General features: G+C 60.5%; 47 protein-coding genes and 3 pseudogenes. 28 read left to right on the top strand and 22 right to left on the bottom strand.

What is annotated here, in order from left to right; genetic code table 11:
• Positions 1 to 194: helix-turn-helix domain-containing protein (locus tag IY145_RS26415; protein ID WP_196406408.1), on the top strand; the 194-nt coding region annotated here is incomplete at its 5' end.
• A 40-nt stretch (positions 195 to 234) separates the two neighbouring features.
• Here the strand turns inward: IY145_RS26415 and IY145_RS00215 are convergent.
• From IY145_RS00215 to IY145_RS00205, 6 genes and pseudogenes are all read right to left on the bottom strand, one after another.
• A complete protein-coding gene (locus IY145_RS00215) occupies positions 235 to 1,242 on the bottom strand; it encodes a pyridoxamine 5'-phosphate oxidase family protein (protein ID WP_312030522.1) in 1,008 nt (335 codons plus the stop codon).
• A 144-nt stretch (positions 1,243 to 1,386) separates the two neighbouring features.
• Entirely contained in the window at positions 1,387 to 1,692 is a 306-nt protein-coding gene (locus IY145_RS25410; RefSeq protein ID WP_246721612.1) for an MFS transporter, read from the bottom strand.
• A complete protein-coding gene (locus tag IY145_RS25405; protein ID WP_246721611.1) occupies positions 1,679 to 2,224 on the bottom strand; it encodes an MFS transporter in 546 nt (181 codons plus the stop codon). The genes IY145_RS25410 and IY145_RS25405 overlap by 14 nt, the downstream gene beginning before the upstream one ends.
• A gap of 150 nt (positions 2,225 to 2,374) precedes the next feature.
• The gene (locus tag IY145_RS25400; RefSeq protein ID WP_246721610.1) at positions 2,375 to 2,722 is read right to left on the bottom strand and encodes an MFS transporter; all 348 of its coding nucleotides are present in this window, start codon (positions 2,720 to 2,722) and stop codon (positions 2,375 to 2,377) included.
• A gap of 52 nt (positions 2,723 to 2,774) precedes the next feature.
• Positions 2,775 to 2,927, bottom strand: a pseudogene (locus IY145_RS26085) (MFS transporter); the annotation flags it as partial.
• Positions 2,928 to 3,146: 219 nt separating this feature from the next.
• A complete protein-coding gene (locus tag IY145_RS00205) occupies positions 3,147 to 3,506 on the bottom strand; it encodes a helix-turn-helix transcriptional regulator (protein ID WP_210332560.1) in 360 nt (119 codons plus the stop codon).
• 281 nt (positions 3,507 to 3,787) lie between these two features.
• On the opposite strand from IY145_RS00205, the gene repC (IY145_RS00200) reads away from it, so the two are divergent.
• The 5 genes from repC (IY145_RS00200) to IY145_RS00180 all read left to right on the top strand — a co-directional run bounded on the left by repC (IY145_RS00200) (position 3,788) and on the right by IY145_RS00180 (position 7,540).
• The gene (gene repC, locus IY145_RS00200; RefSeq protein ID WP_196406407.1) at positions 3,788 to 4,684 is read left to right on the top strand and encodes a plasmid replication protein RepC; all 897 of its coding nucleotides are present in this window, start codon (positions 3,788 to 3,790) and stop codon (positions 4,682 to 4,684) included.
• On the top strand, positions 4,675 to 5,319 hold the full coding sequence (gene repC / locus IY145_RS00195; protein WP_196406406.1) for a replication initiation protein RepC: 645 nt from the start codon (positions 4,675 to 4,677) through the stop codon (positions 5,317 to 5,319). Before repC (IY145_RS00200) ends, repC (IY145_RS00195) begins: the two co-directional genes overlap by 10 nt.
• 255 nt (positions 5,320 to 5,574) lie before the next feature.
• A protein-coding gene (locus IY145_RS00190) for an IS5 family transposase (protein ID WP_196406395.1) occupies positions 5,575 to 6,335 on the top strand; the annotation gives its coding sequence in 2 pieces (ribosomal slippage) (positions 5,575 to 5,908 and positions 5,908 to 6,335; 762 coding nt in all).
• Between the two features lie 223 nt (positions 6,336 to 6,558).
• On the top strand, positions 6,559 to 7,233 hold the full coding sequence (locus IY145_RS00185; RefSeq protein ID WP_196406394.1) for an AAA family ATPase: 675 nt from the start codon (positions 6,559 to 6,561) through the stop codon (positions 7,231 to 7,233).
• Entirely contained in the window at positions 7,199 to 7,540 is a 342-nt protein-coding gene (locus tag IY145_RS00180) for a ribbon-helix-helix domain-containing protein (protein WP_196406393.1), read from the top strand. Before IY145_RS00185 ends, IY145_RS00180 begins: the two co-directional genes overlap by 35 nt.
• Before the next feature lie 266 nt (positions 7,541 to 7,806).
• On the opposite strand, the gene IY145_RS00175 is transcribed toward IY145_RS00180, so the two are convergent.
• The 3 genes from IY145_RS00175 to IY145_RS00165 form a co-directional block, all read right to left on the bottom strand.
• A complete protein-coding gene (locus IY145_RS00175; RefSeq protein ID WP_196406392.1) occupies positions 7,807 to 8,127 on the bottom strand; it encodes a transcriptional regulator in 321 nt (106 codons plus the stop codon).
• An 11-nt stretch (positions 8,128 to 8,138) separates the two neighbouring features.
• Positions 8,139 to 8,486 carry a type II toxin-antitoxin system RelE/ParE family toxin gene (locus IY145_RS00170; RefSeq protein WP_246721608.1) on the bottom strand — a complete coding sequence of 116 codons (348 nt, stop codon included), beginning with the start codon at positions 8,484 to 8,486 and terminating at the stop codon, positions 8,139 to 8,141.
• 161 nt (positions 8,487 to 8,647) lie between these two features.
• Entirely contained in the window at positions 8,648 to 8,857 is a 210-nt protein-coding gene (locus tag IY145_RS00165) for a helix-turn-helix domain-containing protein (RefSeq protein WP_246721607.1), read from the bottom strand.
• A 25-nt stretch (positions 8,858 to 8,882) separates the two neighbouring features.
• Here IY145_RS00165 and IY145_RS00160 point away from each other — a divergent pair, with 25 nt between their 5' ends.
• The 5 genes from IY145_RS00160 to IY145_RS00140 all read left to right on the top strand — a co-directional run bounded on the left by IY145_RS00160 (position 8,883) and on the right by IY145_RS00140 (position 15,484).
• Entirely contained in the window at positions 8,883 to 9,287 is a 405-nt protein-coding gene (locus tag IY145_RS00160; RefSeq protein WP_196406414.1) for a hypothetical protein, read from the top strand.
• Positions 9,288 to 9,652: 365 nt separating this feature from the next.
• Complete coding sequence (locus IY145_RS00155; protein ID WP_196406405.1) at positions 9,653 to 10,726, top strand: acyltransferase; 1,074 nt, start codon at positions 9,653 to 9,655, stop codon at positions 10,724 to 10,726.
• Between the two features lie 21 nt (positions 10,727 to 10,747).
• A complete protein-coding gene (locus tag IY145_RS00150) occupies positions 10,748 to 11,950 on the top strand; it encodes an IS256 family transposase (RefSeq protein ID WP_196406404.1) in 1,203 nt (400 codons plus the stop codon).
• A 287-nt stretch (positions 11,951 to 12,237) separates the two neighbouring features.
• A complete protein-coding gene (locus IY145_RS00145) occupies positions 12,238 to 13,602 on the top strand; it encodes a TIGR03808 family TAT-translocated repetitive protein (protein WP_196406390.1) in 1,365 nt (454 codons plus the stop codon).
• Between the two features lie 229 nt (positions 13,603 to 13,831).
• The gene (locus IY145_RS00140) at positions 13,832 to 15,484 is read left to right on the top strand and encodes a glycoside hydrolase family 16 protein (RefSeq protein WP_196406389.1); all 1,653 of its coding nucleotides are present in this window, start codon (positions 13,832 to 13,834) and stop codon (positions 15,482 to 15,484) included.
• A gap of 89 nt (positions 15,485 to 15,573) precedes the next feature.
• Here the strand turns inward: IY145_RS00140 and IY145_RS00135 are convergent, their stop codons facing one another.
• Positions 15,574 to 16,566 carry a glycosyltransferase family 2 protein gene (locus IY145_RS00135; protein WP_196406388.1) on the bottom strand — a complete coding sequence of 331 codons (993 nt, stop codon included), beginning with the start codon at positions 16,564 to 16,566 and terminating at the stop codon, positions 15,574 to 15,576.
• Between the two features lie 56 nt (positions 16,567 to 16,622).
• Positions 16,623 to 17,543 carry a glycosyltransferase gene (locus IY145_RS00130; RefSeq protein WP_196406403.1) on the bottom strand — a complete coding sequence of 307 codons (921 nt, stop codon included), beginning with the start codon at positions 17,541 to 17,543 and terminating at the stop codon, positions 16,623 to 16,625.
• 235 nt (positions 17,544 to 17,778) lie between these two features.
• On the opposite strand from IY145_RS00130, the gene IY145_RS00125 reads away from it, so the two are divergent.
• The 3 genes from IY145_RS00125 to IY145_RS00115 all read left to right on the top strand — a co-directional run bounded on the left by IY145_RS00125 (position 17,779) and on the right by IY145_RS00115 (position 21,646).
• Positions 17,779 to 18,858, top strand: coding sequence for an endo-1,4-beta-xylanase (locus IY145_RS00125; protein WP_196406402.1), 1,080 nt, complete (start codon positions 17,779 to 17,781; stop codon positions 18,856 to 18,858).
• Between the two features lie 52 nt (positions 18,859 to 18,910).
• On the top strand, positions 18,911 to 19,939 hold the full coding sequence (locus tag IY145_RS00120; protein ID WP_196406401.1) for a glycosyltransferase family 2 protein: 1,029 nt from the start codon (positions 18,911 to 18,913) through the stop codon (positions 19,937 to 19,939).
• Between the two features lie 267 nt (positions 19,940 to 20,206).
• Positions 20,207 to 21,646 (top strand): lipopolysaccharide biosynthesis protein, encoded by a 1,440-nt coding sequence (locus IY145_RS00115; protein WP_196406387.1) that lies wholly within the window; start codon positions 20,207 to 20,209, stop codon positions 21,644 to 21,646.
• A gap of 277 nt (positions 21,647 to 21,923) precedes the next feature.
• On the opposite strand, the gene IY145_RS00110 is transcribed toward IY145_RS00115, so the two are convergent.
• Entirely contained in the window at positions 21,924 to 23,063 is a 1,140-nt protein-coding gene (locus IY145_RS00110; RefSeq protein ID WP_196406400.1) for an acyltransferase family protein, read from the bottom strand.
• A 343-nt stretch (positions 23,064 to 23,406) separates the two neighbouring features.
• On the opposite strand from IY145_RS00110, the gene IY145_RS00105 reads away from it, so the two are divergent.
• Positions 23,407 to 23,952: a recombinase family protein gene (locus IY145_RS00105; RefSeq protein WP_196406399.1), complete on the top strand. Its 546-nt coding sequence runs from the start codon at positions 23,407 to 23,409 to the stop codon at positions 23,950 to 23,952.
• 40 nt (positions 23,953 to 23,992) lie between these two features.
• Here the strand turns inward: IY145_RS00105 and IY145_RS00100 are convergent, their stop codons facing one another.
• The 3 genes from IY145_RS00100 to IY145_RS00090 are packed head-to-tail and all read right to left on the bottom strand — an operon-like array spanning position 23,993 to position 27,265.
• Positions 23,993 to 25,147 carry a pyridoxamine 5'-phosphate oxidase family protein gene (locus IY145_RS00100; protein ID WP_196406398.1) on the bottom strand — a complete coding sequence of 385 codons (1,155 nt, stop codon included), beginning with the start codon at positions 25,145 to 25,147 and terminating at the stop codon, positions 23,993 to 23,995.
• On the bottom strand, positions 25,144 to 26,841 hold the full coding sequence (locus IY145_RS00095) for an MFS transporter (RefSeq protein ID WP_196406397.1): 1,698 nt from the start codon (positions 26,839 to 26,841) through the stop codon (positions 25,144 to 25,146). The genes IY145_RS00100 and IY145_RS00095 overlap by 4 nt, the downstream gene beginning before the upstream one ends.
• 40 nt (positions 26,842 to 26,881) lie before the next feature.
• Positions 26,882 to 27,265: a helix-turn-helix transcriptional regulator gene (locus IY145_RS00090; protein ID WP_246721609.1), complete on the bottom strand. Its 384-nt coding sequence runs from the start codon at positions 27,263 to 27,265 to the stop codon at positions 26,882 to 26,884.
• Between the two features lie 369 nt (positions 27,266 to 27,634).
• On the opposite strand from IY145_RS00090, the gene repC (IY145_RS00085) reads away from it, so the two are divergent.
• The 4 genes from repC (IY145_RS00085) (at position 27,635) to IY145_RS00070 (ending at position 31,301) form a co-directional block, all read left to right on the top strand.
• Positions 27,635 to 29,080, top strand: coding sequence for a plasmid replication protein RepC (repC, locus tag IY145_RS00085; protein ID WP_196406396.1), 1,446 nt, complete (start codon positions 27,635 to 27,637; stop codon positions 29,078 to 29,080).
• A 255-nt stretch (positions 29,081 to 29,335) separates the two neighbouring features.
• Positions 29,336 to 30,096 (top strand): IS5 family transposase gene (locus IY145_RS00080; protein ID WP_196406395.1). Its coding sequence is split into 2 segments (ribosomal slippage): positions 29,336 to 29,669 and positions 29,669 to 30,096, totalling 762 coding nucleotides; the frame shifts between segments, so codons are not numbered across the junction.
• A gap of 223 nt (positions 30,097 to 30,319) precedes the next feature.
• Positions 30,320 to 30,994 carry an AAA family ATPase gene (locus IY145_RS00075; RefSeq protein ID WP_196406394.1) on the top strand — a complete coding sequence of 225 codons (675 nt, stop codon included), beginning with the start codon at positions 30,320 to 30,322 and terminating at the stop codon, positions 30,992 to 30,994.
• Positions 30,960 to 31,301 (top strand): ribbon-helix-helix domain-containing protein, encoded by a 342-nt coding sequence (locus IY145_RS00070; RefSeq protein ID WP_196406393.1) that lies wholly within the window; start codon positions 30,960 to 30,962, stop codon positions 31,299 to 31,301. Before IY145_RS00075 ends, IY145_RS00070 begins: the two co-directional genes overlap by 35 nt.
• A 266-nt stretch (positions 31,302 to 31,567) precedes the next feature.
• On the opposite strand, the gene IY145_RS00065 is transcribed toward IY145_RS00070, so the two are convergent.
• The 3 genes from IY145_RS00065 to IY145_RS00055 all read right to left on the bottom strand — a co-directional run bounded on the left by IY145_RS00065 (position 31,568) and on the right by IY145_RS00055 (position 32,618).
• Positions 31,568 to 31,888 carry a transcriptional regulator gene (locus IY145_RS00065; protein WP_196406392.1) on the bottom strand — a complete coding sequence of 107 codons (321 nt, stop codon included), beginning with the start codon at positions 31,886 to 31,888 and terminating at the stop codon, positions 31,568 to 31,570.
• 11 nt (positions 31,889 to 31,899) lie between these two features.
• Positions 31,900 to 32,247: a type II toxin-antitoxin system RelE/ParE family toxin gene (locus tag IY145_RS00060; protein ID WP_246721608.1), complete on the bottom strand. Its 348-nt coding sequence runs from the start codon at positions 32,245 to 32,247 to the stop codon at positions 31,900 to 31,902.
• A gap of 161 nt (positions 32,248 to 32,408) precedes the next feature.
• Complete coding sequence (locus IY145_RS00055) at positions 32,409 to 32,618, bottom strand: helix-turn-helix domain-containing protein (protein ID WP_246721607.1); 210 nt, start codon at positions 32,616 to 32,618, stop codon at positions 32,409 to 32,411.
• A gap of 25 nt (positions 32,619 to 32,643) precedes the next feature.
• Between IY145_RS00055 and IY145_RS00050 the strand changes: the two genes are divergently transcribed.
• The 5 genes and pseudogenes from IY145_RS00050 to IY145_RS00035 all read left to right on the top strand — a co-directional run bounded on the left by IY145_RS00050 (position 32,644) and on the right by IY145_RS00035 (position 39,244).
• Positions 32,644 to 33,048, top strand: a complete 405-nt coding sequence (locus IY145_RS00050) for a hypothetical protein (RefSeq protein WP_196406414.1) — start codon at positions 32,644 to 32,646, stop codon at positions 33,046 to 33,048.
• 505 nt (positions 33,049 to 33,553) lie between these two features.
• A pseudogene (locus IY145_RS25170) lies at positions 33,554 to 34,402 on the top strand (acyltransferase family protein); the annotation flags it as partial.
• 104 nt (positions 34,403 to 34,506) lie between these two features.
• Positions 34,507 to 35,710, top strand: a pseudogene (locus IY145_RS25165) (IS256 family transposase).
• Between the two features lie 287 nt (positions 35,711 to 35,997).
• A complete protein-coding gene (locus tag IY145_RS00040) occupies positions 35,998 to 37,362 on the top strand; it encodes a TIGR03808 family TAT-translocated repetitive protein (RefSeq protein WP_196406390.1) in 1,365 nt (454 codons plus the stop codon).
• A 229-nt stretch (positions 37,363 to 37,591) separates the two neighbouring features.
• Positions 37,592 to 39,244: a glycoside hydrolase family 16 protein gene (locus IY145_RS00035; RefSeq protein WP_196406389.1), complete on the top strand. Its 1,653-nt coding sequence runs from the start codon at positions 37,592 to 37,594 to the stop codon at positions 39,242 to 39,244.
• A gap of 89 nt (positions 39,245 to 39,333) precedes the next feature.
• On the opposite strand, the gene IY145_RS00030 is transcribed toward IY145_RS00035, so the two are convergent.
• Both IY145_RS00030 and IY145_RS26410 read right to left on the bottom strand, forming a co-directional pair.
• Positions 39,334 to 40,326 (bottom strand): glycosyltransferase family 2 protein, encoded by a 993-nt coding sequence (locus tag IY145_RS00030; RefSeq protein ID WP_196406388.1) that lies wholly within the window; start codon positions 40,324 to 40,326, stop codon positions 39,334 to 39,336.
• Between the two features lie 491 nt (positions 40,327 to 40,817).
• Positions 40,818 to 41,075: a glycosyltransferase gene (locus IY145_RS26410; protein WP_409455274.1), complete on the bottom strand. Its 258-nt coding sequence runs from the start codon at positions 41,073 to 41,075 to the stop codon at positions 40,818 to 40,820.
• 329 nt (positions 41,076 to 41,404) lie between these two features.
• Here IY145_RS26410 and IY145_RS00025 point away from each other — a divergent pair, with 329 nt between their 5' ends.
• A complete protein-coding gene (locus IY145_RS00025) occupies positions 41,405 to 42,580 on the top strand; it encodes an endo-1,4-beta-xylanase (RefSeq protein WP_312030520.1) in 1,176 nt (391 codons plus the stop codon).
• A gap of 93 nt (positions 42,581 to 42,673) precedes the next feature.
• Here IY145_RS00025 and IY145_RS26265 read toward each other — a convergent pair whose 3' ends face one another.
• Positions 42,674 to 42,859 (bottom strand): hypothetical protein, encoded by a 186-nt coding sequence (locus tag IY145_RS26265; protein ID WP_312030519.1) that lies wholly within the window; start codon positions 42,857 to 42,859, stop codon positions 42,674 to 42,676.
• A 124-nt stretch (positions 42,860 to 42,983) separates the two neighbouring features.
• Here IY145_RS26265 and IY145_RS00020 point away from each other — a divergent pair, with 124 nt between their 5' ends.
• Complete coding sequence (locus IY145_RS00020) at positions 42,984 to 43,688, top strand: hypothetical protein (protein WP_312030518.1); 705 nt, start codon at positions 42,984 to 42,986, stop codon at positions 43,686 to 43,688.
• A 267-nt stretch (positions 43,689 to 43,955) separates the two neighbouring features.
• Entirely contained in the window at positions 43,956 to 45,395 is a 1,440-nt protein-coding gene (locus IY145_RS00015) for a lipopolysaccharide biosynthesis protein (protein ID WP_196406387.1), read from the top strand.
• Between the two features lie 276 nt (positions 45,396 to 45,671).
• Here the strand turns inward: IY145_RS00015 and IY145_RS00010 are convergent, their stop codons facing one another.
• Complete coding sequence (locus IY145_RS00010; protein WP_196406386.1) at positions 45,672 to 46,706, bottom strand: acyltransferase family protein; 1,035 nt, start codon at positions 46,704 to 46,706, stop codon at positions 45,672 to 45,674.
• A gap of 533 nt (positions 46,707 to 47,239) precedes the next feature.
• Between IY145_RS00010 and IY145_RS00005 the strand changes: the two genes are divergently transcribed.
• Positions 47,240 to 47,500: recombinase family protein (locus tag IY145_RS00005; RefSeq protein WP_312030521.1), on the top strand; the 261-nt coding region annotated here is incomplete at its 3' end.

Genomic DNA, 47,500 nt, shown 5'->3' with positions numbered 1-47,500 from the left:
CGCGAGTTGATCCGCGCGCGCACCGGCGAGGGCCGCAGCCGCGCGAAGGCGCGAGGCGTTCACATGGGCCGCCCCCTGCCCTTACCCGCCATCAGCGCGAGGAAGCGCTTGCGGCGCTCGCGGAAGGCAGCGCGACGCAAGCCGATCTCGCGCGGCGGTTCAATGTCTCGCGCAGCACGATTTCGAGGCTTTAGCCGTTCGCGGTCTTGAAGGCTATTGAGACGAAGCGGGCTCTCAGCTCTCCCCGCGCTTCAGGCGCGCGAGATACTCCTCGCGCGTCATGGACCTTGATCCGGCCTCTTCGCGCCGAACCCGATCCCGGCCGGGGAGGGCGTCACGGATGACGTCCAGATTCTTCCAGGGCGCCATCTCGTCCCCGCGTGGCTCGCCCGGCACGAAGGGGGATGTTTCCGCGCGCTGATAGCGATGCACATAGCGCGAGCAGTTCACGAAGGCCTCATAGACCTTCACTACCAGCAGAAGCTCCGCGCCGGGAAAGGCTGCAAGCTCCGCCTCGTCGCGCACGAGGCGCGCGGCGCCGTGGATGCGCAGCCGGTGCGGCTGCTCGAAATCGATGAACAGCAGTCCGACCTTCGCATTGGCGGCGACATTGCCCGCGGAGAGATACATGCCGTTGCCGTTATAGCTCGGCAAGACGAGGGTCTGGTCGTCGAGCGCCCGCACGAAGCCCGGCGCCCCGCCCTTGTAGGAACAGGTGGGAAAGCCGCGATGGTCGACGGTGGTGAGGAACACCATGTCCCGCCCGGCGATGAAGGCCTTGTGCTCGTTCGTCAGCGTGCTCGTCACCATCATCTTGCGCAGGGCGTTGGCCAGCGGCCGGCTGTCGAAGGCGTCCTGCAGCAAGCGGTGCGACTCGCCATAGAGCTCGGCGATCGCCCCGAGCGACGGGCGAAAGGCGGGCTCGTCCGGCGGCGGAACGAGCGACCAGACGAGCCGGTCGAGGCAGATCGTCCACAATATGCGGTGCGTCGCAGCCGCTTCCTCCCCCTGGAGCTCGCCGTGGGTGAGCGTCAGCTCGCAAGCGTCGGCGCCCAGTGGGCGCAGATCGACGTCGACCCGCGTCGGCGGCCCGCATAGGCCGGCTGCGGCGCCCTCATATTCCCAGCTCAAGGCGATCCGCCGTTCCGCCGCGACTTCGATGTAACGGCCGCAGAGGCAATAGCGCGTTCCATCCGGATCGAGGCCCTCCAGCCGGTAGGCGCCGCCCGGACTCGGGTCGATGACCGCGTCCCGCAGCGCTCCGGCTCCCCGGAATCAGCCAGCGGACCAGCCATTTCGGGTCCGTCCAGGCGGTGAATATCTGTCCTGCCGGCGCATTGATGCGGCGGACCAGGACGAGCGAGACCGGACGACCCGCGGGGCCGGTCATGTCACGCGCTCCAGGGCGCGGCCGCGCGTCTCGGGCAGGAACAGGCCGCTGACCACGAGCGCGACCAGCAGGACGCCGACTGCGTACCATAGGCCCGCATAGAGATTGCCCGTGGCGGTGAAGGCGGCGAATGAGATCGCCGGGAGGAAGCCGCCGAACCAGCCGCCGATGTTGTAGGACATCGCGAAGGCCGTGGCGCGGATGCGGGTCGGGAACATCTCCACCATCCAGGCCGAGAGCGGGGCGGACGCCATCGCGACGAAGATGCTGAGGACGGCATGAGCGTGATCAGCATCGAACATTGGTCGTCTCCGGCGCGGCGCGGGCAGGATATCCCGCATCGGCCAATGCGGCGGCGAGGGCGCCGTCGAAGGCCTTGGCCTGCTCCGTGAAGATCGCCCGGTCGAGCCCGCCGCCCTCGAAGGCGGGAATTACCGCGGCGCCGATCTCCACTTGGGCGGCGCGGCCCGTGACGCGGCGCGATTGCCGGTAGGGCACGCCGAGCTTGGCGACGGCGCGCCGGGCGATGTCGCAAGAGCCGTGGAACTCGGTGAGGCCGAACGGATCGAACTGGCGGCTGCATGTCGCCGGGTCGGCCGCCACCGTTACCGGATGCGTGGTCATCGCCGCCGCGAGACGCGGGTGCGCATAGAGGGTGACGCCGAGGAACACCGGATAGGCGGCGAGCGCCGTGCCTATGAAGCCGGCGAGCACGACCGGCTTGCGGCCGATCCGGTCCGACAGCCAGCCGGCCAGGATCATCGCGGCGATGAAGACCACGCTGTAGCCGAGGATAGTGTAGTGCAGCAGGAAGGGATCGATCTTCAGGTTCAACGCCAGGAGGTAGATCGGATAGGAGCCGGTCGCGATCGCGACCGACTGGCCAGCGGCGGCGCCGAACAGGACCGAGCAGCGCCACCCGCAGATGCTCCCAGCGGCCGAAGGCCTCGCGCAGCGGCGTCCGCGAGCCGCCGCCCGACCGCTTCATGGCCAGGAAGACCGGAGATTCTTGCAGGCGCAGCCGGATATAGACCGAGACAGCATGAGCACGGCCGAGAGCAGGAATGGAATGCGCCAGCCCCAGGCCTCGAATGCAGTCTTGCCGAGCGCCGACTCGCAGGCGAGCACGACCAGGATCGCCAGAGCCAGGCCGCTCGCCGCGGTGACAGCGATCGCGCTGGTGGCGAAGCCGCGCCGGTGGGCGGGGGCATATTCGGCGATATAAGTGGCTGCGCCGCCGAACTCGCCGCCATAGGCGAGGCCCTGCAGGATGCGCAGCGCCATGAGCAGCAGCGGCGAGGCGATTCCTATGGTCGCGTAGTTCGGCAGCAAGCCCGATGAGCACGGTCGACAGGCCCATGATCAGGATGGTGAGCAGAAAGGTGAATTTGCGTCCGGCCCGGTCGCCGAGGGGGCCGAACACCAGCCCGCCGAATGGGCGGGCGACATAGGTCACGGCGGCGGAGAGCAAGGTGAAGATATAGGCATAGGCGGGATCGAGCCCGGAGAAGAACTCGGCGGCGACGATCGCGGCCATCGGCCCGTAGAGCACGAGGTCATAAGCTTCGAAGACGGCTCCAAGAGAGGAGGCCACCACCACCCGGCGCAGGCTGCTGGGATCGGCCGCCTGGTCGGCGGCGGGCGCGGGCACGGACGTTGTAGCCCGTTCGCTCGAGAGGGCATTCTGAGTCAAGCGCTTCCTCCATCTTGTTTCTACCGGTTGGCGCCGGACTCTAACGGCCCGTGTCCTCCGCCTTCATCTGAGCGACGACGGCATCCAAGGCGTCGAGCGCTCGCTCCAGAAGCGTTCATGCGCATCGAGCCAGTTCCGGGCCGCGGCGAGGCCACGGCTGTCGAGGCTGCACATCTGATGACGGCCCTGCTTGCGTCGGATGACGAGACCCGCCTGCTCCAGCACTTTCATGTGGTTGGAGACAGCGACGAAGGAGATCGGAAACGAGGGAACGATTTCTCCAATGCTGCGCTCTTGTGCGGTCAGCATACGCAGGATCGCCCTTCGATGCGGGTCGGCCAGCGCGTGAAAGACCGAGTCGAGCGTCGCCTCAGAACATTTAATCATTTCATTAAATATCGACGCCCGCGCGTCGGTTGTCAAGATGGAGTGCAGACATCGATGGGCGCCACCTCGACGTCATTAAACGTTTGAAACTCTGCGCTCCACAGGGGAAAAATTGGGTGCTTGTTCACACAGCCGATCGCCTGTTGCTCACGTCTGGCAGGTTCCGATGCACGTCCTCCAATGCTCGGCCCTTTTAAAAAACGCTGCTGTCTCAGAAATTCCGAAGCTTTCCTCAAGACTCTCGACGAATCAGCGAAATCTCGGCAGGCTGGCTCGATGCGCGACGTGATTCACGCCGCGCGTTGTCGTGCAACCTTTTGGGGGAGCAGAAGCCCAAAAACAAAAACCCGCCTCGAAGGGCGGGCTTTTATCCGGCCGATTTAGGGAAAACCCGCCGGGAAAGTCGTGCGTCTGGACAACCACGACTCTCCGAAAATCAGGCCCCAAGTCAAGCGGAAACCTCGTTTCCGCTAACGGGGTTGTTTGCGCCGGTTTCTAGCCTCTTTCGCGGCGGTTTGAGCCATCAAACCGAAGGAGAAACCATGCCTTTTTCACACAAATCGATTGCCGCGCCGACCGGTTCCCGACGACTCACGCTGACCATGCTCGCTGCGCGCGAGCGCGCCGATGAATTCGTAGGGGCCGCGGCCGGCAGCGCGCGCCCTTTCTCCTACCTCGCCGCGTTTCAGGAGGCGGAGCCCTATCTCGGCCTGCCGCCGCAGGCCTACAAGCTCATCGCGTGGCTCGTGAAGCAGACCATGCCGCATGACTGGGAAGAAGGCTCTCGCCCCATTTGCTGGCCCTCGGCCGCGCGCCAGGCGGAGTTCCTCGGGCTTTCTCCCGCGCGTGTGAAGGTGCTGAACCGCGCGCTTTTCGAGGCGGGCGTCGTAATCGTTCGCGATAGCGAAACCGGCAAGCGCTACGGCCGGCGCGGCGCCGACGGCCGCATCATCGAGGCCTACGGATTCGACCTGTCCCCCCTCGCTTACCGCCATGATGAATTCATCCGGCTGGCGGCCGAGGCCAAAGCCGAGCGCGAGCGCATGCGGGCGCTCAAGAAACGCGCAACGCGCGCCCGTCGCGGCATCCGCCAGCTCGGCGAGACGCTCGCGGCTGTGGCTCCCTGCCCCGCGAATGGACGCGCCTTGAGGCCGAGACGGCCGAACTCGTCGCCGCGATACGGCAGTCCTGCCGGTCGGAGGATTTGGCGCTGATCGTGTGCAGCCTGGAAAGCAGTGAAAGCGAGGCCGCCGCGTTGCTCAAGCAGGCCTCTTCGGCCTCCGCCGAACTTGTGAGTAAAAGCCCCGTGGGGCTCGTTTCCAAGCCCCACGATATATCTACAAACAAACCTATCGATCCGGAGGATACAGTAATTGCAGCCGAGAAGAGTAGTCGGGTCGATGCTTCGGGTCGAAGCGGCCAACATTCGGAGTTTGGATCTCAGGAGTTCCGCGAGACCATCAAATTCCAGCCCTACGAGCGGATCGAGAAACTTCATCCAGGCGAGCTGATTGACCTCGCGCCGCGTCTGGCGTCGCATATCGCATCACGGTTCCCCGATTGGCGCGACGTCGTCGACGCCGCGGGTGGAGCGCTACGCCATGAACTCGGTGTTTCGCAATCGCTCTGGGTGGAGGCTTGCGAGGCGCTCGGCCGGCCGGTTGCCGCTATCGCGCTCGCCCTCGTTTCGACGAAACCCAGCGAGCATTTTACGCGCGGCGCAGGCGGCTACTTCGCCACGATGGTGAAACGCGCCCGTACGGGCGAATTGCATCTCGATCGCAGTCTCTGGGCTTTGCGGCGCGCGCGCTGGGGCATTACGCCGCGCGCAGCGGCAGGAGGGGGTTGATGCAAGGCGCTCGCGCCGCGGCAACCTCACGCGGGAACGCCGAGAAACCGGCTTCTCTTGCGAACATGTTCACGAGTGAAATTGTGAAACACATGCCCCCTATGCCATTCAGCGTATCATGGTGCTCGCTTCGGCCAAGGGCGATTTGAAACTTTCCCGAAGACGGGAAAATTTCACCGGCTCCGCGGAGCCTAGGCTCAGGACCTATTAATTTGGAGTGAGGCGTGATTCAAGGTCTCCGAAATGGAGGCTTTGATGGGTGATTTGTTTTTGCTGAGCGAAGCGGAGATGGCGCGAATTTCCCCTCACTTTCCCTTGGCGCACGGCGTGCCGCGGGTGGACGACCGCCGCGTGGTCAGCGGGATCGTCTACGTCATCAAGAATGGCCTGCAATGGAAGGACGCCCCGAAGGAGTATGGGCCGCCCAAGACGCTCTACAATCGCTTCATCCGTTGGAGCCGGCTCGGCGTCTTCGATCGTATCTTCGCCGCGCTCGCGGGAGAAGGGCCGAAGCCGGAGCGGATCATGATCGACTCCACTCATCTGAAAGCGCATCGGACGGCGGCGAGCCTCCTAAAAAAGGGGCTCTTTCCCGCTGTATCGGCCGCACGAAAGGCGGGCTGAACTCCAAGCTCCACGTCGTTTGCGACGGCGCCGGCAAGCCGCTTGTCATGATGCTGACCGAAGGGCAGATGAGCGATCACAAAGGCGCGAGGCCGATGCTCGACGCGCTGCCGCCGTCCTCGGCCCTGATCGCAGATCGCGGCTACGACAGCGACTGGTTTCGGCGAGCGCTCGCGGAACGCGGGACCGAGCCCTGCATTCCGCCGACAAAGAGCCGTAAGAAGCCTCTCGATTACGACAAGGCGCTCTACCGGCAACGTCATAAGATCGAGAACCTCTTCGCCAAGCTCAAAGACTGGCGGCGCATCGCCACCCGTTACGATCGATGCGCGCACGCCTTCTTCTCCGCCATATGCATCGCCGCCGCTGTCGCCTTCTATCTCAATCAATGAGTCCTGAGCCTAGGCCTCCCTTGTCCTAATGTCGTGCTCCACGATGTTCGGAGGGCGTCCGGTTTCCCATCCTAGCAGCCGTGTTCACAAATTCAGGTGTGAACAGGTAAGTGTTGTCAAAATATCACATGTGAACATGTTCGCTCTTGAAAGCGTGAATTGTGATTGACGCGAATCGGCGCTTGGCTCACAAGTTCAATGCTTCACAGCATCAGGGTTTCACATGTTCACAATTTCAGTTGTCGGACAGAAGGGCGGGACGGGCAAGACCACGACCGTTCTCGGGCTCGCCGTCGCCGCGGCCAACGCGGGGCACGATGTCGCCGTTATCGACCTCGACCCGCAGGCGACCGCCGCAAACTGGAAAGACCGACGCCAAAGCGAGAATCCGCCCGTCGTGTCGGCGCAGGCCAGCCGGTTGCAGCCGACCCTCGACGCTGCTCGTAACGCTGGCGTCCAGTTCGCCTTCATCGACACGGCCGGCCGGAGCGACGACAGCGCCCTCAAAGCGGCGCGCGCGGCCGACCTGGTTCTCATCCCGAGCCGCCCGAACATCGTCGAGGTGGAAACCTTCCCGCAGGTGAACGACCTGCTACGCCTCGCCGGCAGCCCGCCGGCTTTCGTGCTGCTCAACGGCATTCACCCGACGGCGGGCAAGAACAGCATCGCCGAAGTGCATGAAGGTATCCGCGACCTCTACGGGCTGACGGTCTGCCCCGTGCATCTTTGCCAGCGCAGCGCCTATGCCGAGGCCATGACGACCGGCCGCGTGCCGCAAGAGCTTGATCCTGACGGGAAAGCGGGCGACGAGCTGAAAAGGCTTTTCGAGTTCGTTTGTGAATTTGTGAACATGCGAGGGGAAAATGTCGAAGTTCGGGGCGATACAGCAACAGCTTGAGAAGGCGAGCCGGACAAAGCCCGCCGCCGTTGCACCCGTCGCAAAGCCGCAGCCCGTTCCGCCGCCGGCGATCGAGCCCGCGCCGGAACCGCAGGCCGCGGCGCCCGCTCCGGCGCCTGCGGCTGCGCGCTACAAGGCGCCAAGCCGAGAGGGGAAGACCCATATCGGCGCTTATCTGACTCCTGATTTCAAGCGCAGCATGCGCCTGGTGCAGGCGGAAACCGGCGAGGACACGACTCAGCTCATCGCCCGCGCGCTCAACGAGCTTTTCCGCGCCCACAAGGTTCCTGTGGTGGATCAAGATTGAGATATTGAACATGTGAAGTTGGTGAGCATGTGGCCGGCAATGGATTGGAGCGCGATCTTCAACACGGCTTCGGCCGTCGCTGCCCTGGACGACGACGCGCTGTGGCTCCTGTCCGCGCGCGTGCGCGCGCTGCCGACAGCGTTCCCGCGCACCCCCACGGAGCCTGAAATTTGCCCGCGGGTGCGTCGGAGACAGTTTAGCAGCCGAATCCAGAAGCGCGCCCACGCCCAAGATTAGGGCGGGGCCGGGGCCTTCTCGAAGGCCGCCTAATGGGGCTTTGGCGCGACATGGAATTGCACGCCGGCCTGTTTTTGCAGATAGCCCAGCACGCCGAACAGGTTCCGCGCCTGCGGATTACCGCTCGGGCTGAACATGCGCATGAGGCTCTTCCGCGGCGTATCCGTCGCCGTCGCCAGTTTTTCAAAGCCGACCGTCGCGTTGATGTAGTCGCGCAGGATCGATTTGCCCGTCTCGACGTCGCCGCCGAGCATGGTGTCGATACCTTCACGGAGAAGATTCTCCGCGAACGCCGGATCATCCGCGACGCGGCGTTGCACCAGTTCCTTGAAGCTCTTCGTGAGCGCCATTGCCGCCTCCGTCAGTTAATGCGCGGCGCCTTCCGCCGCTTGTAATCCGCCCAGCTCGCCTTCGCCGCCTCTATGTCCTTTTGCTGGCGCTTCTTGGTGCCGCCCGTTAGCAGGATCACCACCACGTCGCCGTCGCGACCGAAATAAACGCGGTAGCCCGCTCCCCAATCGATCTTGTATTCAAGCACGCCTTCGCCAACGCCCTTGGCGTTCGAGAGGTTGCCCTGTTCGAGCCGCGCCAGCGCGACGGCGACTTTCGCCGCCGCCGCCGAATCCAGACTGGAGAACCAATCCTCAAAAGGGCTCTTTCCGTCGACGCGGAGGTAATAGCGCAGTTCAAGCATAGATAATGGTAACATATATGTTACCACAATTCAAGGACGAAGGGCGCTGGCGCCCTATGAAAAAAAGGCCAGCAAGGTCACCCTTGCCGCTCCATCTTCTTGAACGGTCATCGCCCCTCCGTAACGTAAAACGAACAGAGGGAAGGAACCTCGATCCTCCAAACGGAGCCTTGCCGCTATCCCGTCATGTCGTCGAAAGCGTGCTGCAGAAATTGAGCAAACACGGCGCTCGGGTCGAGATCCATCGCTTTTATAAATTCAGCAAACTCGACCACGTCGAGGCGACGTTCGCCGCGCTCGTATTTCGAGACAAAAGATTGCGTCCGGCCGATGCGCTCGGCGAGTCCTTCCTGGGTGAGACCGGCGCGCTCGCGCGCGGCGATCATCAACGCCAGAAAATCCTTGTAGGGCTTGCTGTTCGCGCCGCTGGCGAAAGGCTTCACGCAGCAGATCGAGGACGCGCATCGCGCTGCAATCATTCTCGACAAGCAGGCGATGAAGTTTTCCGATCGCGCATTCGCCATCATCCTGGCCGGCGCGGTCGGCGCCCTGGCGCTGATCGTGCTCGGCCTATGGGCGTCTTTGTCCTGGCAACGGGCGGAGCTGGCGAATCTGGCGCTGGAAAAGGCCGATCGGCAGGGTGAGATCGACGGCATGAAGGCGACTGCGCAAAAAATGCGGGATCAGGGATTGAAGATCGAATTCGGGAACTGTGGGGAGAACAAAGGCCGCGTACGGATTTGCGTCGCCATCGAGCCCGGGCTGAAACCATGGGGAACCGAGCAGGCGCCGTTCGCGATCCTGAAGGGTTATTGAAACGAGATGTGAAGGCATTGATATTAAATAGTTTCCAGCTTCCGGGGGACGGCGGAACGTGCAACTGCTCGCCAAAGGCTGGTTTCCCAAGGTTCTATATTCATCACTCGCTTGACCAGCTGACGTAATGTATGTAAATCAAATACATGCAGTGGTTACCAATGAATCGCTTCCTTTTCCAGCATCACGTTCGCAGCAAAATGCTCGAAAGCGCCCTCGGCGAACCCGTTGGCCTGATCTTATACGGAGAACCGCAGCTCAGTCTGATTGTACATATCCTCCGCTTCTGGTCGTCAAGAGATTGCAAATTCTTCAGGCTCCGTCTCCAAGAAGGAGCTTTCACATTGCTCGCAAGGCGCCCGCCCATGCAGTCCACGAATTCGGCCAGGTATGTTGTGCTGGACAGCTATCGTTTCTTAGCCGCGAGTGGCATCGTCATATTTCATTATAATATTGACTTTCAGTTGGGGCTAGCGACCTGGTTTCCTCTTGTCACAAATCTCAGTTGCATGGTCGATTTCTTTTTCATGCTCAGCGGTTTCGTCATCGTGCATGGCTATCGGAGCCGTTTTGGATCGGCTCGGGAATACGGGGAGTTTCTACTGGCCCGGTGGGCGCGCGTCTATCCGTTACACGTCCTGATTTTGGCTTGCTATCTGGTGCTCATCGCCATCGCGCATCTCCTGCACGTTCAGCCCAATCACCCGGAGATATTGGCGCTTTCCGGCCTGCCGGTGAATCTGCTCCTCGTGCAAGCCTGGGGGTTCCTCGACCATCCGAGTTTCAATGTGCCCTCGTGGTCGATAAGTGCGGAGTGGTTTGTCTACCTGCTGGCGCCCGCCGTCTTCGCTATCGTTCGCCGTGTCAGTCTCGCGTTCAGCATGCTTTGCACACTGCTGATGGTGGCCGCCATGATTGCGGTCCACAATGCACTCGGCGCACAGGATTGGATGGATTTGACGTATCAGTTTGGAATGTTGCGCGCCCTCCCCAGCTTCTTTGCCGGTGCCGCGATCGCCGAGGCGATATGCAATGGTCAGTTACGCGGCAAACCATCTTGGTGGACTGTTCACGCGCTGGCTGCGAGTGCGCTGGTCGTGCTATCTCTCGACGTTCGGCGTGAATTGGTTCTGCCGGTCTTCTGTTCGCTCATCGCTTTTGCTGCTCTTGCCGATGCAAGAGGCGTCCCCTCTGTGATGAAGAGCCAAGTTCTCCTCGTTCTCGGGGAGAGTTCTTACGCCCTCTACATGTCGCACGTTCTTGTGAGCGTGCCGTTTTTGGTGGCGGCGCGGCGTCTGCATCTGATCGAGACCCCGTGGACATTCGCCTTCGCCTTCGCGAGCTTCTGGATTACGATCGTGCTGTCCTTGCTCTCCTACCGTTATTTCGAGCGACCCATGCGGAGGGGACTGTCAGGAATCTTGTGTGTGGGGCCATAGTAGAACCGCAGGAGGCGGGCTATGGCGATCAAGAAGGGCACATTGGACCAATTGCTGTCGGGACGCGATCCGAAGGAGGTTTTTTCCAAGGATGGCTTGTTCGATGAGCTGAAGAAGGCGCTGGCGGAACGGGTTCTGAACGCGGAGATGGACGACCATCTCGAGAGCGAAGCGGCGGCGGGCAAGGCGAACCACCGCAACGGCTATTCGAAGAAGACCGTGCTGACCGAGACGTCGAAGATCGACATCAGGGTCCCGCGGGACCGGGAGGGGAGCTTCGATCCCAAGCTGATCGCGCGCTATCAGCGCCGCTTTCCCGGCTTCGACGAGAAAATCGTGTCGATGTATGCGCGCGGCATGACGGTGCGCGAGATCCAGGGCCATTTGCTCGAGCTCTACGGCCTGGAAGTCTCGCCCGATCTGATCTCGACAGTCACCGACGCCGTGCTGGAGACCGTCGCCGAATGGCAGAACCGGCCGCTCGAGGCGATGTATCCCTTGGTTTTCTTCGACGCGCTGCGCGTCAAAATCCGCGACGAAGGCCTGGTCCGCAACAAGGCCGTCTATGTGGCGCTCGGCGTCACGCCGGACGGAACGAAGGACATTCTGGGGCTTTGGATCGAGACCTCGGAGGGCGCCAAATTCTGGCTTCGGGTGATGAACGAGCTGAAGAACCGCGGCGTCGGCGACATACTGATCGCCGTGGTCGACGGCCTGAAGGGCTTTCCGGAGGCGATCAATGCGGTGTTTCCGCAGACGACCGTGCAGACCTGCATCGTGCATCTCATTCGAAACTCGATGGAATTCGCCTCATACAAGGACCGCAAGGCGATCGCCGCCGCGCTGAAGACGATCTATCGCGCCCCGACCGCCGAGGCGGCCAAAGAGGCGTTGGAGGCCTTCGACGGCGGCCATTGGGGCAAGAAATATCCGTCGATCGCGCAGGGCTGGCGGCGCAATTGGGAGCAGGTCATCCCGTTTTTCGCCTTTCCGATCGCGGTACGGCGGATCATCTACACGACGAACGCCATAGAATCCTTGAACGCGAAGCTGCGGCGCGCCGTGCGGACGAGAGGGCATTTTCCGACTGACGATGCGGCGATGAAGCTCCTCTATCTCGTCTTGCGCCAAGTCGCCGGGGAGTGGAAAATGGCGCCGCGCGAATGGTGCGAGGCGAAAAATCAATTCGCCATCATGTTCGACGATCGCTTCGTCGCGGCGTGATGGAAACCCGGCCCCGCACACAAGATTCCTGACAGTCCCCATGCGGAGTTGGATTACGCGAGCCGCCAAAGCGCAGTCGGAGAGTCCTCGCGAAGACAGCGTATCGACGACATCGTCTTCGCATACGACCCGCTACTGAGGGGACTGGAAATATCGATGATTCCCCATTAAGCTTCGTCGTGACTATGCACCCCTGCTGTCGCAATCGCGCGTTTAAGTGCAGTTAAATGGATTATAGCTGCGCGATTTATAAGTAATTTCATCTGCCTACCTTGGAGATTTGGACTGTGGCTCTCTACACGAAAGTTTCCGACACCGCCGTCGTCCTTCAGAATGCGTCATCGTCTCCAGGCACCGGATGGTCCACTGTCGCCAATGTTCAATCCGCTTTTGACCAAGCTCGGAGCGGAGGCCTTCCATTGTTCATCAAGCCAGGCGTCTATACGACAACCGAAATTCTCGTGAACTCGAGCACTGGTGGGGGACAAACACTGTCCGTCTATGCAATTCCGGGCACGGTCGTGTTGCAGCTCACGTCCGGCAACAATATTTTGACTATTAACGGTATATATTGCTGCAAGATTGACGGCATCAATTTCAACGGAAGTAACGTCAATTTCACGAATTTAAGCGATTCATCGGCGCTTCTTTCTGTCACCAATGCGCCGTATTGTGAAATAATCAATAACCAGTTCTATAATTCGGTGGCGTGTGGTGTGTATGTTTCTGGATCTGCTTGCACGATACGAGATAATCTCGTCTATCAATGCAGCTACGGCATTTGGGCAGTAGACGCCACTTCGCGTATCAATGGAAATACAGTCCAGAATTGTGCCAATAACGGCATATTGATTTGGACATCGACCGTCACTGGCAATGGCAGCATTGTATCCGAGAATAATATCAATGGCATTCAAAGCGGAAGTGGCACGGGTCAAAATGGGAATGGCATTCTCGTCTTCCGGGCGGTCGCTGTCACAATAACGGCAAACACCATCAGCGGGTGCCAATATTCTGCGATCCGATGCAATGGCGGCGGAGATTTCGTTATTCAAGGCAATAACTGCTATGGCTCTCGGGAGATGGCGATATTCATCGAAGCGCCAACCGCGGGAATCGACCTGAACGGCGCTGTCGTCTCGGGGAACATTATCGACACGGCGGGCAATGGAATTGCGGTCGCCAATTCTGGAACCGGCGGTCAAGGCGCCGCAAAGAGCGTCGCCATCACGGGCAACCGTGTGACTAACATCATCCATCAGACGATCAATGATCCAGGATATGTTCCGACTGTCAGCATCGCCTTCGGCATTTATGCGGAAGGCGCCGCCGTCATTTCGGGCAACCTCGTTGACGGAGCCGCAGGAATCGGGATCAACCCAGGCCATAATGCATCGACCCACGATCTTAATGTCAATGGCAATTTGGTTCTGAATAGTCCGATCGGCATCGGCTATAGCGCTCAAAGCGGGGCCGGGCAGATCGTCATTTCAAGCAACCAAATTCAGGGCGCCACGGGTGGCGCAATCGTTTCCGTCGTCTACGACGACAGCACTGGCACTGTCGCACGTGTGTCTGGAAGTACCGATTATGGCAACCAGTATGACGCCCAAATCGGCAATGTCTTCATGGGGAACAATAGATCATACTAGCCCCGAAAATTCAGTTGGGTTGGCGGAAGTGGCACATGGGTTTGAATCGGCGGAGAGTTCTGGCGGCCTACTCGCGTCGTCTTCGAGATCTCTTTCCGACCCGTCACAGCTTCCAGACGCTTCGCGTCCAAGGTCGGCGGCGGCGGCAACCTTGGACGCGAAGCGAAGATCATGCGTATCACGGCGCTTTATAGCAATTTTACGCCGTATTAGACCAATGAGGTTTGTTATGAAAGTTAGGCAGAACATCGCGTTATTGTTTACGATTATTTGTACTATTGCGAATTCGCCTGGGCAGGCGGAAGCAACCTATTCATTCTCTTCATTGACATATTCAGGGAACTTCCAGAGGGGCGGCCAACTGAGTGTCGTCGCCACTTTGACGGCGTCGGCCGCTATAAATACCGATTCGATCTGCGTTGTGTTCTCCGCCCCGGATCAATACAATTTCTGGGGTTGTCGCGACATCGCTCTCGGCGTTGGTGTCAACGCGATCAATCTCGACTTGAATATTCCAGGAGATGCAGAAATAACGAGTTACAGCGGATATATTTTTGTAAACAATACAAATCCATGGGGTGCTATCGCCCAGTCGCCGTCCTTGACCACATTGACGGTCGCCCAAGTGTCGCCAACAATATTGTTTTCATTTTCATCGATGAATTATTCTGGGGTCACGACTCCGGGCGGACAATTAAATGTCACGGCGACATTGTCCACGCCGACGGCGACGAACGCCAATTCAGTATGCATTGGATTCGTGGCTCCTGATCAATATAGTTTCGGGAACTGTCAGGTGGTCGCGCTCGATGCCGGCTCCAATACAGTCAATTTCACTATTGACATTCCGACTAACGCCGAACTGACGAATTATAAGGGATTTATCTCGGTCAATTACAATAATCCATGGACCGGGCTCGCTCAATCGCCTTTCCTCGCTTCGCTCGACGTCAGCGCCAATCCGTCGACAAGTCCGCCGGTTCTCACCGGAAATGGCGCGGTTCTGCTTTGGGAGCAGGATTTCAGTGTCACGCCGCTCACATTGAGGACCGCGTCGAACGCCACGGCGGGCGCATGGATGCCGAACGACATGACTTGGCAGTCGCCGACGCAAGGTTATGTCGATTTCGCCGCTTCGCCATGCGCGGCCGCGGATGTCGCTTCAGGAATCTGCAGCCGGCCTGGCGGAACTTTCGACATTAACCCGAATGATCCGACGATGCTCGGAGTGTCCCCTTTTTCGCAGGCGAACGGCTATTTGACGATTTCCGCGAGACCAACGCCGAGCAACCTCGTGTCAGCCATCCAGGCGGAGATGACGGCGCAAGGCGTGGGCGGCCCGGTTCCGTCATTCATTGGCGGCCATCTGGAGGCCAATCCGGCAGTCTTCCCTGGTTTTACTTACGGCTATTTCGAGTTTCGTGCGGCCTTTCCGAACGCTGGGCCCGGAATGTTTCCGGCGCTATGGTTCTATTCAACTCCCGGGGCAAACCCCAACATGCCGCACGCGGAAATTGATCTGCTTGAATTCTTCGGGCATTCCTCCTCCTTTTATACAACGATCTATTCCGGCGGACAAAACGACAACGCGGGAACCACGGTCGGGCAGCACATCGGTCTGATCGACGGGCAGTTTCATACCTATGGCCTGGACTGGACGGCGCAGCATATAGATTTTTATCTCGACCAACAGTTGATCTATTCGGCTCCTGCTTCTCTCGTGAACGCCTATCAGGGAGTGTCGCTGACGCCTCTCATGAACTATGTCATGGACGCCAGTTGGATGGAGTCAAATATTAACTTGCGACCCGATGCGACGACGCCAGATCCTCTCATTATGAATGTCAATTACGTGCGGCTCTATAGCGTCAAGCCGTTTTGACCGCGTCGACGGCACGCATTGCCGGGATGCGATATCGTTCGACGAATGGCAGAACCAAGGTGACGCCATCTTGTGCGTGCGCGGCGACGTCACATCGACGGGTGGGCGGTAAGTCTCTCGGCGTCGAGTTCGGTCTGCTTGGCTTGCTTATAGGGGCTGGGTGAAAAGCCGAACGCCGCGAGATTGCGTCCCGTGGCGACGCAGATCGGATGCAATGTCGGCAATAGGCAGCGCGTTCGCTGAAACATCGAGACAGCGCGCAACGCCGAGAGCGGGAGCGTCAAGAAATTCTTGATGAAGATCAGTGAGCGACCGAGACGGCTCGGATGGCGCTTGCAGTCGATCTGATAGTTGATTGCGCCAATGGCGAGGCCGCGGCGCAAGATCCAGCGGGCCTTCATGCGCTGCGCTGGAACGCTCTCAGTCACGATCGCATCGTTGCTCCAATAGGTGGTGAATCCCTTCAGGCGGCATCGCTTGAAGAAATCCATGTCGCCGCCGCCGAGAAAATTGAATCGGAGGTCGAAGTAAGGGGCCTCGAAGGATTCGAACACATGGCGTCGGAGCAGACAATTTCCTGAGCCGAGAAGCGAGGGAATGAAACGGGAGAAAGACAGGCCGGGATCGAACACCGGATGAAGCGTGGCCGCGCGATCGGGAGCGGTCTCGAACGAACGAACGACCGGCCCGCCGACGATGTCAGCGCCGCTCTGTCGCGCCCCACCGACCATCTCCAGAAGCCATAATGGGCTCGCGATCTCGTCATCGTCGATCATGAGAATGAATTCGGCGCTCGGGAAACTATCGAGAGCGGTCTCGAAGGCGCGATTGATCGCCCTGCAATTTCCCCGTTGTGGCTCGACGACACACACTCCTCGAAGCGCCCCCGATTTCAAAAAGGCGTCTGCGACGACCTTGCCCTCGCGACGTTCGCTGTCGTTTTCGACGACCACGACCGCGAAATTCACGCCCTCGGCTTGATGAGCGAGCGAGGCAAGCGTCTTTTCGAGATGCGTCGGGCGACGAAATGTTGGAACGCAGACGACTGCTGCGACATTCGATTCGGTCTGAGAACCCGACACTTTCTATTCTCCTGTGTGCCCGTCGAAGGCAAGCGGGCCTCCGATGGGGACGCGCTCTAAATTCCTGCTGCGGCTCCGACCAGTCGAAGCACGACGTTCGGCGCGTGCGACGGAAGCGCCATAATCGCTTGTGTTGCTTGGCGAACTGCTCGCAGATAGGCTCCGGAGCGGAATGTCTGGCAAGCGAGATAGGTGCGCAGATGCGCTTCTGATCTGCGGCGCAGACGCTCCAGTCGATGGGAGTTGAAGCGTCCGCAGATCAGCGGGTCTGCGAAAACCCGCTCCAATGCCGTCTCATATCGGCGATAGTCAATAGATGAGTCCATCATCGTGCCGCAACGGTGAACGCGATAATCGAGCACATGGGCGTTCGGCCGCCAGACGATCCGACCGGTTGCCGCCAATCGGCAGAAGGCGTGCCAATCTTCGCAGTGGCGGAGCGTCTCGTCGAAGCCACCGATACTGTGAAAGATGTCGATGCGGATCAGCATCACGCCGCCGTTGACCAGAAAGTTTCCAGCGAGAATCCGTCCGAGGACGTCTCCGCTGGGTTTGCGCTTGCCGCGGATGAATCGTCGGCGCCCGATGAACGCTCCGTTCTCGTCGATCCGATCGTAGTCGCCGTAGACCGCGACGCAATCGTCATCGACGCCGGCAAGCAATTCGGACACCGCGCCCGAGCGCAAGCGATCGTCGGCATCGAGGAAAACGACCCAGGATGCGGCGGCGTGCGAGCAGCCTCTCGACACCACTTCGTCGAGACCCGAGTTACGTGCGGCGGAAACACCTTGCCGAGTATTCTCGATCAAAACGATGCGCGGATCGCTCATGGCGCGGACGATATCGACCGTACAGTCGGAGGAGCCGTCATCGACCACGACGATCAGCCCGACCTCGGCTTGGACACAGGCGCTCTCGACCGCTTCTGCGATGAAGCGCGCGCCGTTCTTGACTGGAATGACTACGCTGACGCTCATTCACATCACCTTCCGAACTCGATCCAGCTGAAACACGAACCGTATCAAAAAGAACCTCTTCGACCGGATGCCGATCGAAAACAGCAAAGACTAGGCCAATTTTGGCGTGGTGCTGGCGTCTGAGTTGGACGAAGGGCGCTTTGGCGCGGTCTTCTCCGTTCGGCTTCTGCTGGATCGAATTTTGCTGCAATGGTCATCCGAAGCCACGTTTTTCTCAAAGAGAGATTTCTTCTTCATGAAGTGGAACAGGCGCGACGTCCTGACCTCCAGCCTCGGCGCCGCCGCATTGGCGATGACGCCCGCAGCCGCGAGTGCGGCGACATCCTCGTCATGGAAAGCGCAGCGGCGGGTGCCATATGGTGCGGCGCTCGGACTGGCCGATCTCAAGTCCGATCCGCGCTTAGGGGTGGCTCTCGCAGAGCAATGCAGCTTGATCGTGCCCGTCGACGAGTTGAAATGGAGCAGGTTGCGGCCAAACGCTTCGACCTTTGCTTTTGATGGAGCCGATTCGCTGCTGTCGTTCGCGCAGCGAAACGGGCTTTCCATGCGCGGCCACACGCTTGTCTGGTATGCTTCGATGCCGGAGTGGACGAAGACGATCGATACGCCGGCGAAAGCGGAGCGCGCGCTCGTCGAGCATATCGAAACGGTCGTTTCCCGTTACCGTGGGCGCATTCGTTCGTGGGACGTGGTGAACGAAGCGATTCCGGACGTCGCGCGCCGTCCGACGGATCGTCGCCCGTCACTCTGGCTCGATCTGCTCGGCGATCGTCACTTTGCGCTTGCGTTTCGGACTGCGGCGGCTGCCGATCCGCAGGCGCAGCTGGTGCTCAACGAATATGACGTTGAATTCGGCGACGAGCATTTTCCGGCGAAGCGGGCGGCGTTCCGGAATCTCGTCTTCCGTCTCTTGGACGCCGGCGCGCCGCTCCATGCAGTGGGCCTGCAATGCCACCTGCGCGGTGCGAAGGCGATCGATCGCGATGGTCTTGGGCGCTTCGTCGGCGAGCTCCATGCAGCGGGAGTAAAGGTGCTGATCACGGAGCTCGATGTGGTCGACAAGGAGCTGCCGCCGTCACCGCTCGAACGTGACCAGATCATCGCCCGCCAAGTCGGCGATCTTCTTTCCACGGTAACCACGGCCGGCCCGCTCGACGCCCTGCTCACCTGGGGCATTTCGGATCGCTATAGCTGGATTCCATATATGTTCCCGCGCCGCGACGGTCTGCCGAACCGGCCGCTCCCGCTCGATCGCGACTTCGGCCGCAAGCCGTTCATGCAGATGATCGACCGCTTCACCGGCAGAACGGCGTAGCCGCGCGCGTGACGATCCGATCTGACGAAAATCATTCTTGAAAAGGTCTGTCATGACTGTTCGATCAGCTCTGCAAATCAATATGCATCCGCTCGATGCTCGCCATGTGGCGCACACGCTCGGACACGAGCTCGAGGTCTGGGGCCGTCAGGTCGAGCGCGTCACACTGACCATCGACACGAAGCGCAGTCTCACAGGCCGTTACCGTGGCGCGAGCTATGACGAGAATCGCAAGCAGCTTTTCGATCATATCGAGACATTCGCGGCGCGTTTTTCCAATCTCGAAATCGTGGAGGTCGACTATTCTCCCGAGGCGCGCGAGGCCGTACGGCGGCGCTATTTTGATTCCAGCGCGGACGTCCCGGAAAAAGCTTATGATGGCGGGCCGCTACACGCCTATTTCTACGGCCTGCTCCGCGCGGACGCCGATTATATCCTGCATATGGACAGCGACATGCTGTTTGGTGGGGGAAGCCAGGCCTGGCTCGACGAAGCCATCGGCTGGTTCGAGCAGACGCCCGATGCGCTATTCGCCAGTCCATTGCCCGGACCGCCGACGGTCGACGGCGCGCTCGCCGATCTGCATCGCTATTTTCCCGGAAGCGACGCGCTGCCGAGACCGACGCGCCTTGCCGCCGATTACCTCGCCTATGGTTTCCATAGCGTGAGCACGCGCATTTTCGTTCTCGACCAGCGACGCTTCGATGCGCGCGTCGGCGCGCTCGAGATCGTGCGGCCGAACGCGAAGCGTCGGCTTCGAGCGCGGATCTACCGCCAATCGCCACTGTCCCTGCCGGTTGAGGAGCTCTTTACCGCGGCCATGAGGCGCCACGGACTGCGCCGCATCGACTTTCTCGGATCGGGAAAGGGCATGTATTCACTGCATCCGCCCTATCGTTCAGAAACCTTCTATCGAGAGCTGCCGAACCTCATCGCCCGCATCGTCGCTGGCGATATTCCGGATGCTCAGAGGGGGGATTACGACGTCAATTCGAGCATGATCGATTGGAGCGACGCTCTCCGGGAGAAAACGAGAGCGCGGCGTCTCTATCGCGCGATCCGCGATCTGGTTCGCCCCTGAGGCCGCGGAGGAGTCGGTCGTGTCGTATCGGCACAGGCGAGGCCGTAACCGATCCGCTTTCGGCCGATCGCCGCTGATAGCGCGCGTTTTCTCCTCGATTCTGGTTTTGGCACGCCAGTTGCGCGGCTCGCGTAACCGAATACGAGATGTCTGCGGCTAGGATTCGTCGGCGTTTACGCGCGACTGACCGCCGGCTCGTCCGGCAGGAGCCCGGTTCACGCGACGAGGCGCTGGAAAAGCACATAATCTGGAGAGATCGAGCCGAAAATGCTGTTTCGCCATACCTCGCACTATCTGACTGCGAGCGCCGTCTCGGGGATCTTCGGCTTTCTGAGCGCCGTCGCCTTCACGCGCCTGCTCGATCCCGCCGAATATGGCGTCTATGTGGTCGGCGTCAGCGTCGGCGGCTTCGTTTCCGCAGTGCTGTTCACTTGGGTGCGCTATTCGGCCATGCGCTTTCAGTCCGAGGGGGATGGCGTCGACGTCCGCGCGACCTCGTTGGCCGCGTATGGTCTCTCGGCGGCCGTGGCGCCCGTGGCGGTCGCCGGCGTTGCCTATTTTTCCGGGCTGTCCCCGGCGCGCGCGGCCTGCGCGCTGGTGTTTTCGCTGGGCCTCAGCCTGTTCGAGCTCGGCCAGGAATTATTGAAGTCGCGGCTGCAGACGAGAGCCTATGTCCTCTCCTCGATATTGCGTTCGGTCGCAGCCTTCGGGCTCTGCCTCGTCGTGGCCGGGCTCGGCGGCGGCGGCGTTGGCCAGCTGGCGATGGCCGCCGCGGCCTATTTCGTGGCGATCGCCTACTCGACGCCAGCGATCTGGACGCGGCCGATCGCGCCGATCGATCTCTCGAAGCTGAAGACCTTCCTTCGTCTGGGAGCTCCGATCACGATTTCCGGCTTCGTCTTCACCTTCCACAGCTCGCTCGACCGGCTGTTCGTTGCATGGTCGCTAGGCGATAGCGCCGCGGGACTCTATGGCGCCTCGGCGGATCTCATCCGCCAGATCATCCTCATCCCCTCCAGCGCCGTCGCGGCGGCGGCCATCCCTCTCGCGGTGCGCGCGCTCTCCGAGGGAGACGAGGGCGCCGCGCGTCTTCACCTCGAGGAATCCGGGGAACTTCTGCTCGCTATCTTGCTGCCCGTGTCGATAGGCGCGGCGTTGACAAGCCCTCATCTCGCTTCGTTTCTACTCGGGCCGGCCTTTCGCGAGACTGCCGCGACGATCATGCCGATCCTGGCCTTCGCCTGGCTGTTCTCGTCGATCTCGAATTCGTACGTCCACATCAGCTTTCACCTCGCCAAGCGTCCGGAGCTGACGATCGCTCACGGGGCGGCGACGCTCGCGGTCAACATCTGCGCCCTTTGGCCGCTGACCGTGGTCTTCGGACTGCCCGGCGCGGCGATTTCTCTCGTGCTGGCGGAGGGCGTCGGATTATTCGTCGCCTTTGCGATGACGCGCTATGCGCATCCGATGCCGTTGCTCGTCGGCCCGCTGCTGCGGGTCATCTCCGCCAGTGCAATCATGACGCTAGCGGTGCTCGCGGTCGAGACATTGCTACCCGGTCGAAGCGGCGTGTCTTTCACTGTGCTGGCAGCGAGCGGGGCCATCGCCTATGGCATTGCCGCTCTGTGGCTCGACATAGCCGGAGCTAGGTCGCTCGCCCTGGGCGCGCTGAGCGGACAGCGCCTCAATCTGCTGCGGGCGAGATAGGCGGCACGAGCACCGATCCCCGCATAGGCGCTAAAATAAGCGAGCCATTTTCTGATATAGCTACGTCTTTGAGGCGGCCACGGAAATGTCGCGGCTGCGTTGGTGTGAAACGGCTGATTTTACGCGCGATTAAAATCGGCCGATCAATCGGGCCCACGCTCCGCCCCCTTTGCGGAACATGGCAAAAGAAGATCGATCGGTTCGCCGTTGGCGCCGAGCCAACGCGCATCTCCAACCATTTCTCCTTTGTTAACCGGGGGCGCCGCGCCCCGACAAATTATGCCCCGCTCGCGCTGTTTGCACCAGAGTCGCGCAACCATCTTCGGACAGGCGCGTCATAGATTTTGTCGAGCAGCCAACAAGCCGCGATCAGAACGACGATGACGACGCAACCCGAATAGGGAGCCTTGGCGACGATGATATTTCCAAATCGAACGCTGATCGCCGCCGCGAGCCCCAGCACCGGCAGATGCAGGACATAGACCGCGTAGGAGGCTTCTCCCAGAACCAACGAAAGCTTTCTCCACGGTCCCCGCAGATCCACGCGCATAGACGCCCATACGATCGCCGGAAAGGCGAACAGGACCATGATCGCGTCAATTGCGCCGATCAACGAGACGGGCGACTCCAGAAAGAGAATGAGCGCGACAAAGCCAGTTACGGCGAGAAAGCCGAACTGATTGGCTGAGGACGGCAAGTCGGTCGAAGCGGCGTGCGTGTCTCTGTTCAACCTGAAGATAGCGACTCCGCAGAAAAATCCGAATGTCGCGCGCGCGAAGCCCACAATGAAATCGGCAGTCGATCCGTGAGGCCCATAATCGACGCTCCCGAAATAGAGGGAAGCGAGCGCCAAGATCGCGCCGGACGCCAGAATCACGGCGAACAGTATTTCCATTCTTTGGAGGCGTTCCCAAAGCAGCGCATAGCCGAAATTCACGACAAGCTCGAAAAGCAGCGACCAGATGGCGGCATTGAGCGGAAACAACGAGCCACTGGTCGCGGCGTTCGGAGAAGGAATGAAAGCTAGCGACAAGACGGCGGACGTCGCTACGCTCTGCAAATCGTGAAATCCGCTCTTGTTGTTTCCGAAATAGCTGGCGACTGCGCCCGACGCCGCAAGCAGAATTGCGACGATATAGAGCGGATAGAATCGGATCAGCCGAATTTTTACGAATTTGAATGCACTCAATCCTCTGACGAAAGGCCCAGCGTATGCGCTTTCTATGACGGCGCCGCTTATGACGAAGAACAAATCAACGGCCAGATAGCCGTGCGCCGCGAAATAGGGCTGGAAAAAATCCTTGAAATGCATCGTGACGATCGAAACAGCGGCGACGCCGCGCAACGCGTCGAGAGCGTGAAACTTCTCTTTTCCCTCGGCGACTCCCGAGGTTACGCCTAATGCTTTGTCGAACATTTCGTACCGATCTTAAAAACAACTCGTCAGTCGAGTCCAAGATAGCCGACGCGGCGAATTTTGAGAAGCGCTCGACCGCCGGACGGTAAATCCTGGCTAATTCTCCTTGTGAGGCGCGCGACCAGAAGCGAGTGCCATAACGAACGTCACTTCCGCGACCGCTACGCCAAGCCATCCGAGGAAACAAACAGCGATACACCGCCTTCCCCCGCACACCCTAATGATTAAAGACTTTATTGCAGAAGTTAAGACTTTTGCAACACGCGCCGCGCCCTTGCTTTTCAAGGGCTTCCGATGTGCAAAAGTTTGTTGCAAAAGTTGAGCGCTTCCCTACCCTGTCCGCATGACGATTTTCGGATATGCCCGCGTCTCGACGGACGGCCAGAGCGTTGACGCTCAGGTGCGGCAGCTCCGCGCCGCTGGTGCGGAAAAGATTTTCAAGGAGACGGCCAGCGGCGCGAAGACCGACCGTGCCCAGTTGCGCCGCGCCATCGCCTCGCTCGGCAACGGCGACGTGTTGCTTGTGACACGTCTCGACCGGCTGGCGCGATCGACGCGCGACCTACTCAACACGCTCGACACCGTGGCGATGGCCGGAGCCGGATTCCGCTCGCTCGCCGACGCATGGGCCGACACCACGACCCCGCACGGCAGATTGATGTTGACCGTTCTCGGAGGGCTTGCTGAATTCGAGCGCGAGTTGATCCGCGCGCGCACCGGCGAGGGCCGCAGCCGCGCGAAGGCGCGAGGCGTTCACATGGGCCGCCCCCCTGCCCTTACCCGCCATCAGCGCGAGGAAGCGCTTGCGGCGCTCGCGGAAGGCAGCGCGACGCAAGCCGATCTCGCGCGGCGGTTCAATGTCTCGCGCAGCACGATTTCGAGGCTTTAGCCGTTCGCGGTCTTGAAGGCTATTGAGACGAAGCGGGCTCTCAGCTCTCCCCGCGCTTCAGGCGCGCGAGATACTCCTCGCGCGTCATGGACCTTGATCCGGCCTCTTCGCGCCGAACCCGATCCCGGCCGGGGAGGGCGTCACGGATGACGTCCAGATTCTTCCAGGGCGCCATCTCGTCCCCGCGTGGCTCGCCCGGCACGAAGGGGGATGTTTCCGCGCGCTGATAGCGATGCACATAGCGCGAGCAGTTCACGAAGGCCTCATAGACCTTCACTACCAGCAGAAGCTCCGCGCCGGGAAAGGCTGCAAGCTCCGCCTCGTCGCGCACGAGGCGCGCGGCGCCGTGGATGCGCAGCCGGTGCGGCTGCTCGAAATCGATGAACAGCAGTCCGACCTTCGCATTGGCGGCGACATTGCCCGCGGAGAGATACATGCCGTTGCCGTTATAGCTCGGCAAGACGAGGGTCTGGTCGTCGAGCGCCCGCACGAAGCCCGGCGCCCCGCCCTTGTAGGAACAGGTGGGAAAGCCGCGATGGTCGACGGTGGTGAGGAACACCATGTCCCGCCCGGCGATGAAGGCCTTGTGCTCGTTCGTCAGCGTGCTCGTCACCATCATCTTGCGCAGGGCGTTGGCCAGCGGCCGGCTGTCGAAGGCGTCCTGCAGCAAGCGGTGCGACTCGCCATAGAGCTCGGCGATCGCCCCGAGCGACGGGCGAAAGGCGGGCTCGTCCGGCGGCGGAACGAGCGACCAGACGAGCCGGTCGAGGCAGATCGTCCACAATATGCGGTGCGTCGCAGCCGCTTCCTCCCCCTGGAGCTCGCCGTGGGTGAGCGTCAGCTCGCAAGCGTCGGCGCCCAGTGGGCGCAGATCGACGTCGACCCGCGTCGGCGGCCCGCATAGGCCGGCTGCGGCGCCCTCATATTCCCAGCTCAAGGCGATCCGCCGTTCCGCCGCGACTTCGATGTAACGGCCGCAGAGGCAATAGCGCGTTCCATCCGGATCGAGGCCCTCCAGCCGGTAGGCGCCGCCCGGACTCGGGTCGATGACCGCGTCCCGCAGCGCTCCGGCTCCCGGAATCAGCCAGCGGACCAGCCATTTCGGGTCCGTCCAGGCGGTGAATATCTGTCCTGCCGGCGCATTGATGCGGCGGACCAGGACGAGCGAGACCGGACGACCCGCGGGGCCGGTCATGTCACGCGCTCCAGGGCGCGGCCGCGCGTCTCGGGCAGGAACAGGCCGCTGACCACGAGCGCGACCAGCAGGACGCCGACTGCGTACCATAGGCCCGCATAGAGATTGCCCGTGGCGGTGAAGGCGGCGAATGAGATCGCCGGGAGGAAGCCGCCGAACCAGCCGCCGATGTTGTAGGACATCGCGAAGGCCGTGGCGCGGATGCGGGTCGGGAACATCTCCACCATCCAGGCCGAGAGCGGGGCGGACGCCATCGCGACGAAGATGCTGAGGACGGCCATGAGCGTGATCAGCATCGACACATTGGTCGTCTCCGGCGCGGCGCGGGCAGGATATCCCGCATCGGCCAATGCGGCGGCGAGGGCGCCGTCGAAGGCCTTGGCCTGCTCCGTGAAGATCGCCCGGTCGAGCCCGCCGCCCTCGAAGGCGGGAATTACCGCGGCGCCGATCTCCACTTGGGCGGCGCGGCCCGGTGACGCGGCGCGATTGCCGTAGGGCACGCCGAGCTTGGCGACGGCGCGCCGGGCGATGTCGCAAGAGCCGTGGAACTCGGTGAGGCCGAACGGATCGAACTGGCGGCTGCATGTCGCCGGGTCGGCCGCCACCGTTACCGGATGCGTGGTCATCGCCGCCGCGAGACGCGGGTGCGCATAGAGGGTGACGCCGAGGAACACCGGATAGGCGGCGAGCGCCGTGCCTATGAAGCCGGCGAGCACGACCGGCTTGCGGCCGATCCGGTCCGACAGCCAGCCGGCCAGGATCATCGCGGCGATGAAGACCACGCTGTAGCCGAGGATAGTGTAGTGCAGCAGGAAGGGATCGATCTTCAGGTTCAACGCCAGGAGGTAGATCGGATAGGAGCCGGTCGCGATCGCGACCGACTGGCCAGCGGCGGCGCCGAACAGGACGAGCAGCGCCACCCGCAGATGCTCCCAGCGGCCGAAGGCCTCGCGCAGCGGCGTCCGCGAGCCGCCGCCCGACCGCTTCATGGCCAGGAAGACCGGAGATTCTTGCAGGCGCAGCCGGATATAGACCGAGACCAGCATGAGCACGGCCGAGAGCAGGAATGGAATGCGCCAGCCCCAGGCCTCGAATGCAGTCTTGCCGAGCGCCGACTCGCAGGCGAGCACGACCAGGATCGCCAGAGCCAGGCCGCTCGCCGCGGTGACAGCGATCGCGCTGGTGGCGAAGCCGCGCCGGTGGGCGGGGGCATATTCGGCGATATAAGTGGCTGCGCCGCCGAACTCGCCGCCATAGGCGAGGCCCTGCAGGATGCGCAGCGCCATGAGCAGCAGCGGCGAGGCGATTCCTATGGTCGCGTAGTTCGGCAGCAAGCCGATGAGCACGGTCGACAGGCCCATGATCAGGATGGTGAGCAGAAAGGTGAATTTGCGTCCGGCCCGGTCGCCGAGGGGGCCGAACACCAGCCCGCCGAATGGGCGGGCGACATAGGTCACGGCGGCGGAGAGCAAGGTGAAGATATAGGCATAGGCGGGATCGAGCCCGGAGAAGAACTCGGCGGCGACGATCGCGGCCATCGGCCCGTAGAGCACGAGGTCATAAGCTTCGAAGACGGCTCCAAGAGAGGAGGCCACCACCACCCGGCGCAGGCTGCTGGGATCGGCCGCCTGGTCGGCGGCGGGCGCGGGCACGGACGTTGTAGCCCGTTCGCTCGAGAGGGCATTCTGAGTCAAGCGCTTCCTCCATCTTGTTTCTACCGGTTGGCGCCGGACTCTAACGGCCCGTGTCCTCCGCCTTCATCTGAGCGACGACGGCATCCAAGGCGTCGAGCCGCTCGCTCCAGAAGCGTTCATGCGCATCGAGCCAGTTCCGGGCCGCGGCGAGGCCACGGCTGTCGAGGCTGCACATCTGATGACGGCCCTGCTTGCGTCGGATGACGAGACCCGCCTGCTCCAGCACTTTCATGTGGTTGGAGACAGCGACGAAGGAGATCGGAAACGAGGGAACGATTTCTCCAATGCTGCGCTCTTGTGCGGTCAGCATACGCAGGATCGCCCTTCGATGCGGGTCGGCCAGCGCGTGAAAGACCGAGTCGAGCGTCGCCTCAGAACATTTAATCATTTCATTAAATATCGACGCCCGCGCGTCGGTTGTCAAGATGGAGTGCAGACATCGATGGGCGCCACCTCGACGTCATTAAACGTTTGAAACTCTGCGCTCCACAGGGGAAAAATTGGGTGCTTGTTCACACAGCCGATCGCCTGTTGCTCACGTCTGGCAGGTTCCGATGCACGTCCTCCAATGCTCGGCCCTTTTAAAAAACGCTGCTGTCTCAGAAATTCCGAAGCTTTCCTCAAGACTCTCGACGAATCAGCGAAATCTCGGCAGGCTGGCTCGATGCGCGACGTGATTCACGCCGCGCGTTGTCGTGCAACCTTTTGGGGGAGCAGAAGCCCAAAAACAAAAACCCGCCTCGAAGGGCGGGCTTTTATCCGGCCGATTTAGGGAAAACCCGCCGGGAAAGTCGTGCGTCTGGACAACCACGACTCTCCCGAAAATCAGGCCCCAAGTCAAGCGGAAACCTCGTTTCCGCTAACGGGGTTGTTTGCGCCGGTTTCTAGCCTCTTTCGCGGCGGTTTGAGCCATCAAACCGAAGGAGAAACCATGCCTTTTTCACACAAATCGATTGCCGCGCCGACCGGTTCCCGACGACTCACGCTGACCATGCTCGCTGCGCGCGAGCGCGCCGATGAATTCGTAGGGGCCGCGGCCGGCAGCGCGCGCCCTTTCTCCTACCTCGCCGCGTTTCAGGAGGCGGAGCCCTATCTCGGCCTGCCGCCGCAGGCCTACAAGCTCATCGCGTGGCTCGTGAAGCAGACCATGCCGCATGACTGGGAAGAAGGCTCTCGCCCCATTTGCTGGCCCTCGGCCGCGCGCCAGGCGGAGTTCCTCGGGCTTTCTCCCGCGCGTGTGAAGGTGCTGAACCGCGCGCTTTTCGAGGCGGGCGTCGTAATCGTTCGCGATAGCGAAACCGGCAAGCGCTACGGCCGGCGCGGCGCCGACGGCCGCATCATCGAGGCCTACGGATTCGACCTGTCCCCCCTCGCTTACCGCCATGATGAATTCATCCGGCTGGCGGCCGAGGCCAAAGCCGAGCGCGAGCGCATGCGGGCGCTCAAGAAACGCGCAACGCGCGCCCGTCGCGGCATCCGCCAGCTCGGCGAGACGCTCGCGGCTGTGGCTCCCCTGCCCCGCGAATGGACGCGCCTTGAGGCCGAGACGGCCGAACTCGTCGCCGCGATACGGCAGTCCTGCCGGTCGGAGGATTTGGCGCTGATCGTGTGCAGCCTGGAAAGCAGTGAAAGCGAGGCCGCCGCGTTGCTCAAGCAGGCCTCTTCGGCCTCCGCCGAACTTGTGAGTAAAAGCCCCGTGGGGCTCGTTTCCAAGCCCCACGATATATCTACAAACAAACCTATCGATCCGGAGGATACAGTAATTGCAGCCGAGAAGAGTAGTCGGGTCGATGCTTCGGGTCGAAGCGGCCAACATTCGGAGTTTGGATCTCAGGAGTTCCGCGAGACCATCAAATTCCAGCCCTACGAGCGGATCGAGAAACTTCATCCAGGCGAGCTGATTGACCTCGCGCCGCGTCTGGCGTCGCATATCGCATCACGGTTCCCCGATTGGCGCGACGTCGTCGACGCCGCGGGTGGAGCGCTACGCCATGAACTCGGTGTTTCGCAATCGCTCTGGGTGGAGGCTTGCGAGGCGCTCGGCCGGCCGGTTGCCGCTATCGCGCTCGCCCTCGTTTCGACGAAACCCAGCGAGCATTTTACGCGCGGCGCAGGCGGCTACTTCGCCACGATGGTGAAACGCGCCCGTACGGGCGAATTGCATCTCGATCGCAGTCTCTGGGCTTTGCGGCGCGCGCGCTGGGGCATTACGCCGCGCGCAGCGGCAGGAGGGGGTTGATGCAAGGCGCTCGCGCCGCGGCAACCTCACGCGGGAACGCCGAGAAACCGGCTTCTCTTGCGAACATGTTCACGAGTGAAATTGTGAAACACATGCCCCCTATGCCATTCAGCGTATCATGGTGCTCGCTTCGGCCAAGGGCGATTTGAAACTTTCCCGAAGACGGGAAAATTTCACCGGCTCCGCGGAGCCTAGGCTCAGGACCTATTAATTTGGAGTGAGGCGTGATTCAAGGTCTCCGAAATGGAGGCTTTGATGGGTGATTTGTTTTTGCTGAGCGAAGCGGAGATGGCGCGAATTTCCCCTCACTTTCCCTTGGCGCACGGCGTGCCGCGGGTGGACGACCGCCGCGTGGTCAGCGGGATCGTCTACGTCATCAAGAATGGCCTGCAATGGAAGGACGCCCCGAAGGAGTATGGGCCGCCCAAGACGCTCTACAATCGCTTCATCCGTTGGAGCCGGCTCGGCGTCTTCGATCGTATCTTCGCCGCGCTCGCGGGAGAAGGGCCGAAGCCGGAGCGGATCATGATCGACTCCACTCATCTGAAAGCGCATCGGACGGCGGCGAGCCTCCTAAAAAAGGGGCTCTTTCCCGCTGTATCGGCCGCACGAAAGGCGGGCTGAACTCCAAGCTCCACGTCGTTTGCGACGGCGCCGGCAAGCCGCTTGTCATGATGCTGACCGAAGGGCAGATGAGCGATCACAAAGGCGCGAGGCCGATGCTCGACGCGCTGCCGCCGTCCTCGGCCCTGATCGCAGATCGCGGCTACGACAGCGACTGGTTTCGGCGAGCGCTCGCGGAACGCGGGACCGAGCCCTGCATTCCGCCGACAAAGAGCCGTAAGAAGCCTCTCGATTACGACAAGGCGCTCTACCGGCAACGTCATAAGATCGAGAACCTCTTCGCCAAGCTCAAAGACTGGCGGCGCATCGCCACCCGTTACGATCGATGCGCGCACGCCTTCTTCTCCGCCATATGCATCGCCGCCGCTGTCGCCTTCTATCTCAATCAATGAGTCCTGAGCCTAGGCCTCCCTTGTCCTAATGTCGTGCTCCACGATGTTCGGAGGGCGTCCGGTTTCCCATCCTAGCAGCCGTGTTCACAAATTCAGGTGTGAACAGGTAAGTGTTGTCAAAATATCACATGTGAACATGTTCGCTCTTGAAAGCGTGAATTGTGATTGACGCGAATCGGCGCTTGGCTCACAAGTTCAATGCTTCACAGCATCAGGGTTTCACATGTTCACAATTTCAGTTGTCGGACAGAAGGGCGGGACGGGCAAGACCACGACCGTTCTCGGGCTCGCCGTCGCCGCGGCCAACGCGGGGCACGATGTCGCCGTTATCGACCTCGACCCGCAGGCGACCGCCGCAAACTGGAAAGACCGACGCCAAAGCGAGAATCCGCCCGTCGTGTCGGCGCAGGCCAGCCGGTTGCAGCCGACCCTCGACGCTGCTCGTAACGCTGGCGTCCAGTTCGCCTTCATCGACACGGCCGGCCGGAGCGACGACAGCGCCCTCAAAGCGGCGCGCGCGGCCGACCTGGTTCTCATCCCGAGCCGCCCGAACATCGTCGAGGTGGAAACCTTCCCGCAGGTGAACGACCTGCTACGCCTCGCCGGCAGCCCGCCGGCTTTCGTGCTGCTCAACGGCATTCACCCGACGGCGGGCAAGAACAGCATCGCCGAAGTGCATGAAGGTATCCGCGACCTCTACGGGCTGACGGTCTGCCCCGTGCATCTTTGCCAGCGCAGCGCCTATGCCGAGGCCATGACGACCGGCCGCGTGCCGCAAGAGCTTGATCCTGACGGGAAAGCGGGCGACGAGCTGAAAAGGCTTTTCGAGTTCGTTTGTGAATTTGTGAACATGCGAGGGGAAAATGTCGAAGTTCGGGGCGATACAGCAACAGCTTGAGAAGGCGAGCCGGACAAAGCCCGCCGCCGTTGCACCCGTCGCAAAGCCGCAGCCCGTTCCGCCGCCGGCGATCGAGCCCGCGCCGGAACCGCAGGCCGCGGCGCCCGCTCCGGCGCCTGCGGCTGCGCGCTACAAGGCGCCAAGCCGAGAGGGGAAGACCCATATCGGCGCTTATCTGACTCCTGATTTCAAGCGCAGCATGCGCCTGGTGCAGGCGGAAACCGGCGAGGACACGACTCAGCTCATCGCCCGCGCGCTCAACGAGCTTTTCCGCGCCCACAAGGTTCCTGTGGTGGATCAAGATTGAGATATTGAACATGTGAAGTTGGTGAGCATGTGGCCGGCAATGGATTGGAGCGCGATCTTCAACACGGCTTCGGCCGTCGCTGCCCTGGACGACGACGCGCTGTGGCTCCTGTCCGCGCGCGTGCGCGCGCTGCCGACAGCGTTCCCGCGCACCCCCACGGAGCCTGAAATTTGCCCGCGGGTGCGTCGGAGACAGTTTAGCAGCCGAATCCAGAAGCGCGCCCACGCCCAAGATTAGGGCGGGGCCGGGGCCTTCTCGAAGGCCGCCTAATGGGGCTTTGGCGCGACATGGAATTGCACGCCGGCCTGTTTTTGCAGATAGCCCAGCACGCCGAACAGGTTCCGCGCCTGCGGATTACCGCTCGGGCTGAACATGCGCATGAGGCTCTTCCGCGGCGTATCCGTCGCCGTCGCCAGTTTTTCAAAGCCGACCGTCGCGTTGATGTAGTCGCGCAGGATCGATTTGCCCGTCTCGACGTCGCCGCCGAGCATGGTGTCGATACCTTCACGGAGAAGATTCTCCGCGAACGCCGGATCATCCGCGACGCGGCGTTGCACCAGTTCCTTGAAGCTCTTCGTGAGCGCCATTGCCGCCTCCGTCAGTTAATGCGCGGCGCCTTCCGCCGCTTGTAATCCGCCCAGCTCGCCTTCGCCGCCTCTATGTCCTTTTGCTGGCGCTTCTTGGTGCCGCCCGTTAGCAGGATCACCACCACGTCGCCGTCGCGACCGAAATAAACGCGGTAGCCCGCTCCCCAATCGATCTTGTATTCAAGCACGCCTTCGCCAACGCCCTTGGCGTTCGAGAGGTTGCCCTGTTCGAGCCGCGCCAGCGCGACGGCGACTTTCGCCGCCGCCGCCGAATCCAGACTGGAGAACCAATCCTCAAAAGGGCTCTTTCCGTCGACGCGGAGGTAATAGCGCAGTTCAAGCATAGATAATGGTAACATATATGTTACCACAATTCAAGGACGAAGGGCGCTGGCGCCCTATGAAAAAAAGGCCAGCAAGGTCACCCTTGCCGCTCCATCTTCTTGAACGGTCATCGCCCCTCCGTAACGTAAAACGAACAGAGGGAAGGAACCTCGATCCTCCAAACGGAGCCTTGCCGCTATCCCGTCATGTCGTCGAAAGCGTGCTGCAGAAATTGAGCAAACACGGCGCTCGGGTCGAGATCCATCGCTTTTATAAATTCAGCAAACTCGACCACGTCGAGGCGACGTTCGCCGCGCTCGTATTTCGAGACAAAAGATTGCGTCCGGCCGATGCGCTCGGCGAGTCCTTCCTGGGTGAGACCGGCGCGCTCGCGCGCGGCGATCATCAACGCCAGAAAATCCTTGTAGGGCTTGCTGTTCGCGCCGCTGGCGAAAGGCTTCACGCAGCAGATCGAGGACGCGCATCGCGCTGCAATCATTCTCGACAAGCAGGCGATGAAGTTTTCCGATCGCGCATTCGCCATCATCCTGGCCGGCGCGGTCGGCGCCCTGGCGCTGATCGTGCTCGGCCTATGGGCGTCTTTGTCCTGGCAACGGGCGGAGCTGGCGAATCTGGCGCTGGAAAAGGCCGATCGGCAGGGTGAGATCGACGGCATGAAGGCGACTGCGCAAAAAATGCGGGATCAGGGATTGAAGATCGAATTCGGGAACTGTGGGGAGAACAAAGGCCGCGTACGGATTTGCGTCGCCATCGAGCCCGGGCTGAAACCATGGGGAACCGAGCAGGCGCCGTTCGCGATCCTGAAGGGTTATTGAAACGAGATGTGAAGGCATTGATATTAAATAGTTTCCAGCTTCCGGGGGACGGCGGAACGTGCAACTGCTCGCCAAAGGCTGGTTTCCCAAGGTTCTATATTCATCACTCGCTTGACCAGCTGACGTAATGTATGTAAATCAAATACATGCAGTGGTTACCAATGAATCGCTTCCTTTTCCAGCATCACGTTCGCAGCAAAATGCTCGAAAGCGCCCTCGGCGAACCCGTTGGCCTGATCTTATACGGAGAACCGCAGCTCAGTCTGATTGTACATATCCTCCGCTTCTGGTCGTCAAGAGATTGCAAATTCTTCAGGCTCCGTCTCCAAGAAGGAGCTTTCACATTGCTCGCAAGGCGCCCGCCCATGCAGTCCACGAATTCGGCCAGGTATGTTGTGCTGGACAGCTATCGTTTCTTAGCCGCGAGTGGCATCGTCATATTTCATTATAATATTGACTTTCAGTTGGGCTAGCGACCTGGTTTCCTCTTGTCACAAATCTCAGTTGCATGGTCGATTTCTTTTTCATGCTCAGCGGTTTCGTCATCGTGCATGGCTATCGGAGCCGTTTTGGATCGGCTCGGGAATACGGGGAGTTTCTACTGGCCCGGTGGGCGCGCGTCTATCCGTTACACGTCCTGATTTTGGCTTGCTATCTGGTGCTCATCGCCATCGCGCATCTCCTGCACGTTCAGCCCAATCACCCGGAGATATTGGCGCTTTCCGGCCTGCCGGTGAATCTGCTCCTCGTGCAAGCCTGGGGGTTCCTCGACCATCCGAGTTTCAATGTGCCCTCGTGGTCGATAAGTGCGGAGTGGTTTGTCTACCTGCTGGCGCCCGCCGTCTTCGCTATCGTTCGCCGTGTCAGTCTCGCGTTCAGCATGCTTTGCACACTGCTGATGGTGGCCGCCATGATTGCGGTCCACAATGCACTCGGCGCACAGGATTGGATGGATTTGACGTATCAGTTTGGAATGTTGCGCGCCCTCCCCAGCTTCTTTGCCGGTGCCGCGATCGCCGAGGCGATATGCAATGGTCAGTTACGCGGCAAACCATCTTGGTGGACTGTTCACGCGCTGGCTGCGAGTGCGCTGGTCGTGCTATCTCTCGACGTTCGGCGTGAATTGGTTCTGCCGGTCTTCTGTTCGCTCATCGCTTTTGCTGCTCTTGCCGATGCAAGAGGCGTCCCCTCTGTGATGAAGAGCCAAGTTCTCCTCGTTCTCGGGGAGAGTTCTTACGCCCTCTACATGTCGCACGTTCTTGTGAGCGTGCCGTTTTTGGTGGCGGCGCGGCGTCTGCATCTGATCGAGACCCCGTGGACATTCGCCTTCGCCTTCGCGAGCTTCTGGATTACGATCGTGCTGTCCTTGCTCTCCTACCGTTATTTCGAGCGACCCATGCGGAGGGACTGTCAGGAATCTTGTGTGTGGGGCCATAGTAGAACCGCAGGAGGCGGGCTATGGCGATCAAGAAGGGCACATTGGACCAATTGCTGTCGGGACGCGATCCGAAGGAGGTTTTTTTCCAAGGATGGCTTGTTCGATGAGCTGAAGAAGGCGCTGGCGGAACGGGTTCTGAACGCGGAGATGGACGACCATCTCGAGAGCGAAGCGGCGGCGGGCAAGGCGAACCACCGCAACGGCTATTCGAAGAAGACCGTGCTGACCGAGACGTCGAAGATCGACATCAGGGTCCCGCGGGACCGGGAGGGGAGCTTCGATCCCAAGCTGATCGCGCGCTATCAGCGCCGCTTTCCCGGCTTCGACGAGAAAATCGTGTCGATGTATGCGCGCGGCATGACGGTGCGCGAGATCCAGGGCCATTTGCTCGAGCTCTACGGCCTGGAAGTCTCGCCCGATCTGATCTCGACAGTCACCGACGCCGTGCTGGAGACCGTCGCCGAATGGCAGAACCGGCCGCTCGAGGCGATGTATCCCTTGGTTTTCTTCGACGCGCTGCGCGTCAAAATCCGCGACGAAGGCCTGGTCCGCAACAAGGCCGTCTATGTGGCGCTCGGCGTCACGCCGGACGGAACGAAGGACATTCTGGGGCTTTGGATCGAGACCTCGGAGGGCGCCAAATTCTGGCTTCGGGTGATGAACGAGCTGAAGAACCGCGGCGTCGGCGACATACTGATCGCCGTGGTCGACGGCCTGAAGGGCTTTCCGGAGGCGATCAATGCGGTGTTTCCGCAGACGACCGTGCAGACCTGCATCGTGCATCTCATTCGAAACTCGATGGAATTCGCCTCATACAAGGACCGCAAGGCGATCGCCGCCGCGCTGAAGACGATCTATCGCGCCCCGACCGCCGAGGCGGCCAAAGAGGCGTTGGAGGCCTTCGACGGCGGCCATTGGGGCAAGAAATATCCGTCGATCGCGCAGGGCTGGCGGCGCAATTGGGAGCAGGTCATCCCGTTTTTCGCCTTTCCGATCGCGGTACGGCGGATCATCTACACGACGAACGCCATAGAATCCTTGAACGCGAAGCTGCGGCGCGCCGTGCGGACGAGAGGGCATTTTCCGACTGACGATGCGGCGATGAAGCTCCTCTATCTCGTCTTGCGCCAAGTCGCCGGGGAGTGGAAAATGGCGCCGCGCGAATGGTGCGAGGCGAAAAATCAATTCGCCATCATGTTCGACGATCGCTTCGTCGCGGCGTGATGGAAACCCGGCCCCGCACACAAGATTCCTGACAGTCCCCATGCGGAGTTGGATTACGCGAGCCGCCAAAGCGCAGTCGGAGAGTCCTCGCGAAGACAGCGTATCGACGACATCGTCTTCGCATACGACCCGCTACTGAGGGGACTGGAAATATCGATGATTCCCCATTAAGCTTCGTCGTGACTATGCACCCCTGCTGTCGCAATCGCGCGTTTAAGTGCAGTTAAATGGATTATAGCTGCGCGATTTATAAGTAATTTCATCTGCCTACCTTGGAGATTTGGACTGTGGCTCTCTACACGAAAGTTTCCGACACCGCCGTCGTCCTTCAGAATGCGTCATCGTCTCCAGGCACCGGATGGTCCACTGTCGCCAATGTTCAATCCGCTTTTGACCAAGCTCGGAGCGGAGGCCTTCCATTGTTCATCAAGCCAGGCGTCTATACGACAACCGAAATTCTCGTGAACTCGAGCACTGGTGGGGGACAAACACTGTCCGTCTATGCAATTCCGGGCACGGTCGTGTTGCAGCTCACGTCCGGCAACAATATTTTGACTATTAACGGTATATATTGCTGCAAGATTGACGGCATCAATTTCAACGGAAGTAACGTCAATTTCACGAATTTAAGCGATTCATCGGCGCTTCTTTCTGTCACCAATGCGCCGTATTGTGAAATAATCAATAACCAGTTCTATAATTCGGTGGCGTGTGGTGTGTATGTTTCTGGATCTGCTTGCACGATACGAGATAATCTCGTCTATCAATGCAGCTACGGCATTTGGGCAGTAGACGCCACTTCGCGTATCAATGGAAATACAGTCCAGAATTGTGCCAATAACGGCATATTGATTTGGACATCGACCGTCACTGGCAATGGCAGCATTGTATCCGAGAATAATATCAATGGCATTCAAAGCGGAAGTGGCACGGGTCAAAATGGGAATGGCATTCTCGTCTTCCGGGCGGTCGCTGTCACAATAACGGCAAACACCATCAGCGGGTGCCAATATTCTGCGATCCGATGCAATGGCGGCGGAGATTTCGTTATTCAAGGCAATAACTGCTATGGCTCTCGGGAGATGGCGATATTCATCGAAGCGCCAACCGCGGGAATCGACCTGAACGGCGCTGTCGTCTCGGGGAACATTATCGACACGGCGGGCAATGGAATTGCGGTCGCCAATTCTGGAACCGGCGGTCAAGGCGCCGCAAAGAGCGTCGCCATCACGGGCAACCGTGTGACTAACATCATCCATCAGACGATCAATGATCCAGGATATGTTCCGACTGTCAGCATCGCCTTCGGCATTTATGCGGAAGGCGCCGCCGTCATTTCGGGCAACCTCGTTGACGGAGCCGCAGGAATCGGGATCAACCCAGGCCATAATGCATCGACCCACGATCTTAATGTCAATGGCAATTTGGTTCTGAATAGTCCGATCGGCATCGGCTATAGCGCTCAAAGCGGGGCCGGGCAGATCGTCATTTCAAGCAACCAAATTCAGGGCGCCACGGGTGGCGCAATCGTTTCCGTCGTCTACGACGACAGCACTGGCACTGTCGCACGTGTGTCTGGAAGTACCGATTATGGCAACCAGTATGACGCCCAAATCGGCAATGTCTTCATGGGGAACAATAGATCATACTAGCCCCGAAAATTCAGTTGGGTTGGCGGAAGTGGCACATGGGTTTGAATCGGCGGAGAGTTCTGGCGGCCTACTCGCGTCGTCTTCGAGATCTCTTTCCGACCCGTCACAGCTTCCAGACGCTTCGCGTCCAAGGTCGGCGGCGGCGGCAACCTTGGACGCGAAGCGAAGATCATGCGTATCACGGCGCTTTATAGCAATTTTACGCCGTATTAGACCAATGAGGTTTGTTATGAAAGTTAGGCAGAACATCGCGTTATTGTTTACGATTATTTGTACTATTGCGAATTCGCCTGGGCAGGCGGAAGCAACCTATTCATTCTCTTCATTGACATATTCAGGGAACTTCCAGAGGGGCGGCCAACTGAGTGTCGTCGCCACTTTGACGGCGTCGGCCGCTATAAATACCGATTCGATCTGCGTTGTGTTCTCCGCCCCGGATCAATACAATTTCTGGGGTTGTCGCGACATCGCTCTCGGCGTTGGTGTCAACGCGATCAATCTCGACTTGAATATTCCAGGAGATGCAGAAATAACGAGTTACAGCGGATATATTTTTGTAAACAATACAAATCCATGGGGTGCTATCGCCCAGTCGCCGTCCTTGACCACATTGACGGTCGCCCAAGTGTCGCCAACAATATTGTTTTCATTTTCATCGATGAATTATTCTGGGGTCACGACTCCGGGCGGACAATTAAATGTCACGGCGACATTGTCCACGCCGACGGCGACGAACGCCAATTCAGTATGCATTGGATTCGTGGCTCCTGATCAATATAGTTTCGGGAACTGTCAGGTGGTCGCGCTCGATGCCGGCTCCAATACAGTCAATTTCACTATTGACATTCCGACTAACGCCGAACTGACGAATTATAAGGGATTTATCTCGGTCAATTACAATAATCCATGGACCGGGCTCGCTCAATCGCCTTTCCTCGCTTCGCTCGACGTCAGCGCCAATCCGTCGACAAGTCCGCCGGTTCTCACCGGAAATGGCGCGGTTCTGCTTTGGGAGCAGGATTTCAGTGTCACGCCGCTCACATTGAGGACCGCGTCGAACGCCACGGCGGGCGCATGGATGCCGAACGACATGACTTGGCAGTCGCCGACGCAAGGTTATGTCGATTTCGCCGCTTCGCCATGCGCGGCCGCGGATGTCGCTTCAGGAATCTGCAGCCGGCCTGGCGGAACTTTCGACATTAACCCGAATGATCCGACGATGCTCGGAGTGTCCCCTTTTTCGCAGGCGAACGGCTATTTGACGATTTCCGCGAGACCAACGCCGAGCAACCTCGTGTCAGCCATCCAGGCGGAGATGACGGCGCAAGGCGTGGGCGGCCCGGTTCCGTCATTCATTGGCGGCCATCTGGAGGCCAATCCGGCAGTCTTCCCTGGTTTTACTTACGGCTATTTCGAGTTTCGTGCGGCCTTTCCGAACGCTGGGCCCGGAATGTTTCCGGCGCTATGGTTCTATTCAACTCCCGGGGCAAACCCCAACATGCCGCACGCGGAAATTGATCTGCTTGAATTCTTCGGGCATTCCTCCTCCTTTTATACAACGATCTATTCCGGCGGACAAAACGACAACGCGGGAACCACGGTCGGGCAGCACATCGGTCTGATCGACGGGCAGTTTCATACCTATGGCCTGGACTGGACGGCGCAGCATATAGATTTTTATCTCGACCAACAGTTGATCTATTCGGCTCCTGCTTCTCTCGTGAACGCCTATCAGGGAGTGTCGCTGACGCCTCTCATGAACTATGTCATGGACGCCAGTTGGATGGAGTCAAATATTAACTTGCGACCCGATGCGACGACGCCAGATCCTCTCATTATGAATGTCAATTACGTGCGGCTCTATAGCGTCAAGCCGTTTTGACCGCGTCGACGGCACGCATTGCCGGGATGCGATATCGTTCGACGAATGGCAGAACCAAGGTGACGCCATCTTGTGCGTGCGCGGCGACGTCACATCGACGGGTGGGCGGTAAGTCTCTCGGCGTCGAGTTCGGTCTGCTTGGCTTGCTTATAGGGGCTGGGTGAAAAGCCGAACGCCGCGAGATTGCGTCCCGTGGCGACGCAGATCGGATGCAATGTCGGCAATAGGCAGCGCGTTCGCTGAAACATCGAGACAGCGCGCAACGCCGAGAGCGGGAGCGTCAAGAAATTCTTGATGAAGATCAGTGAGCGACCGAGACGGCTCGGATGGCGCTTGCAGTCGATCTGATAGTTGATTGCGCCAATGGCGAGGCCGCGGCGCAAGATCCAGCGGGCCTTCATGCGCTGCGCTGGAACGCTCTCAGTCACGATCGCATCGTTGCTCCAATAGGTGGTGAATCCCTTCAGGCGGCATCGCTTGAAGAAATCCATGTCGCCGCCGCCGAGAAAATTGAATCGGAGGTCGAAGTAAGGGGCCTCGAAGGATTCGAACACATGGCGTCGGAGCAGACAATTTCCTGAGCCGAGAAGCGAGGGAATGAAACGGGAGAAAGACAGGCCGGGATCGAACACCGGATGAAGCGTGGCCGCGCGATCGGGAGCGGTCTCGAACGAACGAACGACCGGCCCGCCGACGATGTCAGCGCCGCTCTGTCGCGCCCCACCGACCATCTCCAGAAGCCATAATGGGCTCGCGATCTCGTCATCGTCGATCATGAGAATGAATTCGGCGCTCGGGAAACTATCGAGAGCGGTCTCGAAGGCGCGATTGATCGCCCTGCAATTTCCCCGTTGTGGCTCGACGACACACACTCCTCGAAGCGCCCCCGATTTCAAAAAGGCGTCTGCGACGACCTTGCCCTCGCGACGTTCGCTGTCGTTTTCGACGACCACGACCGCGAAATTCACGCCCTCGGCTTGATGAGCGAGCGAGGCAAGCGTCTTTTCGAGATGCGTCGGGCGACGAAATGTTGGAACGCAGACGACTGCTGCGACATTCGATTCGGTCTGAGAACCCGACACTTTCTATTCTCCTGTGTGCCCGTCGAAGGCAAGCGGGCCTCCGATGGGGACGCGCTCTAAATTCCTGCTGCGGCTCCGACCAGTCGAAGCACGACGTTCGGCGCGTGCGACGGAAGCGCCATAATCGCTTGTGTTGCTTGGCGAACTGCTCGCAGATAGGCTCCGGAGCGGAATGTCTGGCAAGCGAGATAGGTGCGCAGATGCGCTTCTGATCTGCGGCGCAGACGCTCCAGTCGATGGGAGTTGAAGCGTCCGCAGATCAGCGGGTCTGCGAAAACCCGCTCCAATGCCGTCTCATATCGGCGATAGTCAATAGATGAGTCCATCATCGTGCCGCAACGGTGAACGCGATAATCGAGCACATGGGCGTTCGGCCGCCAGACGATCCGACCGGTTGCCGCCAATCGGCAGAAGGCGTGCCAATCTTCGCAGTGGCGGAGCGTCTCGTCGAAGCCACCGATACTGGTGAAAGATGTCGATGCGGATCAGCATCACGCCGCCGTTGACCAGAAAGTTTCCAGCGAGAATCCGTCCGAGGACGTCTCCGCTGGGTTTGCGCTTGCCGCGGATGAATCGTCGGCGCCCGATGAACGCTCCGTTCTCGTCGATCGATCGTAGTCGCCGTAGACCGCGACGCCATCGTCATCGACGCCGGCAAGCAATTCGGACACCGCGCCCGAGCGCAAGCGATCGTCGGCATCGAGGAAAACGACCCAGGATGCGGCGGCGTGCGAGCAGCCTCTCGACACCACTTTCGTCGAGACCCGAGTTACGTGCGGCGGAAACACCTTGCCGAGTATTCTCGATCAAAACGGCGCGGATCGCTCATGGCGCGGACGATCGACCGTACAGTCGGAGGAGCCGTCATCGACCACGACGATCAGCCCGACCTCGGCTTGGACACAGGCGCTCTCGACCGCTTCTGCGATGAAGCGCGCCGTTCTTGACTGGAATGACTACGCTGACGCTCATTCACATCACCTTCCGAACTCGATCCAGCTGAAACACGAACCGTATCAAAAAGAACCTCTTCGACCGGATGCCGATCGAAAACAGCAAAGACTAGGCCAATTTTGGCGTGGTGCTGGCGTCTGAGTTGGACGAAGGGCGCTTTGGCGCGGTCTTCTCCGTTCGGCTTCTGCTGGATCGAATTTTGCTGCAATGGTCATCCGAAGCCACGTTTTTCTCAAAGAGAGATTTCTTCTTCATGAAGTGGAACAGGCGCGACGTCCTGACCTCCAGCCTCGGCGCCGCCGCATTGGCGATGACGCCCGCAGCCGCGAGTGCGGCGACCTCGTCATGGAAAGCGCAGCGGCGGGTGCCATATGGTGCGGCGCTCGGACTGGCCGATCTCAAGTCCGATCCGCGCTTAGGGGTGGCTCTCGCAGAGCAATGCAGCTTGATCGTGCCCGTCGACGAGTTGAAATGGAGCAGGTTGCGGCCAAACGCTTCGACCTTTGCTTTTGATGGAGCCGATTCGCTGCTGTCGTTCGCGCAGCGAAACGGGCTTTCCATGCGCGGCCACACGCTTGTCTGGTATGCTTCGATGCCGGAGTGGACGAAGACGATCGATACGCCGGCGAAAGCGGAGCGCGCGCTCGTCGAGCATATCGAAACGGTCGTTTCCCGTTACCGTGGGCGCATTCGTTCGTGGGACGTGGTGAACGAAGCGATTCCGGACGTCGCGCGCCGTCCGACGGATCGTCGCCCGTCACTCTGGCTCGATCTGCTCGGCGATCGTCACTTTGCGCTTGCGTTTCGGACTGCGGCGGCTGCCGATCCGCAGGCGCAGCTGGTGCTCAACGAATATGACGTTGAATTCGGCGACGAGCATTTTCCGGCGAAGCGGGCGGCGTTCCGGAATCTCGTCTTCCGTCTCTTGGACGCCGGCGCGCCGCTCCATGCAGTGGGCCTGCAATGCCACCTGCGCGGTGCGAAGGCGATCGATCGCGATGGTCTTGGGCGCTTCGTCGGCGAGCTCCATGCAGCGGGAGTAAAGGTGCTGATCACGGAGCTCGATGTGGTCGACAAGGAGCTGCCGCCGTCACCGCTCGAACGTGACCAGATCATCGCCCGCCAAGTCGGCGATCTTCTTTCCACGGTAACCACGGCCGGCCCGCTCGACGCCCTGCTCACCTGGGCATTTCGGATCGCTATAGCTGGATTCCATATATGTTCCCGCGCCGCGACGGTCTGCCGAACCGGCCGCTCCCGCTCGATCGCGACTTCGGCCGCAAGCCGTTCATGCAGATGATCGACCGCTTCACCGGCAGAACGGCGTAGCCGCGCGCGTGACGATCCGATCTGACGAAAATCATTCTTGAAAAGGTCTGTCATGACTGTTCGATCAGCTCTGCAAATCAATATGCATCCGCTCGATGCTCGCCATGTGGCGCACACGCTCGGACACGAGCTCGAGGTCTGGGGCCGTCAGGTCGAGCGCGTCACACTGACCATCGACACGAAGCGCAGTCTCACAGGCCGTTACCGTGGCGCGAGCTATGACGAGAATCGCAAGCAGCTTTTCGATCATATCGAGACATTCGCGGCGCGTTTTTCCAATCTCGAAATCGTGGAGGTCGACTATTCTCCCGAGGCGCGCGAGGCCGTACGGCGGCGCTATTTTGATTCCAGCGCGGACGTCCCGGAAAAAGCTTATGATGGCGGGCCGCTACACGCCTATTTCTACGGCCTGCTCCGCGCGGACCGATTATATCCTGCATATGGACAGCGACATGCTGTTTGGTGGGGGAAGCCAGGCCTGGCTCGACGAAGCCATCGGCTGGTTCGAGCAGACGCCCGATGCGCTATTCGCCAGTCCATTGCCCGGACCGCCGACGGTCGACGGCGCGCTCGCCGATCTGCATCGCTATTTTCCCGGAAGCGACGCGCTGCCGAGACCGACGCGCCTTGCCGCCGATTACCTCGCCTATGGTTTCCATAGCGTGAGCACGCGCATTTTCGTTCTCGACCAGCGACGCTTCGATGCGCGCGTCGGCGCGCTCGAGATCGTGCGGCCGAACGCGAAGCGTCGGCTTCGAGCGCGGATCTACCGCCAATCGCCACTGTCCCTGCCGGTTGAGGAGCTCTTTACCGCGGCCATGAGGCGCCACGGACTGCGCCGCATCGACTTTCTCGGATCGGGAAAGGGCATGTATTCACTGCATCCGCCCTATCGTTCAGAAACCTTCTATCGAGAGCTGCCGAACCTCATCGCCCGCATCGTCGCTGGCGATATTCCGGATGCTCAGAGGGGGGATTACGACGTCAATTCGAGCATGATCGATTGGAGCGACGCTCTCCGGGAGAAAACGAGAGCGCGGCGTCTCTATCGCGCGATCCGCGATCTGGTTCGCCCCTGAGGCCGCGGAGGAGTCGGTCGTGTCGTATCGGCACAGGCGAGGCCGTAACCGATCCGCTTTCGGCCGATCGCCGCTGATAGCGCGCGTTTTCTCCTCGATTCTGGTTTTGGCACGCCAGTTGCGCGGCTCGCGTAACCGAATACGAGATGTCTGCGGCTAGGATTCGTCGGCGTTTACGCGCGACTGACCGCCGGCTCGTCCGGCAGGAGCCCGGTTCACGCGACGAGGCGCTGGAAAAGCACATAATCTGGAGAGATCGAGCCGAAAATGCTGTTTCGCCATACCTCGCACTATCTGACTGCGAGCGCCGTCTCGGGGATCTTCGGCTTTCTGAGCGCCGTCGCCTTCACGCGCCTGCTCGATCCCGCCGAATATGGCGTCTATGTGGTCGGCGTCAGCGTCGGCGGCTTCGTTTCCGCAGTGCTGTTCACTTGGGTGCGCTATTCGGCCATGCGCTTTCAGTCCGAGGGGGATGGCGTCGACGTCCGCGCGACCTCGTTGGCCGCGTATGGTCTCTCGGCGGCCGTGGCGCCCGTGGCGGTCGCCGGCGTTGCCTATTTTTCCGGGCTGTCCCCGGCGCGCGCGGCCTGCGCGCTGGTGTTTTCGCTGGGCCTCAGCCTGTTCGAGCTCGGCCAGGAATTATTGAAGTCGCGGCTGCAGACGAGAGCCTATGTCCTCTCCTCGATATTGCGTTCGGTCGCAGCCTTCGGGCTCTGCCTCGTCGTGGCCGGGCTCGGCGGCGGCGGCGTTGGCCAGCTGGCGATGGCCGCCGCGGCCTATTTCGTGGCGATCGCCTACTCGACGCCAGCGATCTGGACGCGGCCGATCGCGCCGATCGATCTCTCGAAGCTGAAGACCTTCCTTCGTCTGGGAGCTCCGATCACGATTTCCGGCTTCGTCTTCACCTTCCACAGCTCGCTCGACCGGCTGTTCGTTGCATGGTCGCTAGGCGATAGCGCCGCGGGACTCTATGGCGCCTCGGCGGATCTCATCCGCCAGATCATCCTCATCCCCTCCAGCGCCGTCGCGGCGGCGGCCATCCCTCTCGCGGTGCGCGCGCTCTCCGAGGGAGACGAGGGCGCCGCGCGTCTTCACCTCGAGGAATCCGGGGAACTTCTGCTCGCTATCTTGCTGCCCGTGTCGATAGGCGCGGCGTTGACAAGCCCTCATCTCGCTTCGTTTCTACTCGGGCCGGCCTTTCGCGAGACTGCCGCGACGATCATGCCGATCCTGGCCTTCGCCTGGCTGTTCTCGTCGATCTCGAATTCGTACGTCCACATCAGCTTTCACCTCGCCAAGCGTCCGGAGCTGACGATCGCTCACGGGGCGGCGACGCTCGCGGTCAACATCTGCGCCCTTTGGCCGCTGACCGTGGTCTTCGGACTGCCCGGCGCGGCGATTTCTCTCGTGCTGGCGGAGGGCGTCGGATTATTCGTCGCCTTTGCGATGACGCGCTATGCGCATCCGATGCCGTTGCTCGTCGGCCCGCTGCTGCGGGTCATCTCCGCCAGTGCAATCATGACGCTAGCGGTGCTCGCGGTCGAGACATTGCTACCCGGTCGAAGCGGCGTGTCTTTCACTGTGCTGGCAGCGAGCGGGGCCATCGCCTATGGCATTGCCGCTCTGTGGCTCGACATAGCCGGAGCTAGGTCGCTCGCCCTGGGCGCGCTGAGCGGACAGCGCCTCAATCTGCTGCGGGCGAGATAGGCGGCACGAGCACCGATCCCCGCATAGGCGCTAAAATAAGCGAGCCATTTTCTGATATAGCTACGTCTTTGAGGCGGCCACGGAAATGTCGCGGCTGCGTTGGTGTGAAACGGCTGATTTTACGCGCGATTAAAATCGGCCGATCAATCGGGCCCACGCTCCGCCCCCTTTGCGGAACATGGCAAAAGAAGATCGATCGGTTCGCCGTTGGCGCCGAGCCAACGCGCATCTCCAACCATTTCTCCTTTGTTAACCGGGGCGCCGCGCCCCGACAAATTATGCCCCGCTCGCGCTGTTTGCACCAGAGTCGCGCAACCATCTTCGGACAGGCGCGTCATAGATTTTGTCGAGCAGCCAACAAGCCGCGATCAGAACGACGATGACGACGCAACCCGAATAGGGAGCCTTGGCGACGATGATATTTCCAAATCGAACGCTGATCGCCGCCGCGAGCCCCAGCACCGGCAGATGCAGGACATAGACCGCGTAGGAGGCTTCTCCCAGAACCAACGAAAGCTTTCTCCACGGTCCCCGCAGATCCACGCGCATAGACGCCCATACGATCGCCGGAAAGGCGAACAGGACCATGATCGCGTCAATTGCGCCGATCAACGAGACGGGCGACTCCAGAAAGAGAATGAGCGCGACAAAGCCAGTTACGGCGAGAAAGCCGAACTGATTGGCTGAGGACGGCAAGTCGGTCGAAGCGGCGTGCGTGTCTCTGTTCAACCTGAAGATAGCGACTCCGCAGAAAAATCCGAATGTCGCGCGCGCGAAGCCCACAATGAAATCGGCAGTCGATCCGTGAGGCCCATAATCGACGCTCCCGAAATAGAGGGAAGCGAGCGCCAAGATCGCGCCGGACGCCAGAATCACGGCGAACAGTATTTCCATTCTTTGGAGGCGTTCCCAAAGCAGCGCATAGCCGAAATTCACGACAAGCTCGAAAAGCAGCGACCAGATGGCGGCATTGAGCGGAAACAACGAGCCACTGGTCGCGGCGTTCGGAGAAGGAATGAAAGCTAGCGACAAGACGGCGGACGTCGCTACGCTCTGCAAATCGTGAAATCCGCTCTTGTTGTTTCCGAAATAGCTGGCGACTGCGCCCGACGCCGCAAGCAGAATTGCGACGATATAGAGCGGATAGAATCGGATCAGCCGAATTTTTACGAATTTGAATGCACTCAATCCTCTGACGAAAGGCCCAGCGTATGCGCTTTCTATGACGGCGCCGCTTATGACGAAGAACAAATCAACGGCCAGATAGCCGTGCGCCGCGAAATAGGGCTGGAAAAAATCCTTGAAATGCATCGTGGACGATCGAAACAGCGGCGACGCCGCGCAACGCGTCGAGAGCGTGAAACTTCTCTTTTCCCTCGGCGACTCCCGAGGTTACGCCTAATGCTTTGTCGAACATTCGTACCGATCTTAAAAACAACTCGTCAGTCGAGTCCAAGATAGCCGACGCGGCGAATTTTGAGAAGCGCTCGACCGCCGGACGGTAAATCCTGGCTAATTCTCCTTGTGAGGCGCGCGACCAGAAGCGAGTGCCATAACGAACGTCACTTCCGCGACCGCTACGCCAAGCCCGAGGAAACAAACAGCGATACACCGCCTTCCCCGCACACCCTAATGATTAAAGACTTTATTGCAGAAGTTAAGACTTTTGCAACACGCGCCGCGCCCTTGCTTTTCAAGGGCTTCCGATGTGCAAAAGTTTGTTGCAAAAGTTGAGCGCTTCCCTACCCTGTCCGCATGACGATTTTCGGATATGCCCGCGTCTCGACGGACGGCCAGAGCGTTGACGCTCAGGTGCGCAGCTCCGCGCCGCTGGTGCGGAAAAGATTTTCAAGGAGACGGCCAGCGGCGCGAAGACCGACCGTGCCCAGTTGCGCCGCGCCATCGCCTCGCTCGGCAACGGCGACGTGTTGCTTGTGACACGTCTCGACCGGCTGGCGCGATCGACGCGCGACCTACTCAACACGCTCGACACCGTGGCGATGGCCGGAGCCGGATTCCGCTCGCTCGCCGACGCATGGGCCGACACCACGACCCCGCACGGCAGATTGATGTTGACCGTTCTCGGAGGGCTTGCTGAATTCGAG

It is taken from the genome of Methylosinus sp. H3A, from assembly GCF_015709455.1.
Classification (GTDB): Bacteria; Pseudomonadota; Alphaproteobacteria; order Rhizobiales; family Beijerinckiaceae; genus Methylosinus.
Note: the sequence above shows the minus strand (reverse complement) of the source record. Positions and strands in the feature narration are given on the sequence as shown.

Coding starts and splice junctions, on each gene's coding strand:
- IY145_RS00170 (WP_246721608.1), bottom strand. CDS start 8,486: ATGTTACCATTATCTATGCTTGAACTGCGCTATTACCTCCGCGTCGAC.
- IY145_RS00010 (WP_196406386.1), bottom strand. CDS start 46,706: ATGCATTTCAAGGATTTTTTCCAGCCCTATTTCGCGGCGCACGGCTAT.
- IY145_RS00035 (WP_196406389.1), top strand. CDS start 37,592: ATGAAAGTTAGGCAGAACATCGCGTTATTGTTTACGATTATTTGTACT.
- IY145_RS00185 (WP_196406394.1), top strand. CDS start 6,559: ATGTTCACAATTTCAGTTGTCGGACAGAAGGGCGGGACGGGCAAGACC.
- IY145_RS00100 (WP_196406398.1), bottom strand. CDS start 25,147: ATGACCGGCCCCGCGGGTCGTCCGGTCTCGCTCGTCCTGGTCCGCCGC.
- IY145_RS00180 (WP_196406393.1), top strand. CDS start 7,199: ATGTCGAAGTTCGGGGCGATACAGCAACAGCTTGAGAAGGCGAGCCGG.
- IY145_RS00175 (WP_196406392.1), bottom strand. CDS start 8,127: ATGGCGCTCACGAAGAGCTTCAAGGAACTGGTGCAACGCCGCGTCGCG.
- IY145_RS00165 (WP_246721607.1), bottom strand. CDS start 8,857: ATGATCGCCGCGCGCGAGCGCGCCGGTCTCACCCAGGAAGGACTCGCC.
- IY145_RS00015 (WP_196406387.1), top strand. CDS start 43,956: ATGCTGTTTCGCCATACCTCGCACTATCTGACTGCGAGCGCCGTCTCG.
- IY145_RS00055 (WP_246721607.1), bottom strand. CDS start 32,618: ATGATCGCCGCGCGCGAGCGCGCCGGTCTCACCCAGGAAGGACTCGCC.
- IY145_RS00140 (WP_196406389.1), top strand. CDS start 13,832: ATGAAAGTTAGGCAGAACATCGCGTTATTGTTTACGATTATTTGTACT.
- IY145_RS00020 (WP_312030518.1), top strand. CDS start 42,984: ATGATGGCGGGCCGCTACACGCCTATTTCTACGGCCTGCTCCGCGCGG.
- IY145_RS00070 (WP_196406393.1), top strand. CDS start 30,960: ATGTCGAAGTTCGGGGCGATACAGCAACAGCTTGAGAAGGCGAGCCGG.
- IY145_RS00065 (WP_196406392.1), bottom strand. CDS start 31,888: ATGGCGCTCACGAAGAGCTTCAAGGAACTGGTGCAACGCCGCGTCGCG.
- IY145_RS00150 (WP_196406404.1), top strand. CDS start 10,748: ATGGCGATCAAGAAGGGCACATTGGACCAATTGCTGTCGGGACGCGAT.
- IY145_RS00060 (WP_246721608.1), bottom strand. CDS start 32,247: ATGTTACCATTATCTATGCTTGAACTGCGCTATTACCTCCGCGTCGAC.
- IY145_RS25410 (WP_246721612.1), bottom strand. CDS start 1,692: ATGTTCGATGCTGATCACGCTCATGCCGTCCTCAGCATCTTCGTCGCG.
- IY145_RS00120 (WP_196406401.1), top strand. CDS start 18,911: ATGACTGTTCGATCAGCTCTGCAAATCAATATGCATCCGCTCGATGCT.
- IY145_RS26265 (WP_312030519.1), bottom strand. CDS start 42,859: ATGATCGAAAAGCTGCTTGCGATTCTCGTCATAGCTCGCGCCACGGTA.
- IY145_RS00115 (WP_196406387.1), top strand. CDS start 20,207: ATGCTGTTTCGCCATACCTCGCACTATCTGACTGCGAGCGCCGTCTCG.
- IY145_RS00125 (WP_196406402.1), top strand. CDS start 17,779: ATGAAGTGGAACAGGCGCGACGTCCTGACCTCCAGCCTCGGCGCCGCC.
- IY145_RS00110 (WP_196406400.1), bottom strand. CDS start 23,063: ATGTTCGACAAAGCATTAGGCGTAACCTCGGGAGTCGCCGAGGGAAAA.
- IY145_RS00155 (WP_196406405.1), top strand. CDS start 9,653: ATGCAGTCCACGAATTCGGCCAGGTATGTTGTGCTGGACAGCTATCGT.
- IY145_RS00075 (WP_196406394.1), top strand. CDS start 30,320: ATGTTCACAATTTCAGTTGTCGGACAGAAGGGCGGGACGGGCAAGACC.
- IY145_RS00105 (WP_196406399.1), top strand. CDS start 23,407: ATGACGATTTTCGGATATGCCCGCGTCTCGACGGACGGCCAGAGCGTT.
- IY145_RS00130 (WP_196406403.1), bottom strand. CDS start 17,543: ATGAGCGTCAGCGTAGTCATTCCAGTCAAGAACGGCGCGCGCTTCATC.